Source organism: Parviterribacter multiflagellatus, assembly GCF_056863265.1.
Genome location: NZ_JBXPIZ010000014.1, coordinates 1 through 53573, shown reverse-complemented (window position 1 = coordinate 53573; position 53573 = coordinate 1). Strand labels below are relative to the sequence as shown.

General features: G+C 72.8%; 60 protein-coding genes, 1 tRNA gene and 1 riboswitch (1 of these 62 running past the window's edge). Of the genes, 34 read left to right on the top strand and 27 right to left on the bottom strand.

Features of this window, described 5'->3' with window-relative positions; all coding sequences use genetic code 11:
• Positions 1-321: the 3' portion of a TetR/AcrR family transcriptional regulator gene (locus AC1UE5_RS26485; RefSeq protein WP_482928947.1), read on the top strand. It extends 297 nt beyond the left edge of the window; the window shows 321 of its 618 coding nt (coding positions 298-618); the start codon falls outside the window, past its left edge; its stop codon occupies positions 319-321.
• Here AC1UE5_RS26485 and AC1UE5_RS26480 read toward each other — a convergent pair.
• From AC1UE5_RS26480 to AC1UE5_RS26460, 5 genes are all read right to left on the bottom strand, one after another.
• Complete coding sequence (locus tag AC1UE5_RS26480) at positions 318-1742, bottom strand: sensor histidine kinase (protein ID WP_482928946.1); 1425 nt, start codon at positions 1740-1742, stop codon at positions 318-320. The two genes, AC1UE5_RS26485 and AC1UE5_RS26480, sit on opposite strands and share 4 nt — an antisense overlap.
• A gap of 5 nt (positions 1743-1747) precedes the next feature.
• Complete coding sequence (locus AC1UE5_RS26475; RefSeq protein WP_482928945.1) at positions 1748-2419, bottom strand: response regulator transcription factor; 672 nt, start codon at positions 2417-2419, stop codon at positions 1748-1750.
• Positions 2420-2484: 65 nt separating this feature from the next.
• Entirely contained in the window at positions 2485-2979 is a 495-nt protein-coding gene (locus tag AC1UE5_RS26470) for an SRPBCC family protein (protein WP_482928944.1), read from the bottom strand.
• The gene (locus AC1UE5_RS26465; RefSeq protein ID WP_482928943.1) at positions 2976-3974 is read right to left on the bottom strand and encodes a lysophospholipid acyltransferase family protein; all 999 of its coding nucleotides are present in this window, start codon (positions 3972-3974) and stop codon (positions 2976-2978) included. The genes AC1UE5_RS26470 and AC1UE5_RS26465 overlap by 4 nt, the downstream gene beginning before the upstream one ends.
• A gap of 31 nt (positions 3975-4005) precedes the next feature.
• On the bottom strand, positions 4006-5271 hold the full coding sequence (locus AC1UE5_RS26460; RefSeq protein WP_482928942.1) for an alpha/beta fold hydrolase: 1266 nt from the start codon (positions 5269-5271) through the stop codon (positions 4006-4008).
• A gap of 62 nt (positions 5272-5333) precedes the next feature.
• On the opposite strand from AC1UE5_RS26460, the gene cysS reads away from it, so the two are divergent.
• From cysS to AC1UE5_RS26440, 4 genes are all read left to right on the top strand, one after another.
• Complete coding sequence (cysS, locus tag AC1UE5_RS26455; RefSeq protein WP_482928941.1) at positions 5334-6695, top strand: cysteine--tRNA ligase; 1362 nt, start codon at positions 5334-5336, stop codon at positions 6693-6695.
• Positions 6692-7681 carry a 23S rRNA (guanosine(2251)-2'-O)-methyltransferase RlmB gene (gene rlmB / locus AC1UE5_RS26450; RefSeq protein ID WP_482928940.1) on the top strand — a complete coding sequence of 330 codons (990 nt, stop codon included), beginning with the start codon at positions 6692-6694 and terminating at the stop codon, positions 7679-7681. Before cysS ends, rlmB begins: the two co-directional genes overlap by 4 nt.
• Before the next feature lie 166 nt (positions 7682-7847).
• Positions 7848-8495, top strand: a complete 648-nt coding sequence (gene sigH, locus AC1UE5_RS26445) for an RNA polymerase sporulation sigma factor SigH (RefSeq protein ID WP_482928939.1) — start codon at positions 7848-7850, stop codon at positions 8493-8495.
• Between the two features lie 35 nt (positions 8496-8530).
• Positions 8531-8893 (top strand): hypothetical protein, encoded by a 363-nt coding sequence (locus tag AC1UE5_RS26440; protein ID WP_482928938.1) that lies wholly within the window; start codon positions 8531-8533, stop codon positions 8891-8893.
• Positions 8894-8899: 6 nt separating this feature from the next.
• Here the strand turns inward: AC1UE5_RS26440 and AC1UE5_RS26435 are convergent, their stop codons facing one another.
• Positions 8900-9520, bottom strand: coding sequence for a TetR/AcrR family transcriptional regulator (locus AC1UE5_RS26435; protein ID WP_482928937.1), 621 nt, complete (start codon positions 9518-9520; stop codon positions 8900-8902).
• A 68-nt stretch (positions 9521-9588) separates the two neighbouring features.
• Here AC1UE5_RS26435 and AC1UE5_RS26430 point away from each other — a divergent pair, with 68 nt between their 5' ends.
• From AC1UE5_RS26430 to AC1UE5_RS26385, 10 genes are all read left to right on the top strand, one after another.
• Positions 9589-10674, top strand: a complete 1086-nt coding sequence (locus AC1UE5_RS26430) for a multicopper oxidase domain-containing protein (RefSeq protein WP_482928936.1) — start codon at positions 9589-9591, stop codon at positions 10672-10674.
• A gap of 26 nt (positions 10675-10700) precedes the next feature.
• Positions 10701-12050 carry a right-handed parallel beta-helix repeat-containing protein gene (locus tag AC1UE5_RS26425; protein WP_482928935.1) on the top strand — a complete coding sequence of 450 codons (1350 nt, stop codon included), beginning with the start codon at positions 10701-10703 and terminating at the stop codon, positions 12048-12050.
• Positions 12051-12054: 4 nt separating this feature from the next.
• The gene (locus AC1UE5_RS26420; protein ID WP_482928934.1) at positions 12055-12408 is read left to right on the top strand and encodes a cupredoxin domain-containing protein; all 354 of its coding nucleotides are present in this window, start codon (positions 12055-12057) and stop codon (positions 12406-12408) included.
• An 88-nt stretch (positions 12409-12496) separates the two neighbouring features.
• Positions 12497-12853, top strand: a complete 357-nt coding sequence (locus AC1UE5_RS26415) for a response regulator (RefSeq protein WP_482928933.1) — start codon at positions 12497-12499, stop codon at positions 12851-12853.
• Between the two features lie 10 nt (positions 12854-12863).
• The gene (locus tag AC1UE5_RS26410; protein ID WP_482928932.1) at positions 12864-13178 is read left to right on the top strand and encodes a hypothetical protein; all 315 of its coding nucleotides are present in this window, start codon (positions 12864-12866) and stop codon (positions 13176-13178) included.
• A gap of 24 nt (positions 13179-13202) precedes the next feature.
• On the top strand, positions 13203-14756 hold the full coding sequence (locus tag AC1UE5_RS26405; protein ID WP_482928931.1) for a cupredoxin domain-containing protein: 1554 nt from the start codon (positions 13203-13205) through the stop codon (positions 14754-14756).
• A gap of 111 nt (positions 14757-14867) precedes the next feature.
• Complete coding sequence (locus tag AC1UE5_RS26400; protein WP_482928930.1) at positions 14868-15050, top strand: hypothetical protein; 183 nt, start codon at positions 14868-14870, stop codon at positions 15048-15050.
• Between the two features lie 153 nt (positions 15051-15203).
• Positions 15204-15407, top strand: a complete 204-nt coding sequence (locus AC1UE5_RS26395; protein WP_482928929.1) for a cold-shock protein — start codon at positions 15204-15206, stop codon at positions 15405-15407.
• 407 nt (positions 15408-15814) lie between these two features.
• The gene (locus AC1UE5_RS26390) at positions 15815-16369 is read left to right on the top strand and encodes a CDP-archaeol synthase (RefSeq protein ID WP_482928928.1); all 555 of its coding nucleotides are present in this window, start codon (positions 15815-15817) and stop codon (positions 16367-16369) included.
• A gap of 38 nt (positions 16370-16407) precedes the next feature.
• On the top strand, positions 16408-17241 hold the full coding sequence (locus AC1UE5_RS26385) for a PKD domain-containing protein (protein ID WP_482928927.1): 834 nt from the start codon (positions 16408-16410) through the stop codon (positions 17239-17241).
• Between the two features lie 4 nt (positions 17242-17245).
• Here AC1UE5_RS26385 and AC1UE5_RS26380 read toward each other — a convergent pair whose 3' ends face one another.
• Positions 17246-18700 (bottom strand): MFS transporter, encoded by a 1455-nt coding sequence (locus AC1UE5_RS26380; RefSeq protein WP_482928926.1) that lies wholly within the window; start codon positions 18698-18700, stop codon positions 17246-17248.
• A gap of 67 nt (positions 18701-18767) precedes the next feature.
• Between AC1UE5_RS26380 and AC1UE5_RS26375 the strand changes: the two genes are divergently transcribed.
• Positions 18768-19205 (top strand): MarR family winged helix-turn-helix transcriptional regulator, encoded by a 438-nt coding sequence (locus tag AC1UE5_RS26375; RefSeq protein WP_482928925.1) that lies wholly within the window; start codon positions 18768-18770, stop codon positions 19203-19205.
• A 7-nt stretch (positions 19206-19212) separates the two neighbouring features.
• On the opposite strand, the gene AC1UE5_RS26370 is transcribed toward AC1UE5_RS26375, so the two are convergent.
• Together AC1UE5_RS26370 and AC1UE5_RS26365 are read right to left on the bottom strand one after the other, a co-directional pair.
• Positions 19213-19285, bottom strand: a tRNA-Thr gene (locus tag AC1UE5_RS26370).
• A 40-nt stretch (positions 19286-19325) separates the two neighbouring features.
• The gene (locus AC1UE5_RS26365; protein ID WP_482928924.1) at positions 19326-19859 is read right to left on the bottom strand and encodes a hypothetical protein; all 534 of its coding nucleotides are present in this window, start codon (positions 19857-19859) and stop codon (positions 19326-19328) included.
• 52 nt (positions 19860-19911) lie between these two features.
• Between AC1UE5_RS26365 and AC1UE5_RS26360 the strand changes: the two genes are divergently transcribed.
• The 3 genes from AC1UE5_RS26360 to AC1UE5_RS26350 are packed head-to-tail and all read left to right on the top strand — an operon-like array spanning position 19912 to position 22431.
• Positions 19912-21555 carry a 1-acylglycerol-3-phosphate O-acyltransferase gene (locus AC1UE5_RS26360; protein WP_482928923.1) on the top strand — a complete coding sequence of 548 codons (1644 nt, stop codon included), beginning with the start codon at positions 19912-19914 and terminating at the stop codon, positions 21553-21555.
• Positions 21556-21574: 19 nt separating this feature from the next.
• Positions 21575-22120 (top strand): RNA polymerase sigma factor, encoded by a 546-nt coding sequence (locus tag AC1UE5_RS26355; RefSeq protein WP_482928922.1) that lies wholly within the window; start codon positions 21575-21577, stop codon positions 22118-22120.
• The gene (locus AC1UE5_RS26350; RefSeq protein WP_482928921.1) at positions 22117-22431 is read left to right on the top strand and encodes a hypothetical protein; all 315 of its coding nucleotides are present in this window, start codon (positions 22117-22119) and stop codon (positions 22429-22431) included. Before AC1UE5_RS26355 ends, AC1UE5_RS26350 begins: the two co-directional genes overlap by 4 nt.
• Positions 22432-22509: 78 nt before the next feature.
• Here AC1UE5_RS26350 and AC1UE5_RS26345 read toward each other — a convergent pair whose 3' ends face one another.
• Positions 22510-22698 (bottom strand): hypothetical protein, encoded by a 189-nt coding sequence (locus AC1UE5_RS26345; protein ID WP_482928920.1) that lies wholly within the window; start codon positions 22696-22698, stop codon positions 22510-22512.
• Between AC1UE5_RS26345 and AC1UE5_RS26340 the strand changes: the two genes are divergently transcribed.
• A complete protein-coding gene (locus AC1UE5_RS26340) occupies positions 22682-23323 on the top strand; it encodes a rhomboid family intramembrane serine protease (RefSeq protein WP_482928919.1) in 642 nt (213 codons plus the stop codon). The genes AC1UE5_RS26345 and AC1UE5_RS26340 overlap by 17 nt on opposite strands.
• Positions 23324-23486: 163 nt before the next feature.
• Here the strand turns inward: AC1UE5_RS26340 and AC1UE5_RS26335 are convergent, their stop codons facing one another.
• Positions 23487-24389, bottom strand: coding sequence for a cobalamin-binding protein (locus AC1UE5_RS26335; protein ID WP_482928918.1), 903 nt, complete (start codon positions 24387-24389; stop codon positions 23487-23489).
• Between the two features lie 13 nt (positions 24390-24402).
• Here AC1UE5_RS26335 and AC1UE5_RS26330 point away from each other — a divergent pair, with 13 nt between their 5' ends.
• Positions 24403-24639, top strand: a complete 237-nt coding sequence (locus tag AC1UE5_RS26330) for a 4a-hydroxytetrahydrobiopterin dehydratase (RefSeq protein WP_482928917.1) — start codon at positions 24403-24405, stop codon at positions 24637-24639.
• A gap of 4 nt (positions 24640-24643) precedes the next feature.
• Positions 24644-25957, top strand: a complete 1314-nt coding sequence (locus tag AC1UE5_RS26325; RefSeq protein ID WP_482928916.1) for a hemolysin family protein — start codon at positions 24644-24646, stop codon at positions 25955-25957.
• Between the two features lie 249 nt (positions 25958-26206).
• Here the strand turns inward: AC1UE5_RS26325 and AC1UE5_RS26320 are convergent, their stop codons facing one another.
• Both AC1UE5_RS26320 and AC1UE5_RS26315 read right to left on the bottom strand, forming a co-directional pair.
• Positions 26207-26977, bottom strand: coding sequence for a 3-hydroxyacyl-CoA dehydrogenase family protein (locus AC1UE5_RS26320; RefSeq protein ID WP_482928915.1), 771 nt, complete (start codon positions 26975-26977; stop codon positions 26207-26209).
• A 49-nt stretch (positions 26978-27026) separates the two neighbouring features.
• Entirely contained in the window at positions 27027-27956 is a 930-nt protein-coding gene (locus tag AC1UE5_RS26315; protein WP_482928914.1) for a LysR family transcriptional regulator, read from the bottom strand.
• A gap of 63 nt (positions 27957-28019) precedes the next feature.
• On the opposite strand from AC1UE5_RS26315, the gene AC1UE5_RS26310 reads away from it, so the two are divergent.
• From AC1UE5_RS26310 to AC1UE5_RS26295, 4 genes are read left to right on the top strand one after another with little or no spacing between them, the layout of a single operon-like run.
• Complete coding sequence (locus AC1UE5_RS26310; RefSeq protein ID WP_482928913.1) at positions 28020-28922, top strand: EamA family transporter; 903 nt, start codon at positions 28020-28022, stop codon at positions 28920-28922.
• 57 nt (positions 28923-28979) lie between these two features.
• A complete protein-coding gene (locus tag AC1UE5_RS26305) occupies positions 28980-30242 on the top strand; it encodes a S1C family serine protease (protein WP_482928912.1) in 1263 nt (420 codons plus the stop codon).
• 9 nt (positions 30243-30251) lie between these two features.
• The gene (locus AC1UE5_RS26300; protein ID WP_482928911.1) at positions 30252-31217 is read left to right on the top strand and encodes a VWA domain-containing protein; all 966 of its coding nucleotides are present in this window, start codon (positions 30252-30254) and stop codon (positions 31215-31217) included.
• Positions 31214-32164 (top strand): VWA domain-containing protein, encoded by a 951-nt coding sequence (locus tag AC1UE5_RS26295; RefSeq protein ID WP_482928910.1) that lies wholly within the window; start codon positions 31214-31216, stop codon positions 32162-32164. The genes AC1UE5_RS26300 and AC1UE5_RS26295 overlap by 4 nt, the downstream gene beginning before the upstream one ends.
• Positions 32165-32386: 222 nt before the next feature.
• Here the strand turns inward: AC1UE5_RS26295 and AC1UE5_RS26290 are convergent, their stop codons facing one another.
• The 7 genes from AC1UE5_RS26290 to AC1UE5_RS26260 form a co-directional block, all read right to left on the bottom strand.
• Positions 32387-34639, bottom strand: coding sequence for a putative bifunctional diguanylate cyclase/phosphodiesterase (locus tag AC1UE5_RS26290; protein WP_482928909.1), 2253 nt, complete (start codon positions 34637-34639; stop codon positions 32387-32389).
• A 60-nt stretch (positions 34640-34699) separates the two neighbouring features.
• A complete protein-coding gene (locus tag AC1UE5_RS26285; protein WP_482928908.1) occupies positions 34700-35755 on the bottom strand; it encodes an enolase-like domain-containing protein in 1056 nt (351 codons plus the stop codon).
• Positions 35756-35771: 16 nt separating this feature from the next.
• Positions 35772-36464, bottom strand: coding sequence for a DUF5995 family protein (locus AC1UE5_RS26280; protein ID WP_482928907.1), 693 nt, complete (start codon positions 36462-36464; stop codon positions 35772-35774).
• Positions 36465-36474: 10 nt separating this feature from the next.
• On the bottom strand, positions 36475-37335 hold the full coding sequence (locus tag AC1UE5_RS26275) for a fumarylacetoacetate hydrolase family protein (RefSeq protein ID WP_482928906.1): 861 nt from the start codon (positions 37333-37335) through the stop codon (positions 36475-36477).
• Positions 37336-37514: 179 nt separating this feature from the next.
• The gene (locus AC1UE5_RS26270) at positions 37515-38702 is read right to left on the bottom strand and encodes a homogentisate 1,2-dioxygenase (protein WP_482928905.1); all 1188 of its coding nucleotides are present in this window, start codon (positions 38700-38702) and stop codon (positions 37515-37517) included.
• Positions 38703-38704: 2 nt separating this feature from the next.
• Complete coding sequence (hppD, locus tag AC1UE5_RS26265) at positions 38705-39805, bottom strand: 4-hydroxyphenylpyruvate dioxygenase (RefSeq protein WP_482929070.1); 1101 nt, start codon at positions 39803-39805, stop codon at positions 38705-38707.
• Positions 39806-39830: 25 nt separating this feature from the next.
• The gene (locus tag AC1UE5_RS26260; protein ID WP_482928904.1) at positions 39831-40724 is read right to left on the bottom strand and encodes a phenylalanine 4-monooxygenase; all 894 of its coding nucleotides are present in this window, start codon (positions 40722-40724) and stop codon (positions 39831-39833) included.
• A gap of 119 nt (positions 40725-40843) precedes the next feature.
• Between AC1UE5_RS26260 and AC1UE5_RS26255 the strand changes: the two genes are divergently transcribed.
• Positions 40844-41332: an Lrp/AsnC family transcriptional regulator gene (locus AC1UE5_RS26255; RefSeq protein WP_482928903.1), complete on the top strand. Its 489-nt coding sequence runs from the start codon at positions 40844-40846 to the stop codon at positions 41330-41332.
• Here the strand turns inward: AC1UE5_RS26255 and xseB are convergent.
• From xseB to AC1UE5_RS26235, 4 genes are read right to left on the bottom strand one after another with little or no spacing between them, the layout of a single operon-like run.
• Positions 41329-41547 (bottom strand): exodeoxyribonuclease VII small subunit, encoded by a 219-nt coding sequence (gene xseB / locus AC1UE5_RS26250; protein ID WP_482928902.1) that lies wholly within the window; start codon positions 41545-41547, stop codon positions 41329-41331. The genes AC1UE5_RS26255 and xseB overlap by 4 nt on opposite strands.
• The gene (gene xseA / locus AC1UE5_RS26245; protein ID WP_482928901.1) at positions 41547-42992 is read right to left on the bottom strand and encodes an exodeoxyribonuclease VII large subunit; all 1446 of its coding nucleotides are present in this window, start codon (positions 42990-42992) and stop codon (positions 41547-41549) included. Before xseA ends, xseB begins: the two co-directional genes overlap by 1 nt.
• A gap of 47 nt (positions 42993-43039) precedes the next feature.
• Positions 43040-43351 carry a hypothetical protein gene (locus AC1UE5_RS26240; protein WP_482928900.1) on the bottom strand — a complete coding sequence of 104 codons (312 nt, stop codon included), beginning with the start codon at positions 43349-43351 and terminating at the stop codon, positions 43040-43042.
• The gene (locus tag AC1UE5_RS26235) at positions 43348-44559 is read right to left on the bottom strand and encodes a cell wall-binding repeat-containing protein (protein WP_482928899.1); all 1212 of its coding nucleotides are present in this window, start codon (positions 44557-44559) and stop codon (positions 43348-43350) included. The genes AC1UE5_RS26240 and AC1UE5_RS26235 overlap by 4 nt, the downstream gene beginning before the upstream one ends.
• Before the next feature lie 920 nt (positions 44560-45479).
• Positions 45480-45626: riboswitch (cyclic di-AMP (ydaO/yuaA leader) on the top strand.
• A 4-nt stretch (positions 45627-45630) separates the two neighbouring features.
• On the opposite strand from AC1UE5_RS26235, the gene AC1UE5_RS26230 reads away from it, so the two are divergent.
• A complete protein-coding gene (locus tag AC1UE5_RS26230) occupies positions 45631-46260 on the top strand; it encodes a C40 family peptidase (RefSeq protein ID WP_482928898.1) in 630 nt (209 codons plus the stop codon).
• 54 nt (positions 46261-46314) lie between these two features.
• On the opposite strand, the gene AC1UE5_RS26225 is transcribed toward AC1UE5_RS26230, so the two are convergent.
• Positions 46315-46830, bottom strand: coding sequence for an acyl-CoA thioesterase (locus AC1UE5_RS26225; RefSeq protein WP_482928897.1), 516 nt, complete (start codon positions 46828-46830; stop codon positions 46315-46317).
• A gap of 23 nt (positions 46831-46853) precedes the next feature.
• On the opposite strand from AC1UE5_RS26225, the gene AC1UE5_RS26220 reads away from it, so the two are divergent.
• Positions 46854-47615, top strand: coding sequence for a PspA/IM30 family protein (locus tag AC1UE5_RS26220; protein WP_482928896.1), 762 nt, complete (start codon positions 46854-46856; stop codon positions 47613-47615).
• A complete protein-coding gene (gene pspAA / locus AC1UE5_RS26215) occupies positions 47612-47908 on the top strand; it encodes a PspA-associated protein PspAA (RefSeq protein WP_482928895.1) in 297 nt (98 codons plus the stop codon). Before AC1UE5_RS26220 ends, pspAA begins: the two co-directional genes overlap by 4 nt.
• Here pspAA and AC1UE5_RS26210 read toward each other — a convergent pair.
• The gene (locus tag AC1UE5_RS26210; protein WP_482928894.1) at positions 47905-48333 is read right to left on the bottom strand and encodes a hypothetical protein; all 429 of its coding nucleotides are present in this window, start codon (positions 48331-48333) and stop codon (positions 47905-47907) included. The genes pspAA and AC1UE5_RS26210 overlap by 4 nt on opposite strands.
• A gap of 217 nt (positions 48334-48550) precedes the next feature.
• Here AC1UE5_RS26210 and AC1UE5_RS26205 point away from each other — a divergent pair, with 217 nt between their 5' ends.
• Positions 48551-49171: a CGNR zinc finger domain-containing protein gene (locus tag AC1UE5_RS26205; RefSeq protein WP_482928893.1), complete on the top strand. Its 621-nt coding sequence runs from the start codon at positions 48551-48553 to the stop codon at positions 49169-49171.
• Here AC1UE5_RS26205 and AC1UE5_RS26200 read toward each other — a convergent pair.
• Complete coding sequence (locus tag AC1UE5_RS26200; protein ID WP_482928892.1) at positions 49123-50277, bottom strand: hypothetical protein; 1155 nt, start codon at positions 50275-50277, stop codon at positions 49123-49125. The genes AC1UE5_RS26205 and AC1UE5_RS26200 overlap by 49 nt on opposite strands.
• A gap of 105 nt (positions 50278-50382) precedes the next feature.
• On the opposite strand from AC1UE5_RS26200, the gene AC1UE5_RS26195 reads away from it, so the two are divergent.
• The 3 genes from AC1UE5_RS26195 (at position 50383) to AC1UE5_RS26185 (ending at position 53480) form a co-directional block, all read left to right on the top strand.
• Positions 50383-51291, top strand: a complete 909-nt coding sequence (locus AC1UE5_RS26195; protein WP_482928891.1) for an N-acetylmuramic acid 6-phosphate etherase — start codon at positions 50383-50385, stop codon at positions 51289-51291.
• Positions 51292-51323: 32 nt separating this feature from the next.
• Complete coding sequence (locus AC1UE5_RS26190) at positions 51324-52061, top strand: GntR family transcriptional regulator (RefSeq protein WP_482928890.1); 738 nt, start codon at positions 51324-51326, stop codon at positions 52059-52061.
• A 120-nt stretch (positions 52062-52181) separates the two neighbouring features.
• Positions 52182-53480: a sugar ABC transporter substrate-binding protein gene (locus AC1UE5_RS26185; protein ID WP_482928889.1), complete on the top strand. Its 1299-nt coding sequence runs from the start codon at positions 52182-52184 to the stop codon at positions 53478-53480.
• Positions 53481-53573 lie beyond the last annotated feature (93 nt).

The window sequence follows — 53573 nt, the reverse complement described above, 5'->3', positions numbered from 1 at the left end:
GACGCGACGCGGGCGACGGCGCTGCGCCACCCCTGGGTCGTCGAGCTGCTCGGGCGGATCCCGGCGCTCGGCCCCAACGCGCAGCGCCACCGCGAGGAGTCGCTCGCCGCGGTCGCCGAGCTGGCGGCGTCCGAGCAGGACAAGCTGCGGCTGCTCATCGCGGTCGACACGTACGTGAGCGGGCAGGTGGCGCTGGAGATCGCGATGCGCGCGGCGGGGGACACGGCGCTGAGCCGGGAGCTGCCGCCCGACGGCTTCGCCGCCGGGCTGGAGTGGCTGCTCGACGGCGCCGAAGCGGCGCTGGACCGCCGCGCCGGCTAGGCCACCGGTTCGGGCTGCTGGCGGGGATGCGACCCCGCCGGCAGCTCGATCGGGAGGCTGAGGCGGAACGTCGCGCCGCCGCGCTCGGGTTCGGTCAGGGCGAGCACCCCGTCGAGCCGCTCGGCCAGCTCGCGACCGATCGCCAGGCCGAGGCCGAAGCCCTCCTCGCCGCCGGTCTGGCTGCCGCGCTCGAAGCGCTGGAAGATCCGCTCGCGCTCGTCCTCCGGGACGCCCGGCCCGTCGTCGTGCACCTCGACCGTCGCGCGCTCGCCGTGGTAGGCGGCGGTCACGGTCACGGCGGTGCCGGCGGGCGCGAAGCGCAGCGCGTTGTCGAGCAGGATGCGCACGATCTGCGCGACCGCGCTCGGGTCGCCAAGCGCCCAGCACGGCGCGATCGGCGGCACGACGTCGACCTCGACGTCCCGGTCGTGCGCGCGGATGCCGAACTCCGCGCCCACCGCGCGGGCGACCTCCCCGAGCTCGACGGGCTCGGAGCGCAGCGCGACGTCGGCGTCCAGGCGGCTGAGGTCGAGCAGGTCGGACGCGAGGTGCTCCAGGCGCCGCAGCTGCTTCTGCGCGCCGCTGATCTGCGCGTGCGCGTCGTCGAGGTCGACGCGGCCCTCCTCGAGGTCCTCGTCGAGCATCTCGAGCATGCCCTGCAGGAGCGTGAGCGGGGTCCGCAGCTCGTGCGAGGCGGTGGAGACGAACGCGCGCCGCGCCGCCTCCTGGCGCCGCAGCGACGCGTGCATCGACGCCAGCGCGCGGGCGAGGTCCCCGACCTCGTCGCGCACCTCGTCGCGGGGCGGCGGCGCGTCCATGCCCTCGGCGGTCATGCGCAGCGCGGCGCGCTGCAGGCGCCCCAGCCGGCGGGTCAGCCGCCGTGAGAACGCCGTGCCGAGCACGAGCGCCACGACGAGCCCGACGAGCGCCGCGGTGAAGAACGCGTCGCGCACGCCGCTGACGGTCTCGCCGACGTCGGTGAGCGGCTTGCGCACGTCGAGGACGCCCGCGAGGTCGCCCTTGCTGTCGAAGAGCGGCGCGGTGATCGCGACCTCGTCGTCGGTGACGAGGGTCTCCCCGCGCTCCTCCACCAGCGCGCTCCAGACGCTCCGCGGCACCGCGGCGGTGCCCGTGCCCGAGTCGTAGAGCTTGGTCGGGATCGGGCTCCAGACGATCACCCGCGCGTCGGCCTGCCGGTACAGCGCGAGGCCGTCCTCGAACAGCCCGCGCCTCTCGACGACCGCGCGCTCGATGTCCGGGAGCGCCGCGTCGACGTTGCTCTCCAGGTTCTCGGCGGTGTCCGTCCGCAGCCGGTCCTGCAGCGGCCCGAGCATGACGAACGCGGCGACGAGCAGGGTCGCGGCGCTCGTGAAGACGAGCGCGGCGAGCAGGCGGGGCCGGAGACCGTACGGCCGGCGCATGGGCCTCAGTCTGCCTGGAAGCGGTAGCCCGCGCCACGCACCGTGACGATGAGCTTCGGCTCCTCCGGCGACTCCTCGAGCTTCTCGCGCAGGTGCCGGATGTGGACGTCGATCGCGCGTGGATCGCGGTAGGCGCTGTCGCCCCAGATCGCGCGCAGCAGCTCCTGGCGGTTGAACAGCCGCCCCGGCGACGACAGCAGGCAGTTGAGGAGCTCGAACTCGCTGAACGTCAGCCGCACCGGCTCCTCCCGGCAGACGACCTCGCGGCGCTTGACGTCGAGCGTCACGGGACCGACCCGGCGGATGTTCTCGTCGCTGACGATCCGCCCGCCCGCGCGGCGCAGCACCGCGCGGATGCGCGAGCGCAGCTCGGCCAGCCCGAACGGCTTCGTGACGTAGTCGTCCGCGCCCGCCTCCAGCCCCTGCACGGCGTCTGCCTCGCTGTCGAGCGCGGTGAGCATGATGATCGGCACCACGTTGCGGCGCGCGCGCAGCTCCCGCGCGACGTCGTAGCCGGACGGCCCTGGGCCGAGCGCGACGTCGAGCAGCACGATGTCGAACCCGTCGGCGTCGGCCTGGTCGAGCGCCTGCGTCCCGTCCGCCACCGCCACGACCTCGTGGCCCTCGCGCGCGAACGACCGCTCGAGCAGCGCCCGCAGCTCCGCCTCGTCGTCCACCACCAGGATCCTCAACGCGCTCGTCATGTCGCGCGCGGAAGGCTAGTGACCGCGCTTCAGCCAGGTTAAGCGCCGGCCGCGCGCGCCTCGCGGCGGGCCGCGGCGGCCAGCCGGAGCTGCTCGTGCTCGACCTGGCGCTTGAGCTGCTGGAGCGTCCGGCGCACGTTCCCGCGGACCGTCGGTGCGGCGACCCGCTCCGCCACCCAGCCGAGCAGCCCGGCGCCGGCGACGCCGTACGACAGGCGCAGCTCGACGTCGGTGCGGTCGAGCTCGCGCTCGCGGATGCGCCAGCGGCCGCGCTGGTCGACGCCGGTGATCGACGTCCACGCCAACTCCGACGGCGGGTCGTGCTCGACGACCTCGATCACGCCGCCCACCTCGGCCGACCCGACCCGCATCAGCACCTTGTACCGCGCGCCCAGGCCCGTCGCCGGTGCGCCCTCGGCGACCTCCCAGCGCGTCATCCCGCTCATCAGGTGCAGCGAGCGCGCCGGGTCCTCGACGAACGCCCACACCACCGACGCGGGCGCGCTGACCTGGATCCTCGCCGCGACCCTCATCCGAGCACCGGCAGCCGGCGCTCGGCGGCGAGCGCGTCGAGCGTCTCCTGCATCAGCCGCAGCACGTGGTCGTAGACCTCGCCGACGTCCGGGTCGTCGCCGAACTCCGCGCGCAGGTCGATCGGCGGCAGCGTCTCGATGGTGATCTTGGCCGGCAGCGGCACGTGCCCGGCGAAGTCGCCGACGTTCAGCCCCCACGGGATCGCGATCGAGATCGGCAGCACGTCCAGGCGGAAGAGCCGGTGGAGCTGAAGCAGCCGCGCGAGCGTCTCCCCGCGCGAGAGGAAGAGCGAGGTCTCCTGCCCGCCGATCGCGACGACGGGGACGACCGGGACGTCGGACTCGAGCGCCAGCCGGATCCACCCGTCGCGGCCGCCGAAGTCGACGGTGTTGCGCTCCCACACCGGCCGGTGGACCTCGCGGTCGCCGCCCGGGTAGACGAGGACCGCCGCACCCGCCTCCAGCGCCCGCTCGGCGCTCTCGTGCGACGCCGGGAGCACGCCCCACTTGCGCAGGAAGCTCAGGCCCGGCCAGGAGACGACGAGGTTGTGGGCAAGCGTGTACAGCGGCCGCTCGACTCCGAAGTACGTGGAGAAGGCCAGCGTGAAGACGCCGCTGTCGACCGTGAGGTTGCCGCCCGAGTGGTTGCCGACGAGCAGCACCGGGCCCTCCTCGGGCACGTTGCCCAGGCCCCGCACCTCGCCGCGGAAGTACAGCGACGCGAGCAGCCACACGCCCGGCAGCTGCTCGCGGATGTAGTCGGGGTCGCGGTCGTCCAGGTCGGCCTTGGGCACCCGCCGCGCGACCTGCCGGCCCGCGGCGCGCACCACGCCCGCGCCCAGCCCCGCGGCCGCGCCGAGCAGCCCCAATCCGGGGAGGATCGAGCCCCCGTCGTCGCCGCCGGCCTGCTGCTCGCGGCCGCCGTCGAGCGCCGCCCGCGCCTTGTCCGCCTCGCCGTGCCCGTTGCTCGAAGCACGCGTCGTCGTGCCCGCCATGTCCGGCAACGCTACCCGCTGACGCGCCAGGTCAGGCGGCCTGCACGGCGCGCAGCGGCGCGCGCCGGTGCATCGGCAGGCCCTCGGCGGCCTCCGCACGCGCGAAGAAGTCGAGCAGCAGCTCGACCGTCTCCTCGGGCCGCTCGACCTGGGGGACGTGGCCGCAGCCCTCCAGCACGACCTGCTCGGCCCGCGGCAGCCAGCGCCGCACGTGGCGCTCGAACGCGGCGGGGATGAGCGAGTCGTGGTCGGCCCACACGAACAGCGACGGCGCCGACAGCTCGCTCAGCCGCGGGTAGAAGCCGCCGCGCCCGAACGGCCGGTCGAGGTAGATGTTGCGGGCGCTGCTGAGGAACCCCAGCCGCGCGCCGGCCGAGCCGTAGATGCGCTGGAACTCGTCGACGACGACGTCCGCGACGCTCGGGTCGATCGCGTCCGGGTCGCAGAAGAGCGACCAGAACTGGCCCTCGACCATCCCGCGCGTGAAGCGGTGGGGGAGGAGGCCGAGCTCGGGCCGCAGCAGCCGCACCACCGGGTGGAACTCGCGCTTGACGAACGCGACGGCGGGGCACAGCAGCGCCAGCGAGCGGACGCGCTCGGGCGTGCGAAGGCCGACCTCGATCGAGACGCGGCCGCCCATCGAGTTGCCGACCAGGTGGGCGCGCTCGATCCCCAGCTCGTCCATCACGCACGTGACCGTCTGCGCGAACTCGCGCGCGGTGTACGCGTACTGCAGCGGCTTGGAGGACGAGCCGAAGCCCGGCAGGTCCAGCGCGTGGACGCGGTAGCGGTGGCTGAGCTTGGCCGCCGCGTCGAAGAACGAGGACTTCGCGCCGCCGAGCCCGTGGATGAGCAGGACGTCGTCGCCCTCGCCCATCGTCAGCGTGCTCACGCGCGCGCCGCGCACCTTGACCTGGTGGATGCGCATGAGCGGCGGGCGCCCGTCGGGGAGGCGGAACAGCCCCTCGAAGCCGACGGCGAGGTCGAGGTTGCCGCGCGCCGACAGCCGCCGCGCCTGGAACGCGTCGAGGCCCGACAGCTCACCCTGGCGCAGCTGCAGCCACGTCTCGGCGTCGGTCGCGATGACGACGTCCGGCGCGCGCTTGGTGACCCCGCGGCGCACGCGCGCGCCGTGCTCGGTGAGGCGGATCTCCCAGGTGCGGCCCACGTCGCCGAGGCACACGTGGTAGGTCGCGTCGAAGCCCGGCTCGGCGCCGAGGTAGCGCGACGGCAGCTGAAGGAAGGCCTCATCGACGAGACCCAGCCGTCCCTGGCTGTGGTGGTGCGACCCGGACACCGTTGACCCAGATTACCCGCAAGAGCGTACGGAAAACCAGGGCCGCCGATACTGTCCGCTCGATGCCTGACCTTCGCCTCACCGACACGCGGACCGGACAGGTCGTCCCGCTCGAGCCCCGCGACCCCGGGAAGGTCGGGATCTACGCCTGCGGTCCGACGGTCTACAACCGCATCCACATCGGCAACGCGCGCCCGTTCGTCGTCTTCAGCCTGCTGAAGCGGTTCCTCCAGCACGAGGGCTACGAGGCGACGCTCGTCATCAACGTCACCGACGTCAACGACAAGATCTACGCCGCCGCGGTGCAGCGCGGGGTCCCGTCGACGGAGCTGGCGGTCGAGATGACCGGCCACTACCGCGCGGACACCGACCTGCTCGGGCTCGGGCGGCCCGACCACGAGCCGCTCGCGACCGAGACCATCGGGCCGATCGTCGACCTGATCGCCGCGCTGGTCGAGAAGGGTCACGCGTACGAGGCCCAGGGCGACGTCTACTTCCGCGTCCGCAGCGACCCCGACTACGGCAAGCTCTCGCACCGCGACGTCGAGCAGATGGACCAGGGCGAGGGCGGCGAAGGCCTCCACCTCAAGGAGGACCCGCTCGACTTCGCGCTCTGGAAGGGCGAGAAGGAGGGCGAGGACACGGCGTGGGACTCGCCGTGGGGCCGCGGCCGGCCGGGTTGGCACATCGAGTGCTCGGCGATGGCCGAGGAGCTGCTGGGCGTCGGGTTCGACATCCACGGCGGCGGCAGCGACCTCGTCTTCCCGCACCACGAGAACGAGGCGGCGCAGACCCGCTGCGGCCGCGGCGCCGAGCTCGTCCGCATCTGGATGCACAACGGGATGCTCCAGCTCGGCGGCGAGAAGATGGCCAAGTCGGTGGGGAACATCGAGCTGCTCGCCGACGCCGTCGAGCGCTGGGGCCGCGACACGCTCGTCCTCTTCTTCTCGACCGCCCACTACCGGCAGCCGATCCAGTACACCGACGACGCGCTGAGCGCCACCCGCGCGCGCGTGCAGGCGCTGCGGGACCTCGCCCGTCGCCTCGCCGCCGGCCGATCGCCGGCCGAGCTGGACGCGACCCGCGACGCGTTCTTCGCCGCGCTGCGCGACGACTTCAACACGCCGGGCGCGCTCGCCGCGCTCGCGGAGTGGGCGCGCGAGGCGAACCGCCGCGCGGACGCGGGCGAGGAGGTCGGCGACGCGCACCTGCGCGAGATGCTCGGCGTCCTCGGGCTGGAGAACCTGCTGGAGCGCGGCCGCGAGCCGGGCGCCGACGACCTCGCGCTCCTCGAGCAGCGCCAGGCCGCCCGCGCCGCGAGGGACTTCGCCGAGGCCGACCGCCTGCGCGACGAGCTGTCCGCGCGCGGCTGGCAGGTGCGCGACGGCGCCGGCGGGGCCGAGCTCGTCCCGGTCGAGCCGTGAGCCCGCAGGGCGGCGGCAAGGGCCGCGGGGGAGCCGGCGGCGGCAAGCCCGGGCGCGGCGGCGACGGCTCGCGGCGCCCCACGCCCGGCGGCGGGCGCGGCAAGTCGTTCGGCGCCGGCAAGAAGCACACGCCCAAGCCCGCCCGCGGCGGCGAGGGCGGCGGCCCCGGCCGCGGCGGCGGCGCGGGACGCGGCCCCGGCGGCCCTTCGCGTGGCGGGGGGCCCTCCGGCCCCGCTCGCGGCGGCACGCCCCACCGCGCGCCCTCGGCGCGCGGCGACGACGAGCCCCGGCGCGACGTCCTCTACGGCCGCAACCCCGTCCACGAGGCGCTGCGCGCCGGCCGGCGCGAGGTCAAGCGCGTGTGGGCGACCCCTGCGGCCTCGGGCGAGTCGTGGCTCAGCGGCGTGTCGGTGAAGCTCCTCGACGGCGACGAGCTGACCGAGCGCGCGGGCACGGACGCGCACCAGGGCATCGTCGCTCAGGTCGGCCCCTACCCGTACGTCGAGCCCGACGAGCTGCTCGCCACGCCCGACGCGCTGATCGTCGCGCTCGACGAGGTGCAGGACCCGCAGAACCTGGGGGCGATCGCGCGCAGCGCGGAGGCGGCCGGCGCGACCGGCCTCGTCATCCTCGAGCGCCGCTCGGCCGAGGTCACCGCGGCGGCCGCGAAGGCGTCGGCCGGCGCGGTCGAGCACCTCCCGATCGCGCGTGCACGGAATCTTGCGGACTTCCTCGGCGAGGCCAAGGAGGCAGGGTTCTGGGTGTACGGCGCCGACGGCTCGAGTCCCGTCTCGTACACCCAGGTCGAGCTCTCCGGGCCCACGATCCTCGTGCTGGGGGCCGAAGGCAAGGGGATCCGTCCGAGGGTTCGTGCAAAGTGCGACCAGCTCGTGTCCCTCCCGCTCAACGGCAGGATCGAGTCGCTGAACGTGAGTGCCACGGCAGCCGTGCTGCTGTACGAGGCGATCCGCAACCGGACGAGTTGACGAAACTCGTGAGAACCCGCTAGAACTTGCGCAGACGTCAACCTCGAGTCGAGGCTGACGTCACGAACTTCGTATACGTACCCACCCATCAGTAGGCGCCAGGGGAGGAGCGCGCCACTGAGCACTCGGTTCTGCCCGGAAACGGGGCAGGAAAGGACCACAGCTCATGGCACGACTCTCCGCAAACCCTCAAGGTCAGCTTCAGGTAGACGATGGATACCTGATCGCGCTGGCCAAGCAGGGCAACGCGGCTGCATACGACCGGCTCGTGCGCCGGTACTACGGCTTCGTCCGGCTCAAGGCCTCGTCGTACTTCCTCGCCGGCGGTGACGCCGACGACCTCATCCAGGAGGGGCTCGTCGGCCTCTACAAGGCCGTGCGCGACTACCGCTGGGACCGCGAGTCGAGCTTCCGCAACTTCGCCGAGCTCTGCATCACCCGCCAGATCATCACGGCGGTGAAGACGGCGACCCGCAACAAGCACACGCCGCTGAACCAGTACGTCAGCTTCTCCTCCTCTCCTGCGTCCGCGCCGGAGGGCGAGCCGACGCTCGACGAGGTCATCCCGGGCCCGACGGTCCACGACCCGGTCAACCAGGTCATCTCGACCGAGGAGCTCAACGCGCTCGTCGCGTGCCTCTCGACGGCCCTCAGCGAGCTCGAGTCGCGCGTGCTCGCGCTCTACCTCGACGGCCGCTCGTACGAGGAGATCGGTGGTCGCATCGGCTGCGACACCAAGACGGTCGACAACGCCCTCCAGCGCGTCAAGCGCAAGGTCGGCGTCCACCTGAAGGGCCGCGCGATCCCGGCGTGAGCCCGGACGCGACCACCCTCTAGGCTCCCATCGCGATGGTTCTCACGATCGTCATCGTGGTCGTCGTGCTGCTCGTCGCCGTGCTGGCGATCGGCGGCTACGTGGCCCAGGGCCGGCGCAACGCCGCCGAGGATGCGCAGCTGCGCGAGCGCGCCCAGCTCGCGGACCAGCACCTCGCCCGGGCGCACGCCGAGGACAAGGGGTGGGAGCGGACGAACCTGGAGGCGGCCGCCCAGGCCGCCTACGCCGAGCGCCATCAGGGCCGCGCCCCCGAGCGGCTCATGCTCGTCCAGGTCGTCGACAGGCCGGGCACCGACGAGGACGAGGCGGTCTTCGACGCCGACGGCGAGCGGCTCGTGCTGGGCCGCCGCGACGGCGAGTGGTTCCTCGCGCGCTGAGCCGCGCTACGACGCTTCGGACGCGCGCGCGTGCACCTCGCGCGCCTCGTCCAGCCACGGGCTGAGCAGCGCGCGCAGCCCCTCCACGATCTGCGCCTCCCGGTCCTCCGGGGGGAGCGCGATCTGGTGGACGCCCATACCGTCCACGAGCGAGACGACGTAGGGCGCCAGCCGCTCGGGCTCGGGGTGGCCGACGTGGGTCAGCAGCCCCTCGGCCACCTTCCGGTACGCGGTCAGCGCGCGCGTGACGACCGGCTGCAGCGCCGGCCGGCGCGACACCTCGAGGTACAGCTCGAACTGCGCGACCGAGTTGCCCTTGTTGTTGGCCAGCTCGGCGGCCACCGCGTGCAGGACCTCGTCCGGCGTGCCCTCCAGCTCGGTCACCTGCGCGCCGACGGCCTGCAGGCGCCCGACCTCGTCCTCGACGAACAGCTCCAGCGCCGCCTCCAGCAGCTCGTCGATCGAGCCGAAGTAGTACGTGGTCGTGGCGACCGGCACCTCGGCCGCCGCGGCGACCGCGCGGTGCGTCGCGCCGCCGATGCCCCGCTCGCCGATCACGTCGAGCGCGGCCCGCAGGAGCGCCTCGCGGCGGGCGCGGCCGCGGGCACGGAGGGTCCGCTCGGGCATGGCGGCGATCCTAACCCCGGAGCTAAAGGCTGGACAAACGTCCAACTTCGCGAGTAGGTTTCCGACCCGTGAACGGACGAGTGGATCGTCGTGGGTTCTTGGGGATCGGCGCGGGAGCGGCGTTCCTGTGCACGATCGGCGGCAAGGAGATCGTGCTCTCGAAGCCCGGCGACGCGGAGAAGGCCGATGCGGCCGCACGGCTGGTCAAGCGGCCGAAGAGCCTGACGGCGAGCGCGGCGCAGGCGGGCACGGTCCCCGCCTCGGCGACGCAGCAGTTCCCGACGCCGACGCCCGCGCCCGGCGGGCAGGTCCGCGAGTACTGGATCCAGGCGGTGACGACCGAGTGGGACATCGTCCCCAAGCGCCGCGACGAGTGGCACGACAAGACGGTCCCGGGGCCGACGAAGTTCCGCGCCTTCGTCTACCAGGAGATGACGACCGGCTGGGCCGCCCCGAAGGCGCCGCCGCGCATCCCGGGGCCGGTGCTGCGCGCCGAGGTCGGCGACCTGCTCGTCGTCCACTTCCGCAACGCGGACAAGAAGCTCGAGCAGGCCGTGACGATGCACCCGCACGGCGTCAAGTACAACCCGGACTACGACGGCGCGTACATGGGCGACTTCACTCGCGCGGGCGGGTTCGTCGGCCCGGGGGAGAGCTTCACGTACCGGTGGGAGTGCACGCCCGACTCGGCCGGCGTGTGGCCGTACCACGACCACGGCCCGAACCACACGCTCAACACCTTCCGCGGCCTGTTCGGGGGCCTGATCATCTACCCGAAGGGCGCGAAGATCCCGGATCTCGAGCGCCTGCTGTTCCTGCACGTGCTCCAGCCGCCCGTCACCGGGCTCAAGCGCTCGTTCCAGTGCATCAACGGGCGCGCGTTCGCGGGCAACGCGCCGACGATCCAGGCGAAGGTCGGCCAGGACGTCGCGCTGCACGTGATCGGGATGGACAACGAGTTCCACGACTTCCACATCCACGGACACCGCTGGAAGGACGCGACCGGCACCTTCGTCGACACGCCCGCCGTCGGGCCGAACGAGACGATCACCGCGCGGTTCGTCGAGGATAACCCGGGCCGCTGGCTCTACCACTGCCACGTCTTCACGCACCAGGACGCGGGGATGACCGGCTGGTACGACGTCACGGCCTAAGACGAGAGAAGCAAGGGGAGAGAGAGTTGCACCACCGCCGTCTCACCGTCGTCGCCGGCGCCACCGCGCTGGCGCTCGCGGTGCCCACCCTGGCCGGCGTCGCCCAGGCCCAGCAGCAGAGCTACCCGCCGCCCACCAACCCGGGCAGCGTGCAGAAGAAGCCGAAGGGGCCGTTCAAGACCCTCAAGGTCGGCAAGAACGCCAAGTACAAGACGATCCAGGCCGCGGTGAACGCCGCCGGCCCGGGCGACACGGTCAAGATCGCCAACGGCACGTACCGCGAGTCGGTCACGGTCTCGGGCGCCAAGCACCGCTACCTCAAGCTCATCGGCAGCGTCTCCGAGCCGCACAAGGTCGTCCTCGAGGGCTCGGGCAAGAAGCAGAACGGCATCACCGTCAACGGCGCGGACGCCGTGACGATGCGCGGCATCAAGGCCCGCCGGTACAAGGCGAACGGCTTCTTCGCCGTCAACGTCACCGGCTACGCGATGGACCGCCTGATCGCCGAGCTCCCGGGCACATACGGCCTCTACGCGTTCAACGCCAAGGGCGGCTCGATGACCAACTCGATCTCGTACTACGCCGCGGACGGCTCGTACTACGTCGGCCAGACGCCCGAGCAGACCAAGCCGATCCAGACGATCATCCGCAACGTGGTCGGCTGGGGCTCGGTCATCGGCTACACGGGCACGAACTCGCGCTACGTGACGATCACGCGCTCGAAGTTCTTCAACAACGCGGTCGGCATCGCGCCGAACTCGCTCGACGCCGAGAAGTTCCCGCCGGACGAGCAGAACGTGTTCCGCGACAACGACATCTACTGGAACAACTTCGACGTCTACAAGAAGGCGCCGTTCAAGCCGAACAAGGCCGAGGACTTCGTCTACCCGCCCGGCGTCGGGGCGATCCTGCTCAGCGGCCGCGACAACCGGTTCGAGGACAACCGCATCTACGGCAACTGGCTCGCCGGCTTCGCCGCGATCCCGAACCTGTTCCTCAAGAACCCGGCCGACCAGCCGCTGGACCGCAACACCGTCTCCGGCAACACCTTCAACAAGGGCGGCGCCGACAAGAACGGCCGCGACCTGGTCTACAACGGCTCGGGCACCGGCAACTGCTTCGGCAACAACGTCGGCGTCGAGGTGACGCTGCCGGCCGCGCCGGACGTCTTCCCGGCGTGCCCGTTCGGCGCGAAGAACGTCGAGAACGGCGACCCGATCACCGCGATGCTCGCGTGGGCGGTCCCGCAGCAGGACGGCTCGGTCAAGTACCGCGAGAACTGGGTCCAGCAGGCGCACCAGGCCCAGCCGGGCATCGAGCCGCTGGTCGACTACGCCGAGGGCAAGAAGTACGGCCCGACGACGCTCTCCAAGTAGGGACATGGCCGCCCGGAAGCCCATGATCGTGCTGGCGCTGGCCGGCGTCGCCCTCGCGGCGGCGCCGGCCTCGGCCGGCACCAAGAAGACGATCAAGGTCGAGGACAACTTCTACCTGCCGGCGAACGTGACCGTGAAGCCCGGCACCTCGATGGTGTGGACCTGGCCGGAGTCCGGCGGGGACGTCCACGACGTCAAGCTCGACAAGGCGCCCAAGGGCGTCAAGAAGTTCCAGTCGGAGCCTGGATCCTCCGGATTCCAGTACAAGAGGACGCTGACCAAGCCGGGGAAGTACGAGATCGTCTGCACGCTCCACGAGGAGATGAAGATGACGATCACGGTGAAGAAGAAGCGCTAGAACGCGCCGCTCCCGACGTTCCAGCACACTAGTGCCACGGAACATGGGGAACTCGCGCGCGAGACTCGCCGGAGAGGGGCGGGCGTACGTGCTGGTCGTCGAGGACGACGACGACCTGCGCATGGCGCTCACACACGGCCTCGAGGCCGAAGGCTTCGCCGTTGAATCGGTGAGCTCGGCCTCGGCGGCATACGAGCGGGTCGGCGAGAGCCGGCCCGACCTCGTCCTGCTCGACTGGTGGCTCGGGGAGGGGGAGATGGGCGCCGCGGCGTGCCGTCGCCTCGCCGAGGACGCCGGGATGCGCGTCGTCATGCACACCGGCATGAGCGATGCGCGGGACCGCGCGGCGGCCTTCCGGGCCGGCGCGGTCGGCTACCTGCAGAAGGGCATGCCGCTCGAGGAGCTGGCGGACCGGCTGCGCAAGGTGCTGCAGGAGGTCGAGTAGCGTCGCCACCTTGACCATGGACTGGGACGAGGCGGTCGGGGTGCTCGAGGCATGGGAGGGCCGCGAGGTCCTCGTCGTGCCGTTCCTCGCGCCGGGGATCTCGCTGGAGCCGACAGCCGCGCCGCTCGTGCTCCAGCGCCCAGAGCGCGGCGTGGTGCGGCTCGACCTGCCGCGGATGCCGATCGCGCTGCGGCGCGCGACCTTCATCGAGGCCGGCTGGGTCCCGGGCCAGGACGAGCGCGGCCTCTCCGTCGTGCAGGGCGGCGTCCGCGTGGACGTGTTCCTCGACGGGGACGGCGGATCGGCAGCCCTAGGCGGCGGCTGAACGACGCTGTACGGTTGGCGCGCCTTGTCCCGTCGCCTGTCCCTCGCGCTCCTGGCGCACACCGCAGCGCTGGCCGTCGTCGCCGCGCTCCTCGCCCCGCCGGCCTCCGCGCAGCTCACGGAGAAGATGCCCGGCGCGATCCCCTCCGTGCAGTACGAGGGGATGCAGCACCTGCGCTACCGCTTCGGGCCGGTGAAGATCATCCCGGGCGCGAACTCGATCGAGGTCGAGGACGCGCGGCTCAAGCCGCCGGTGCCGGGCTACATCACGCGCTTCACGCCGAACCTCGAGCGCGCGAACGGGACGGTGCCGCCGGTCGACGAGCTCCACCTCCACCACGCCGTGTGGATCATGCGCAACTACCCGACGTTCGCGGCCGGGGAGGAGAAGACGATCTTCCAGCTCCCGCGCGGCTACGGGTACCGCTACGACCCGTCGGATCCGTGGCTGCTCAACCACATGATCCACAACCTCCTCCCGAACGAGGACGCGGCGTACATCACGTACGACATCGAGTTCGTGCCGATGACGTCGCCGGCGGCCGCGACGATCCGCGAGGCCAAGCCGCTGTGGATGGACGTCGCGGGGCTCAAGCCGTACCCGGTGTTCGACGTCAAGCGCGAGTGGGGCCGCAAGAACGGCACCTACACGTTCCCCGACGACGTCAAGACGAAGGCCGAGCGCGCGAAGGTCGGGCCGTGGGCCCGGCAGACGATGGACCGTCCGGTCACGCTGCTCGGCACCGCCGGCCACCTGCATCCGGGCGGGCTCTACACGTCGATGTTCGCCGAGCGCGGCGCGGCGCGGAAGGAGGTCTTCCGTTCCGAGGCCAAGTACTGGGAGCCCGCGGGCGCGGTCTCGTGGGACGTCGCGATGACGGCGACCGACCCGGGCTGGAAGGTGCAGCTGCAGGCGGGCGACTCGATCGCGATCAGCGCCACCTACGACACCAAGCGGGCGTCCTGGTACGAGTCGATGGGGATCATGGTCACCTGGTACGCCGAGGGGACCGACCACGGCGGCGTCGACCCGTTCACCGTGCCGGTCGACAACCGCGGCGCGATCACGCACGGGCACCTGCCGGAGAACGACAACCACGGCGGCGCGCGCGGCGGGCTGCCGGACGCGCGCAAGCTCCTCTCCGGCACGCGGACGACCACCGTCCCGATCAAGGACTTCGTCTACGCCCGCGGCGACCTGTCGATGTCGGGCGCGGCGGGGCGACCGCCGGTCGTGCGGCCGGGGCAGCAGATCAAGTTCCGCAACGACGACTCCGACGGTGGCCGCGAGCTGTACCACACGATCACCGCGTGCAAGGCGCCGTGCAACCGGACGACGGGCATCGCGTACCCGCTCGCGGACGGGCCGGTCGACTTCGACTCGGGGGAGCTCGGGTTCGGGCCGCCCTTCATGACGGCGGCGGCGCAGCGCGACACGTGGCGGACGCCGAAGGACCTGAAGGCCGGGACGTACACGTTCTTCTGCCGCATCCACCCGTTCATGCGCGGCGCGTTCCGGGTCGAGGGCAAGAGCTCCAAGCGCGCGGCCAAGCGGTCGGCCAAGCGGCGCGACCGGTAGGGCCCGTCTGGCGGACGGAGTACCGTGGGGGGTACGCCGCCGTGCGGTCCGTCCGTGGCCTCCCGCGGGTGCGCGGCGCCGGTCGTTCGTGGAGGCCAGTGAGGAGTCCCGATGGAGGGACAGCGAAAGTCCCCGCCTGGCCGCCTGTTCGGGCGCAAGCAGGGGAAGAGCCCGGCCGAGCGATCGGCCGAGTTCGACGACATCCAGGCGAAGCTGAAGCAGGAGGCCGCGGAGCGCCGCGAGGCCGCGCGGAAGGACTCGCCAGGCGACGCGAGCGAGAAGTCCGGTGACTAGGGCGTGAACAGCCCTGGACTCTCCGCTTGACCGCACGGTAGTCTTCTTGTCGTCAGGTCGGGTGTAGAACCCGGCAACAAGCAGTGTTCAGCGCCCGCAGTCGTGCCGTAGAGCATCTCCGGAGTCGCAGCACACACACGAGGAGAGAGCCTCATGGCAACCGGAACCGTCAAGTGGTTCAACGACGACAAGGGCTTCGGCTTCATCACCCCGGACGAGGGCGGCAAGGACCTCTTCGTCCACCACACGGGCATCAACGCCCCGGGGTTCAAGACCCTCGCCGAGGGCGCGAAGGTCTCCTTCGACGCCGAGTCCGGCGACAAGGGCCCGAAGGCCGTCAACGTCACCACGCTCTAAGCAACTAGAGCCATCCGGCCCGCACGACTGCGCGGGCCGCGCGGACACTGCTCCTATGTAAGGAGCGGCACATGCTGCGCATGATCTGCCGTAGCTGCCTGCGGCTGTGGGACACGGAGCGCGTGCATCACCGCACCTCCTGCCCCCACTGCGGCGGCGCCCTCGTCTCGCACGACTAGGGCATTGCACCGACCGGCCTGGCGCGCGACCCGCGCGCCGGCCGGGCGGGCACCGGCATCCTCAAGTGATCGCCGTCACGACCGATGAGTTGGCTCGTGACCAAGATCTGCCGTCTCTGCCTGCGACTGTGGGCCGTCGACCGCGTGCGCGACCGTGAGTCGTGCCCGCACTGCGGCGGCGCCCTCCAGGCCCACCACTGAGAGCGCACCCGCTAGCTTGGCGCGGCGATGTCCGCCAAGTGGGTGCTTCTCCCCGTCCTCGGCGCGCCGCTCGCGCACGCCCCCGTCCTCAAGTGGGACCTCTTCCCGAAGCTGGCCGCCGTGCCGGTCGACGGCGGCCGCACGTTGCGCGGCCGGCGTCTCTTCGGCGCCAACAAGACCCTCCGCGGTGCGATCTTCATGACCGCCGGGCCCGCGGTCGCGTCCGTCGCGCTGTCGCGGTCGGAGGCCTACCGCCGGCGCCTGCCCGCGGAGGTCGCGGGTTCGAACCCGCTGCTCGTCGGCTCCCTGCTCGGCCTCGGCGTCTTCGCGGGGGAGCTGCCCAACTCGTTCCTCAAGCGCCAGCTCGACATCCCGCCGGGGGAGCAGCGGCGCGACGCGGCCGGGATCGCGATCACGCTGATCGACCAGGCCGACTTCACGTTCACGTCGCTCGCGCTCCTGCGGCCGGTGTGGAAGTGGCGCGTGCGCGACGCGGTCGAGATCGTCGCCGTCGCGACCGCCGTGCACCTGGTGACGAACGTCATCGGCTACGCGATCGGCGCCCGCAAGTCGCTGGTGTGACTTGCGCGCCGTGGGCGCGGCGTGAGAGGGTCGCGCCCATGGCACGGACGCCCCTGCATCTGACGCTGCTGCCCTGCGCGGCGCTGGCGCTCGTCGTGGGCGCCGCGTCGCCCTCCGCGGCCTCTGCGCAGGCGCCGTGCGCGCCACCGGCCGTCGACACGTTCACGCTCGAGGCGAACCTCCGCGCCGGGCAGGCGGCGGAGTTCGGGGTGAACACGCGCGGCGACGCGGCCACCGTCGTCGACTGGGGCGACGGCACGACGTCGCCGCAGGGCCCGACGACCGTCGAGCACACGTACGCGCGGCCGGGGGAGTACCGCATCGTCGCGACGGCCACGTCCGCGTGCGGCGCGAAGGCCGCGGGCGCGACGACCGTCACGGTGTACCCGGCCTGCGACCAGGCGACGGATCGCTCGGTCGCCTACGACGACTGCTCCGGCGCGCGGTCGGAGGTGCGCGTCGCCGCGGGCGGCCGCCGCACCCGCGCGACCCCGCTCTCCCTCGGCGCGTGCGCGGAGACGGGCGTCCCCGCGCCGGTCCCGGCCCAGCCCGTCCCGGTCGCCCGCGCGGCCTGCATCATCCCGGCCGACGACCGCGAGGGCCCGCCCAAGGTCCCCGGCCGCCTGCGCGCCTTCCGCGGCACGACGCTGACGATCCGCCTCGGCGCCCCCGCCATCCGTGTCGACGTCGCGCTCGGCTCCGCCCGGCGCCGCCAGACCGACTACGTCAAGGCCGTCCGCGCCGACGCCCTCGGCCGCGTCTGGCGCATCGAGCTCGGCACGCGGCGCAACGCCGCCACCCGCCTGTACCTCCAGATCGACCACCGCGGCATCGCCGACCAGCGCTTCGTCGCGGGCATCCGCGTCGTCTGAACCGTCAGCGCCGCGCGGCGCCGACCGCCACGGGCGCCGCCGCCGTCTCGAACGACGGCCGGGGCTCCGGGCGCAGCCAGCGCAGCGCCACGAGCAGCCCGGCCAGCACGCTGCCCGCGGCCAGCACGAACGCGAGCTGGTAGCCCCCGGCGAGCGCGTCGACCGCCTGGTCGCCGCCGGCGCGCAGGTCGTTCGTCCGCGACGACGCGACCGTGCCCAGGATCGCCAGCCCGAACGCCGCCGCGAGCTGGACCGAGACGTTGACGATGCCCGACGCGACGCCGGCGTCCGCGCTCGGCACGTCCGCCAGGGCGAGCGTCATCAGGCTCATGAACGAGAGGCCGCCGCCGAGGCCCGCCAGCGCGAAGGCGACGATCTGCGTCGGGAAGTACGCGGCGTCGGCCTGCATCGTGGACGCGAGCAGCAGCAGCCCGGCGAGGAGCACCGTCATGCCGCCGAGCAGCGTGCGGCGCGGGCCGAAGCGCTCGCTCAGCCGGGCCGACGGCCCGAGCGACAGGGCGGCCACGACCAGCGTCTGCGGCAGGAACGCCGCGCCGGCCTCGGTGGGGGAGAAGCCGCGGACGCGCTCGAAGTACAGCGCGCCGAGGAAGAAGATCGCCCACATGCCGGCGACCATCAGCGCGCGCACGCCGCAGGCGACCATCAGGCTCCGCAGCTTCATGACGTGCACCGGGAGGATCGGGTTGGCGATGCGGCTCTCGTAGGCGAGGAACGCCGCCAGCAGCACTGCGCCCGCGGCCAGCGCGCCGAGCGTGCGGGCCGACGCGAGCCCGTGGTCCTCCGCTCCGACGACCCCGGCGATCGCGACCATCGCCGCGAGCGTCACGAGGACGGAGCCGAGCACGTCGACGTCGCGGCTCAGGCCGGCGCCGGGCGTGCGGTCGAGGACGACGGCGCCGAGCGCGATCGTCGCCAGGCCGATCGGGAGGTTGACGATGAAGATCCAGTGCCAGCTCAGCGCCTCGGTGAGCAGGCCGCCGGCGAGCAGGCCGAGCGAGCCGCCGGCGACGCTGACGAACGTGTAGGCCGACATCGCCCGGGCGCGCTCGCGCGGCTCGGGGAACTCGACGACGATCAGCGCGAGGATCGCCGAGGCGGCGACGGCGGCGCCGAGGCCCTGCACGAAGCGAGCGGCGATGAGCATCGCCTCGGTGGTGGCCGCGCCGCAGGCCACGGAGGCGGCGGTGAAGAGCGCGGTTCCGAGCAGGAACAGCCGCGCGCGCCCGACGAGGTCGCCGAGCCGCCCGCCGAGGAGGAGGAAGGAGCCGAAGGCGACCAGGTAGGCGCCGGGGATCCACGTCAGCGCCGACTGCGAGAAGCCGAGGTCGCGCTGGATGTCGGGGAGGGCCACGTTCACGATCGTGGCGTCGAGGATGAGCATGAGCTGGCCGAGCAGGACCACACCGAGCGCCATCCAGCGCTTATCTCTCAGAACCATGATCATCACGCTATCAGGATGATCACGCTCCAGCGAGAATCGTGATCTTGGTAACGTGGGCGGGACGATGGTCCCGACGACGACGGCAGGCACGCTGGTCCTCCTCACCCGCATGTCGCGGCTGATCTACCGCGAGGTCGATCCCGAGCAGCTCGGCATGTCGCTCAAGGAGTTCTCGATGCTGAACATCGTCCGCGACGCCGGCGCGGTGACCCAGCGCGAGCTCGGGACGCTGATGTGCGTCGACGCCAACATGGTCGTCCAGCTCCTCAACGCGCTCGAGGGCCGCGGCTTCGCGGTGCGCGAGCGCGACCCCGAGGACCGCCGCCGCCACGTCGTCCGCATCACCCCGAAGGGCACCAAGGCGCTCGCGAAGGCCGAGGACGTCCTCGACGGCTCCACGGACGGCGTGCTCGGCTCGCTCGACGACGCCGAGCGCGTGCAGCTCCAGGCGCTGGTCGCGAAGGCGCTGGGCGACGGCGCCTCGTCCGCCGCAGCGGCCTAGGCGCGAGAGCCGGCGAGGGGACTCGAACCCCTGGCCACCTGTTTACAAGACAGGTGCTCTACCAACTGAGCTACGCCGGCGCGGGCGGCGAAGTCTAGGGCCCGGCCGGGCGCCGGCCGGTCAGCGGGTGCCGGAGAGGGCCTGGTCGAGGTCGCCGTGGCCGTTGGTGGATGCCACGTGCTCGTACGCGGGGATCGCGGGGTCCTCGGGAGCGTTGAGGCGGCGCTCGAGCTCGCCGAGGACGACGCCGAAGAGCGCGTGGCGCCAGGTCGCCTGCGCGAACGCGCGGGGGTTGGTGGCCAGCGGCGGGAAGTCCGAGCCGGCCGGGTGGACGGTCGGCAGCAGCGCTGTGCCGGGCCAGGAGGCGAGGTGCTCCGCCAGGCCGGCCGCCGGGCCGCGGGCCCAGGACGGCAGCGGGAGCCGCGGGGCGACCGCGCTGTAGACCGCGCCGAACGCGGCTCCGTTGGCGACGTGCATGGCGACCCCGATCGGGCGCCACCAGCGGCCGCGGGTGACGGCCTTGCCGAGCAGCTCGGTGTCGTCGTAGCGGACCCCGAAGAGCTTGATGTCGAGCGGCTGCTGCGCGGCCCACACGCCGGCGGCGACCGCCCCGGCCAGCGCGCCGCGAGCCGTCTGTGCGCGGTCGATCGCCATGTGAACGGCCACTGTAACGGTCGCCGCGCGCCGGAGTACCCACCACAGACGAATGGACGCCACCGCACTGCACCACCGCGCCCGCACGAAGGGCGTCAACCCGGTCATCTACCGCATCGTCCGCCTGGTGCTGGTCCCCTTCTTCCGGCTCTACTTCCGCCTGGAGAAGCACGGACGCGAGCACCTGCCGGCGGACGGCGGCCTCCTGCTGGCCGCCAACCACCGGTCGTTCCTCGACCCCTTCGTGATCGGGGCGATGCTCAAGCGTCCCGTGTACTACGTCGCGAAGCGCGAGCTGTTCGAGACGCCCTGGAAGGGGTGGATCCTCAACTCGCTCGGCGCGTTCCCGGTCGACCGCGGCGCCTCCGACCAGGAGATGCTCACCACCGCGCGAACGATCCTGGAACGGGGCGACGCCGTCGTGATCTTCCCCGAGGGCACGCGCGTGCGCCCGGGCGGGCTCGGGCGTGCCAAGCGCGGCGTCGGCCGCCTTGCGCTGGAGGCCGGGGTGCCGGTCGTCCCGGTCGCGGTGCTCGGCACCGACGACATCCGCAAGGGCTGGCGCATCCGCCCGCACAAGGTCAAGCTCCGCGCGGGCAAGCCGCTCACCTTCCCGCAGGTCGAAGCGCCGTCCAAGCAGCTCGCCCAGGCGGTCACCGACCGCATCTGGCCGTGCGTGCAGCTCCAGTGGGAGTGGCTCGGCGGCCTGGCCCCGATCCGCCGCGTCGCGATCGTCGGCGCCGGCTCGTGGGGGACCGCGCTGGCCGTCACCCTCGCCCGTGCGGGCGTCGAGGTGCAGCTCGGGACGCGCACCCGCGAGGGCGCCGAGCGCCTGCACGCGGAGAACGAGAACACGCGCTATCTGCCCGGCGTCGCGCTCGACGGCATCCACGTCAACCAGGCCTCCAAGCTGCGGCTCGACCACGTCGACGTCGTGCTGCTCGCCGTCCCGGCCCGCGCGCTCCCGCACGTCCTCGCCGCGCACGGCGAGCGCATCCCGCGCGACGCGGGCGTCGTCGTGCTGAGCAAGGGCCTCGTGCCGCCGCTCGGCGCGCTGCCCAGCGCGTTCGCGTCCGAGCGCGTCCAGGCCCGCGCGGTCGCCTGCCTCGGCGGGCCGGCCCACGCGCGCGACTGCCTCGAGCGCGGCGCGTCGCTGGTCGTCGCCTCGCCGGACCGCGCGTACACCGCCCAGCTCCGCCAGCTCTTCCAGTCGGCCGGCTTCAGCGCCGACGGCTCCACCGACGTGATCGGGGTGGAGCTCGCGGGGGTCGCCAAGAACGCCGCCGCGCTCGCCGCGGCCGCCGCCGCTCCCGCGGGGCCGAACGCCGCCGGCGCCGCCGCGGGCAAGGTCTTCGCGGAGGTCGAGGCGCACGCGCGTCGCGCGGGCGCCAAGCCCGAGACGTTCAGCGGCCTCGCCGGCGCCGGTGACCTGGTCGCCACGGTCGTCGCCCAGTCGAGCCGCAACCGGCGCGCGGGCGAGCTGCTCGCCGCCGGCATGCCGCCGCAGGACATCGGGCAGACGGTCGGCCAGACCGTCGAGGCGTTCGACACGCTGCCGCTGCTGGCGGCGGCGATCGGCGCAGGTCGCGGCAACGCCGAGGTCGTCGATGGCCTGGCCCGCGTGGTCACCGGTGAGCAGGCGACGGACACGTGGCTGCAGACGGTCACGACCAGGAGGGCCCGCGCGGCCGCCTAGGGCGGTCTACGCTGGCGGGGTGCCGGAGACGACGTCCAAGGAGCAGCTCGACCACGAGTTCGCAGAGCTCTACGAGGCGCACCTCAAGGACGTCTACTCCTACGCGTACTACCGGGTGGGCAACCACCACGACGCGGAGGACCTCACGACGCAGACGTTCCTGCAGGCGTACCGCCACTTCGAACGCGCCCAGCGGGAGAGCGACGGCCGGCCGCTCCGGCCCTGGCTCATCCGCATCGCGCACAACCTCGCGGCGAACCACTACCGCGACCGGAGCCGCAAGCCCCAGAGCCCGCTCGAGTTCCACACGCCGATGCTGAGCACCATCCACACCACCGAGGACCTGGTCGAGGGCCGCGACGAGCTCGCGCGCATCCTCGCCGGCGTCGACGAGCTGCAGGGGGATCGCCGCGAGGCGGTGATCATGCGGTTCGCGCTCGGCATGGACAACCGCGAGATCGCGCGGGCGCTGGGCCGCACCGATGGCGCGACCAAGGTGCTGCTGCACCGAGCCGTGAAGCAGCTGGAGGAGATCGTGCGGGGCGACGAGAAGGAGGACGCGTGAGCAGCACCCCAGCGCCCGGCGCCGGTGGCAGCGCCGACTTCGAGACGCTCCTGCGGCAGGCCTTCGCGCCGATCGACCCGCCCGCGGGCCTGTCCACGCGCGTCGAGGACCGGCTGACGCGCATCACGGAGATGGCCGTCGATGAGCTCGAGGCATGGGAGCTCCAGGCGATGAAGGACCCGCGCAACTGGACGCGGATCGTTCGCCCGATCGCCGCGGGCGTGATCGCCACGGGCGCCGGCACCGCGCTCGTCGTGCTCCGCGCGCGCCACGACAAGCGCTCGCGGCTCGAACGCCTCCTGCGGCGCTAGCGCCGACGCGTCCAGCCCGTTCAGGGAGCCGTTAGGGCCGGCTGCTAGCTTGCCGCCCGAACTGACGATGCAGACTTGCTACCGCCACCCTTCGGAGGAGACCGGCGTCTCCTGCTCCTCCTGCGGCCGCCCGATCTGCACCGAGTGCATGACGGCGACGAACGTCGGGATGCGCTGCCCCGAGTGCTCGAAGCAGAAGACGAAGGTGCGCACCGCCGCGTCGTTCTCGCCGTCGCGTCCGCAGGTGACGATGGCGCTGATCGTCATCAACGTGCTCGTCTTCTTCGGCCAGGTGCTGACCGGGGAGGACGGCGGGCTCGGCGCGCGCAGCGGCGACGTCTACGTCGAAGGCGCGCTCTTCGGACCGCTCGTCAACGACGGCGAGTGGTACCGGATGCTCACCGCGGGCTTCCTGCACGCCGACCCGATGCACCTGATCTTCAACATGATCGGCGTCTACTTCCTCGGCCAGCTCCTGGAGCCGGCGCTGGGCAGCGTGCGGTACGCGGCGTTGTACTTCGCCTCGCTGCTCGCCGGCTCGTTCGGCGCGCTGCTGCTGTCGCCGGACTCGGTGACGGTCGGCGCGTCCGGCGCGGTCTTCGGGCTGCTCGGCGCGGCCTTCATCATCATGCGACAGCGCGGCATCGACCCGATGCAGACGTTCATCGGCCCGATCCTGATCCTCAACATCGTGATCACGTTCGCGTTCTCGGGCACGATCTCGGTGGGCGGCCACCTCGGCGGCCTCGTCGGCGGCGGCCTCTGCGCGCTCGTCATCGGCCTCTCCGAGCAGCGCCGCTCGCAGCTCCTCGCGATCCTCGGCTGCGCCGCCATCGGCGTCGCGGCGGCCGTCGGCGGCATCGTCGCCGCGGGCACCCCCTCGCTCTACTAGCGCCCGCGCCGCGCCGCAGCGGTTCTCCGAGGGGACCGGCGTTACGAGACCGGCGCGGGGCAGGGTGATGGTGCGATGCCGCGCCCAGCGCGCGATCCGCACCATGACCTGCCACGGACACGCTCGACCTCGACCCGAGGATGAGAGTTGTCAGAACCGTGCCTCACAGGAGCTCGACCGGCAGGACGTCGGCCGCTGCCGGCGGGGCCGGGACGCGGTCCGGATGCAGCAGGTGCGCGAGCAGCTCCAGGCCGTCGATCAGCCGCGGGCCCGGGCGCGAGAAGTAGGCGCTGGCGTTCACCGCGAGCACCTCGCCGGCGCCGACGGACCGCAGCTCGTTCGCGTACGTCATCGCCTCGCGGTGCGCGCGCGCCGCGTCGTAGCCGCACGGCATGCAGATCACGATGTCGGGCGCGGCCGCGGCGACGAGCTCCCACGTCGACTCCTCCGAGTGCTCGCCCGCGAAGCCCAGCACATCGAACCCGCCGGCCATCTCGATGAGCTGCGGCGTCCAGTGGCCGGCGACGAAGACGGGGTCGAGCCACTCGATCGCCGCCACGCGCGGGCGCCGCTCGACGTCCGCGACCGCCGCCTCGACCGCGTCGACCCGCCGCGCCGTCCGCGCGATGAGGTCCAGCCCCGCGACGGTCGCGCCGGTCGCCTCCGCGATCGTCCGCACGTCGCCCTGCGTCTCGCCGAACGTCTTCGGGTCGAGCGAGACGACCTTCGCCGGCACCGGCAGCCGCCCGGCGATCGCGACGACGTCGTCGTACGACACCGCGCACACCTGGCACAGCTCCTGGGTGACGATCAGGTCCGGCTTCAGGTCCGCCAGCGCCTTCTCGTCGAGCTCGTAGATCGACTGCCCCTCGAGCGTCGACGCGCGGACCGCCTCGTCGATCTCCCGCGCGCCCAGCCCCGCGGGTAGCCTGTCGCGCGTCACGTGCGGACGCGTCAGCGCCGCGGCCGGGTAGTCGCATTCGTGCGTCACGCCGACCACCTGGTCGCCCAGGCCGAGGGCGAAGAGCAGCTCCGTCGCGTGCGGCACCAGGGACACGATCCGCATGGGAGGGGAGCATATGAGCGAGTGGCAGGAGGACGGCGGTCAGCTCGTCCGCGACCTGCAGTTCAAGGACTTCGCCGAGGCCATGGCCTACGTCAACAAGGTCGCCGACGCGGCCGAGGCGGCCAACCACCACCCCGACATCCTCGTCCACGGGTGGAACAAGGTCCGCCTGAGCCTGTTCACCCACTCGGAGGGCAAGATCACCGAGGCGGACCGGAAGATGGCCGCCACGATCGACGGGATCGCCTGACCACGTGACCGCCGTCTTCCTCATCGCGGTCGTCCTGCTGATCCTGGCGAACGGGTTCTTCGTGGCGGCCGAGTTCGCGCTCGTGCGCAGCCGCCGCAGCGCGATGGAGGAGATGGCGAAGGAGGGGCGCCGCAACGCCCGGCTCGTCGTCACGCTGATGGACGACCTCAGCGAGTACCTGAGCGCGTGCCAGTTCGGCATCACGCTCGCCTCGCTGGGCATCGGCTTCCTGGGCGAGCCGGCGGTCGCGGACCTCATCGAGCCGCTGTTCGGCGACAGCGTCTCGCACGGCGTCTCCAGCGCGCTGGCGTTCGGGTTCGCGTACGTCGTCACGACGGCGCTGCACATCACGACCGGCGAGCAGGTCCCGAAGATCTACGCCATCGTCCGCGCGGAGCCGACCGCGCTGCGCATCGCCCGGCCGCTCTACCTCTTCGACAAGGCGATGCGCCCGTTCATCGCCGCGCTCAACTGGGCGTCGAACCGGCTCCTGCGCATCGTCGGCATCAACGCCGACTCGACGGACTTCGAGGAGGGGTCGAGCCCGAAGGAGCTGCGCGCGCTCATCGCGCAGGCGCGCGCGGGCGGGCACCTGGACCCGGGCGAGGCGGGCATGCTCAGCGGCGTCTTCCACCTGCACGAGCAGGAGGCGCGCAACGTCATGACGCCGATCCCCGCCGTGGTGACCGTGGACGTGTCGGAGGACGTCGAGACGGCGCTGCGCCGCTGCGTCTCGTCGGGCCACACGCGGCTGCTCGTCACCGAGGACCACAACCGCGACCGCGTGCGCGGCATCGTCCACGCCAACTCGCTCGCGCGGCTGCTGATGACCGAGGGCGGCACCGCGACGTTCGAGACGGCGATCCGCGAGACGCCGATCGTCCCCGAGACGAAGCCGCTCGACGACCTGCTCGCCGACCTGCAGCGCCAGCGCTCGTCGATGGCCGCGGTCGTCGACGAGTACGGCCGCGTCGCCGGCATCGTGACGGTCGAGGACATCGTGGAGGAGGTCGTCGGCGAGATCGACGACGAGACCGACCCCGCGGGCGGCGAGATCCGGCGGCTGGCGAACGGCGACTGGTACGTGCGCGGGCACGTGGCGCTGACCGACCTGCAGGACCACGGGCTGGAGCTGCCGGTCGACACCGACGCGTACAACAGCGTCGGCGGGTTCGTGTTCGCGGAGCTCGGCCGGCTGCCGCGCCGCGGCGACACGGTGCAGGCCGACGGCTACTCGATCCGGGTCGAGTCGGTGCGCGACAACCGCGTCGAGGCGGTCCGGATCCGTGACCGGCGCTCGCTTTCCGCAAGTTCCTAGACGCCACGTCGTTGTGAGCTGACGTACCTCGCCCGTGGGACGGCGAGGGGAGCACCAGGCAGACGGTGGATCGGGGTGGGTCCACCGCAGGCGAACAGACGACGGGCCCGCATCCGCGGGCCCGTCGTCTGCTTCTGGGAGGAGGTTGCGGTTCGCGAAGTTCTACGTCGCCCCGCACCGCGATGATCTCCTCTTTCCTTTCGCTGCCTTAAAGAAACATCTGAACTTCACACGGCGGCGACCGGGCGTCTAGAGCGTGAGGCCCGCCCCGCTCTTGCGGCCGAGCTTGCCCTCCGCGACCAGCCTCTGGACGGTCTCCGGGACCTCGCTGCCGATCTCCTCGCCGATGGCCTTGGAGACGTCGAGGCCGACGAGGTCGAGCAGCGCCAGCGGGCCGATCGGGTGGCCCGCGCCGAGCATCATCGCGGTGTCGATCGACTGGGAGTCCAGGCCCGTCTCCTCCTGCAGCCGGACGGCGCTGAACAGGTAGGGGAACAGGAGCTTGTTGACGACGAAGCCCGGCGTGTCCGGCACCTCGACGGCGGTCTTGCCGAGCGCCTCGCAGAGGGCGCGCCCGCGCTGCTTGGTCTCCTCGGTCGCGCTGTCCGGGAACACGAGCTCGACGAGCTTCATCCGCGGGACCGGGTTGAAGACGTGGAGGCCGAAGTAGCGGCCCGGGCGGCCCGCGGCCTTGTCCAGCTCGTTGATCGACAGCGACGAGGTCGTGGTCGCCAGCAGCGTCCCGTTGCCGTCGGGCAGCTTGGCGTACAGCTCGCGCTTGGTCTCCAGCTCCTCGGCGATCGCCTCGACGATGACCGTCGCGTCGGCCAGCGCATCCAGGTCGCTGGTGACGGTGATCCTCGCCGGGTCGACCTCCATCTTGGGGGCCAGCTTGTCGATGCCCTTCTGGGCCTTCTCGGGAGTGCGCGCCCAGAGGATCACGTCACCGTGCTGCGCCGCGGTGACGGCCAGCCCGGTCGCGATGGTTCCTCCGCCGACGACGCCAAGTCGCTCAGTCATGGGCGCGGCACTCTAAACACGATTGTTGACTCGTGCGTCAACGTGCGCGTCAAGCCGCACGAAGTGCTCCCAGGCCGCGGGGCCGGGCAGCGGCGGCGACGAGCGCGTCGAGCACGAGGCGGACGGCCGGGGAGGCCTCCGCGCCGCCGCGGCAGGCGGCGAAGAGGTGGCGGGCCGGCGGCTCGCCGGCGAGGCGGACGATCGCGACGCCCGGCGGCGGCGCCGTCTGGGCCAGGCGGGGGACGAGCGTGACGCCGAGGCCGACCGCGACGAGCGCGAGCGCCGCCGTCCAGTCCGACGTGCGATGGGCCATCGCCGGCGTGAAGCCCGCGCCCTGGCATGCGCCGAGCAGCACCGACTCGCACTGCCAGCCGGGCGGCGGGACGACCCAGGGCTCGTCCGCGAGCGCGTGGAGCGCGATCGTGCTCTCGCGCGCAAGCGGGTGGGATTCCCACACGGCGGCGTCGAGGACGTCGGCCTGGAGCGGCACGCGCGTGAAACGGGCGTCGTCGCGGCGCGGGGCGTACGCGCTCTCCATCCCGACGGCGATGTCGATCCGCCCGTCGGCGAGCACGTCGAACACGTCGGGCGCCTCGCCCTCGCTCACCGCCAGGCGCACCTTCGGGGCGGAGCGGCGCAGCGCGGCGGCGGCCGGCGCGACGAGGTCGATGATCGCGGTGGGGAACGCGCCGATGCGCACCTCGCCCGCCTCGCCCGCGGCGTGCGCGTCGAGGTCGGCCCGCATCCGCTCGAGCTGCGCGAACAGCGTCCCCGCGTGCTCGAGCAGCACGTGCGCCGCGGGCGTCAGCCGCACGCCGCGCCCGTCCGGCTCGAGCAGCTGCTGACCGACCTCGCGCTCCAGCGCGGCGAGCTGCTGCGAGACCGCCGACGGCGTGAGCTGCAGCGCCCCGGCGGCCGCCGCGATCGTCCCGCGGTCGGCCAGCTCGCGCAGAGCCCGGAGGCGGCGGACGTCGATCATGAAGCGATTCTGTCGAGTGGGGTCGAGGAAGTCCAGTCGTTCTTCTTCGAGCGCCGCGTCACCATGGACGTCGTGCCCACCCGCCACGCGCTCCTCGCCGCCGCCGTCGCCTTCGTATGGGGCGTGAACTTCGTGGTCATCGACGTGGGCCTTGACTCGTTCCCGCCGCTGCTCTTCGCCGCGCTGCGGTTCGTGCTCGTGGTCTTCCCGGCGATCTTCCTCGTCGGCCGGCCGGGCGCGCCGTGGAAGCTCGTCGTCGGCGTCGGGGTCTTCCTCAGCATGGGCCAGTTCGGGCTGCTGTTCGTCGGGATGGACCAGGGGATGCCCGCGGGCCTGGCGTCGCTCGTGCTCCAGCTCCAGGCCGCCTTCACCGCGCTGCTGGCGGTCGCGCTGCTCAAGGAGAAGCTGTCGCCCGGCCAGGTCGCGGGTGCACTCGTGGCGTTCGCCGGCATCGCGATCATCGGCGCGGGCCGGGCGGAGGGCGTGCCGCTGGTCGCGCTGCTGCTGACCATCGGCGCCGCTGCGTCGTGGGGGGTGGGGAACGTCATCACGCGCCGCGCGCAGGCGACGAACCCGGCCGGGCTGCTCGTGTGGTCGTCGCTCATCCCGCCGATCCCGCTCGCGCTGCTCAGCCTCACCTTCGACGGGCCCGAGGCGATGGGCGACGCGTTCACCCGCCTCGACCTCAGCGGCGTGCTCGCGCTGCTGTACGTGGTCGTCGTCTCGACCGCGTTCGGGTTCGGCGTCTGGACCTGGCTGCTCAAGCAGCACCCCGCGTCGAGCGTCGCGCCCTTCACCCTGCTCGTCCCGGTCGTCGGGCTGGTGTCGGCGTGGATCGCGCTGGACGAGGTCCCGAACGCCGCGGAGGCCGCGGGCGGGCTCGTCGTGCTGGGCGGCCTCGCGCTCACGATGCGCGCCATGCGCGCGCGGGCGCGCGTGGCTGCCGTCGTCGCGCCAGCCCGTTGAGCTTCTTCTTAGCTTCGGCTCAGGCGCGCGGAAGGGCGGGTACGTACCGTGCACGCCATGGCCGAAGCACCCTCCTCCAAGCACCGCTCCCGCGGCCCGGCGGCCGGCCGGCTGTGGAGCGGCGAGGCCGGACCCGAAGCGCCCCCTCCGCCGTCGCGCCCCGAGCCCTCCGAGGCGCCCACGCGCGAGTCCCACATCTTCCGCGATCCGTCCGCCGCCACGTCCGCCACCGCCGTCATGGACCCGCCCGCCGCCGCCGACCGGCGCGAGCGCAAGGTCTGGCCGAAGGCGGTCGCCGGCGGCGCCATGTCGGGCCTCGCCGTCGCCGCGGTCGCGCTGGCGATCGGCGTCCCGCTCGTCACCGACGACAACGACACCTCGCCCGTCACGGTCGCCCAGCCGCCCGCCTCCACGAGCACCTCCGGCGGCTCCGGCAACGACTCGCGCGCCGTCAACCGCGTCTTCGCCGCCGCCAGCCCGGCGGTCGCCGCGATCTCCAACGGCTCGGGCAGCGGCACCGGGTTCCTCACCGACTCGGACGGCACGATCGTCACCAACGCGCACGTCGTGGGGGAGTCGACCAACGTCCGCGTCCGCTTCGGCGACGACGGCCGCACGATCTCCGGCAACGTCGTCGGCAAGGACACGTCCACCGACCTCGCCGTCGTGAAGGTCGACGCGGGCTCGGTCACCGGCATCCGCCCGCTCGCGTTCGCCGACTCCGAGAAGGTCAAGGTCGGCGACCTCGCCGTCGCGATCGGCAACCCGCTCGGCCTGCCGCAGACCGCGACGTCGGGGATCATCTCCGGCCTCGGCCGCGAGATCCAGGCGCCCAACGGCTTCAGCATCGACAAGGTCATCCAGACCGACGCGCCGATCAACCCGGGCAACTCCGGCGGCCCGCTGCTCGACGCCAACGCGCACGTGATCGGCGTCAACTCGCAGATCGCGACCGCGGGCGCCGGTGGCGGCAACATCGGCATCGGCTTCGCCGTCCCGGCGAACACGGCCAAGGACATCGTCCCGCAGCTCGAGAGCGGCGGCCAGATCCGGCGTCCGTGGCTCGGCGTGAGCACCGCGCCGGTGACGACCGGCGGCGGCGCGACGGTGGCCGAGGTCACCGCGAACTCGCCCGCGTCGAAGGCCGGCCTGCGCCCCGGTGACGTCATCAAGAGCATCGACGGCAACCGCGTGACGAGCCCGGACCAGGTCGTCGAGAAGGTGTCGGAGAAGAAGGTCGGCGACTCGATGCGGATCGAGGTCGAGCGCGGCGGCTCCACGCAGCAGCTCGACGCCACCATCGAGAACCGCCCGCGCTAGAGGACCGCCATGTCGTTCGGCGCCCCGCTCTTCCTGCTCGCGCTGCTGGCCGTGCCGCCCGCGCTGTGGCTCTACGCGCGCCATCTGCGCGCGCGCCGCGGCCAGGCGGCCCGGTTCGCCAACCCCGCCCTGATGCCGGCCGTCGCGCCGGTGCGGCCGGGGTGGCGGGCGCACATGCCGATCGCGGTCTACGGGATCGCGCTCGTCGCGCTCCTCGTCGGCCTCGCGCGGCCGCAGACCACGGTCGCCGTGCCGGTGGAGCAGGCGACGATCATGCTCACCACCGACGTCTCGGGCTCGATGCTCGCCAAGGACGTCGACCCGGACCGCCTGACCGCGGCCCGCAACGCGGCGGCGGACATGGTGGAGCGGCTTCCGGAGGGCGTCCGCGCCGGGCTCGTGGCGTTCAACCACCAGGCGCGCGTCGTGCAGTCGCCGACCGCCGACCACGACCTCGTCAAGGAGCGGGTCATCCAGCTCCAGCCGTCCGGCGGCACCGCCACCGGCGACGCGATCACCGCCGCCATCAACGCGATCCGGGCCTCGACGCCGCCCGGCGGGAAGCAGCCGCCCTCGGCGATCCTGCTCCTGTCCGACGGCGAGTCGACGCGCGGCCGTGACGTGCTCGACGCGGCGCGCGAGGCGGCCCGGCTGAAGATCCCGGTCTACACCGTCGCGCTCGGCACCGACCAGGGCACGATCCAGGTCGAGCGGCCGGGCGGCAACAACGGCACGTACACGCAGGAGGTGCCGCCGGACCGGGAGGCGATGCAGCAGGTCGCCCAGATCACCAAGGGCAAGTACTTCTCGACGGCCGACGCGTCCGAGCTGGACGCCATCTACGAGCAGCTCGGCTCGCAGGTCTCGATGAAGGACGAGGAGCGCGAGGTCACCGCCGCGTTCGCCGGCGGGGCGTTGCTCCTCCTGGTGGTCGGCGGCGGGATGTCCCTGCGCTGGTTCGGGCGGCTGCCATGAGCTTCCAGAGCCCCATCTGGTTGGCCGCCCTGGTCGCGGTCCCGCTCCTGCTCGGCGCGGTCTGGGTCGCGGCGCGACGCCGGCGCCGGTACGCGGTGCGCTACACGGCCGTCGACACGCTCGCCGCCGTCGCCGCGACGCTGCCCCGGCGCTCGTCGGTCCTGCCGCTCGCGCTGACGTCGCTCGCGCTGGCCGCGCTCGCCATCGCGGTCGCCCGCCCGCAAGTGTCGGTCGCGGTGCCGGTCGAGCGCGCGTCGGTGATGCTCGTCGTCGACACGTCAGGCTCGATGAACGCCGAGGACGTCTCGCCGTCGCGGATGAAGGCGACCAAGAGCGCCGCCGAGAAGTTCGTGGACGAGGTGCCGGACGGCCAGCGCGTCGGCCTGGTGCAGTTCGCGTCGGGCGCGACGGTGCTGCAGGCCCCGACGTCCGACCACGACGCGGTGAAGGCGGCGATCGCCTCGCTGAGCGCCGAGGGCGCGACGGCGACGGGCGAGGGCCTGAAGTCCGCGCTCGACCAGCTGACGGAGGAGGACCGCGCGCAGCGGCCGCCGTCCGCGATCGTGATGCTGTCCGACGGCGCGCGCACCGCGGGCCGCGACCCGCTGCCGGTGGCACGCGAGGCGAAGGCCCAGGGCATCCCGGTCTACACGATCTCGCTCGGCACCGAGGAGGGCACGGTCACCGACCCCGACCGCCCGTTCCTCCCGCCGCAGCGCGTGGCGCCGGACCCGGAGACGATGCGCCAGATCGCGTCGGCCTCCGGCGGCCGCGCCTACACCGTCGCCGACGCCGACCGGCTCGACGACGTCTACGAGTCGCTCGGCTCCAAGCTCGGGACCGAGGAGGAGGAGCGCGAGATCACCGCCGCGTTCGGCGGCGGCGCCGTCGTGCTTCTGGGGGCGGCGCTCGCGCTCGGTCTCAGGCGCCGCGCGCGTCTGCCGTAGCGGCAGGCGCGCCGCGCGCCCGGCATCCCGCATCGGGTCCCGGCGCGCCCGACCGTGGAGGAGGCGGTCGACGACTCGGCGTGTCGACCGTGAGGCCCGCATCGTGGTCGTGGGCGCCGCGCGGTTTCGAAGCCGATCCTGGTTGGATCGGTGAGGAACCGCGAGGTGCTCCACGGCCACGAGGCGTCCCTCACGGGCGGCGCGACGCCCGTCGAGCGGCTCCTACACGGTCATCTCGCCGAGCCGCTCGCGTTCGAGCAGCTCGGAGATGGCGTCCGGGGCGACCGGGCGGGCGAAGTGGAAGCCCTGGGCGAGCGAGCAGCGCATGTCGCGCAGGAGGCTCGCCTGATCGCCGGACTCGACGCCCTCGGCGACGGTGTCGAGGCCGAGGGAGGCGGCGAGCTGGATGACCGCGTCGACGATCGCCTTGTCCTCGTGGTCGCCCAGCACGCCGTCGACGAACGAGCGGTCGATCTTGAGGACGTCCACCGGCGGCAGCGCCTTGAGCTGGGAGAGCGAGGCGTAGCCGACGCCGAAGTCGTCGAGCGCGAGCCGGACGCCGAGCGTCTTGAGCCGCTCGAGCGAGCGCGTGGCGGTCTCGAGGTCCGCGACGACGGCGCTCTCGGTGACCTCCAGGCACAGGCGGTGCGGGGCCAGGCCGGTCTGCTTGAGCGCGTGCGCGACCTCGTCGGCGAAGGCGGGCGAGGCGAGCTGGCGCGGTGAGACGTTGACGGCGACCTCGAGCTTCGCGCCCGCGCCGCCGGCGTCGGTCCAGTGCGCGGCCTGGTCGCAGGCCTGGCGCAGGACCCACGCGCCGATCGGGACGATCATCCCGCTCGCCTCGGCGATCGGGATGAAGCGCAGCGGCGCGATCGTGCCGAGCTCCGGGTGGTCCCACCGCAGGAGCGCCTCGACGCCGGTGATGCGGCTCGTGTTGAGGTCGATCAGCGGCTGGTAGTCGAGCCGCAGCTCGCCGCGCTCCTCGGCGCCGCGCAGCGCGTGCTCGAGCTCGAACCGCTCGACCACCTCCGCGCGGAGACGGTCGTCGAAGACGTCGGCGCGGGCCTTGCCGAGCTCCTTGGCGCGGTACATCGCGGCGTCGGCGTCGCGCATCACGCTGTACGCGTCGACGACCTCGCCGTCGCGCGCCGGCTCGGCGACGCAGATGCCGATGGAGGCGGTGACGAAGCGCTGGTCGCCCTCCAGGACGACGGGGGCGCGCATCGCGTCGGCGAGCCGGCCGGCGACGCGCTTGGCCTCGGTCGCGCCGCTGACGCCCTTGACGAGCACCGCGAACTCGTCGCCGCCGAAGCGCGCGATGAGGTCGTCGGGGCGCAGGACGCGGCGCATGCGCTGCGCGAGCGCGGTGAGGAGCCTGTCGCCGGCGTCATGGCCGAGCGAGTCGTTGACGAGCTTGAAGTTGTCGAGGTCGACGAACAGCACCGCGGTGCGGCGGCCGGCGTCGTAGTCGGTCGTCTCCAGCGCCTGGTCGAGCCGCTCGAGGAAGAGCTTGCGGTTGGGCAGGCCGGTGAGCGGGTCGTGGTGCGCCTGGTGGTCGAGCTGGCGCTCGGCCTGCTTGCGCTTGGAGATGTCGATGACGTGGGTGATGAACTCGCCCGCGCCGTCGCGCTCCGACAGCAGCGAGTGCTGCCACAGCGCCCACCCGGCGGTGCCGTCGCGGCGGACGTAGCGGCGCTCCTCGGCGCCGTCGGTGGAGGGGCGCGGCCAGACCGTCAGGCCCTCGCGCTCTTCGGGGGCGAGCAGGTCGGCGAGCTGCATGTCCTGCAGCTCGGCGGCGCTGAAGCCGGTGCGGAGCACGAGCTCCTCGTTGACGCGGCGGATCTGCCCGTCGGCGCCGACCATGGCCATGCCGATCGGGGCGTCGTCGAACGCGGAGCGGAAGCGCTCCTCGCTCGCCCGCATGCTGTCGCGGACGTCCTCGTTGAGGCGCCACGAGATGACGTTCGCCACCGCGAGCGCCGCGACGAAGCCGGCGTGGATGACGGCCCAGATGAGCGGCTGCTCGTGGCCCGCCGGATGGTCGAAGACCTGGCCCGCGTCGAGCAGGCCGGCGGCGCCGTGATGGATGACGACGAACGCGATCGCGAGCAGGTACGTCGACCACTCCTCGTACGCGGCGAGGATGGTGACGACGACGAAGAAGTGGAAGTGCGCCTCGATCTGCCCCTCCCACAGGTGGACGAGCATGGCGCTGGAGGTGAGCAGGCCGAGCGCGACGGCGGCCTCACGGGCGCGCGGGCCGAGCTGCGACGACGCGGCGATGATGCCGAAGCCGACGACGGGGACGATCTCGAGCAGCGAGTGCGGGACGCCGTAGCCGCGGGCGACGCCGAAGATCAGCAGGCCGACCGCGTGCAGCCAGACGAGGCGCACCAGGATGCGGTGTCGCGTGGCCCAGACGTCGGGCGGCAGGGTGCGCCCACGGGGGAGGCGCTCCAGGAACCCGGCTGCCATGACCCTGTGTGTCGGCAGCCGGGCGTCGAGGTTGAGCGAACGCGCCAACGCGCGTGCCGGCTACCCCCAGCGGAAGCCCACGTCGTGCGCCGCGGGGGCGAGCGGGCTGGTGGGGAGGCCGGGCTCGGGCTGGTCCGCGTGGAAGCCCGAAGGCGAGACGTCGTTGGGGCCGTCCGGGTGGTAGAGGCTCGCCAGGAGCTGGATCTGGCCGCGGCCCTGGCCGAGCTCGAACTGGCCGCCGCCGTACATCGCGATGCCGCGCTCCTCGCAGTACGCGTAGGTGGCGAACAGCTCCTCGAGGCTGCCGACGCGCGACGGCTTGACGTTCACCATCTTGGGCGGGAACGGGAGCGCCTCGATGTCGGCGATGCCGTGGATCGGCGCGTCCCAGGTGACGCGGTCGCGGTGGGGGACGAGCAGCTCCTGGATCGCGTCGTCGAGGTGCGGGTCCTCGATCCAGGCGTCGGGGAGCGCGCGGAGCACGCGGCCGTAGAGCACCGGGTCCGGCGGGTTGTCGACGACGGTGCCGGTGTACAGGCCCTTGAAGTCGACCGAGTCCACCGCGCCCGTCTGGGCGAGCGCGTCGACGATCTCGTCCGTCCACGTCGGCGTGGGGTCGAGCTTGAAGCGCAGGCCGGGGTAGCGCTCCAGGCGGCTGGTGACGGGCGCGAGGCTCGCGGGCTCCCCGAGGCGGAGGGAGACGACGTAGGTGAGCGGCCGGGGCTCCTTGCCGAGGAAGGCGTGGAGCGACGTGCCGGCCTGGCGGAGGGCGAGGTCGAGCGCCGCGGACTCGTACGCGTAGCGGCGGTACAGGCGGCTGACGTCGCGCACCGGCGGCTCAGGGAAGAGGTCCAGCTGCGCCACGCGCGCGCACCACTCGCCGAGCGTGGTCGTCCCGTCGGTCGTGAGCGGGAGCGTCGGCCCCGCCTGCTGCGCGACGTCGTGGTCCTCGGCGTCGTACGTGACGTCCTCGCCGAGGCCCTCCTCGCCCCCGCCGCGGAGGCGGATGATCGTCGTGACGCGCGTGAAGCCGCTCGACACGTCCTGCTCGAGCCGCTCGAGCTCGTAGCCGTCGATGGTCAGCGCGAGGCCGGCCAGCCGCTGGAAGTCACTCACCGTGCCAACGTACCTGTCACACCCGCGCGGACAGGATGCCGCGCGACGCCAGCTCCACCATGCGGTCGAGCTGATCCTCGTAGGCGTCGCGCAGCGGCGGCACGTCGCGGAGGCGGTAGAGGACCTGCGCGTTCGTCCACGCCGCGTCGCGGGCGCGCTCGACCGACCACATCGCGGCGACGTTGTCGACGTGGCCGAGGACCTTGTCGACGTCGCGCATCAACTTGTCCATGAAGCGGTCCTTGATCTGCTGCTCGACGCGGGCGAGGATCGCGTTGACGGCGAGGAAGTCGTGGTGCTGGGGCGTGTTGTCGTTGGGCTCCAGCCCGTGCTTGGTCATGACGGCCACGAGCGCGACCGGCAGGTCGTGGTTGATGTGCGCGTTCATCCCGGCGATCGCGAACTGCAGCGGCGCGACGCCCTTCGCGTGCCGGTGCTCGAACAGCGGCTGCCACGCGTTGGGGATCTTCGTGCCCTGCTCACTCGCGTCGACCGCGGCGAAGTAGAGCCCGGCGAACGTGACGTCGAGCTCGGCGAGGAACTCGGGGTCCTCGAAGTTCCCCGCGCCGGTGTCGGCGAGCACCGCCTGCGTGACCGCGAGGTACAGCTCGTTGAACCGCGCGACGCCGTCCGACGCCGGGAGCCCCGCGGCGATCTGCTCCATGCGCGCGATGACCTGCTTGATCGGCCCGACCGGTTCGCTCCCCATGTGCGGCACGCTACTGGCGCGGCGCCGGGAGGACCATGCCGGTGCAGTCGCCGAACTGCTGCGCGGTGAGCGTGACCGTGTCGCCGTCCTGGAGCCAGCCGTGGGGGCCACCGTCGAACCCGTGCTCGAGGAGGCAGCCGCGGGTGGCGGGGTCGGCGCCGGAGATCGTGCCGGTGCCGAAGAGGTCGCCGGCGGTGAGCTGCGCGCCGTTGACGGTGGCGTGCGCGAGCATCTGCGCGGGCGTCCAGTAGAGGCCGCGCGGGTTGCACGTCGCGCGCAGGTCGCCGTTGACGCGGACCTCGATGTCGACGTCGATCGCCGGTCCGCGCGCGTGCGGGTCGGCGCCGCCGAGGTAGTCCGCGGGCGGCGGGTCCTGGGCCGGAGGTGCCGCGCGGGGCAGGAGGTCGGGCGGGACGATCCACGGCGAGATCGTCGTCGCGAACGACTTGCCGTTCAGCGGCCCGAGTGGCTGCGTCTCGAAGCGCTGGACGTCCCGCGCGCTCCAGTCGCTGAGCAGGACGAACCCGAAGATGCGGTCGGCCGCGGCGGCGAGGGACAGGGGCTCGCCGAGGCGCGTGGAGGGGCCGGCGAAGAACCCGAGCTCGCACTCGAAGTCGAGCTGCGCCGTCGGCCGCAGCTCGCCGGCGGCGACCTGGCCGCGCGGGCGGACGATCGGGGTGCCGGACACCACGACGGTCGAGGCGCGGCCGTGGTAGCCGACGGGCAGGTGGAGCCAGTTGGTGGCGAGCGGCTCGCCGCCGGGGCGGAAGAGTCGGCCGACGGTCGTGGCGTGCTCGCGCGAGGCGTAGAAGTCGACGTAGTCGCGCGGGGCGACGGGGAGGGCCGGCTCGACCTCGCTCAGCGCGAGCATCGGGCCAGCCCTCTCCGCGGACGTCCGCATCTCCTCCCAGGAGCGCGGTCCTCGTTCGATCAGCTCCGTGAGCGAACCGAGCGAAGCATCGACAGAGCGTAGGAGCACGACCCCTCCGTCCACGCGGGCGGCGGGCTCAGGCGACCCACCGCCCACGCGGACGGTGCCCCAGGAGAAGCTCAGGCCGTCACCTCCGTGGGCGCGCCGGCGGGGCGCGCGTCCGACCAGGAGTAGGCGTAGGCGGGATCGTCCAGCTCGCGCGCAAGGGTCGTCAGGCGCAGCGGGCGGAAGGTGTCGCACATCACCGCGAGCTCGTTGGTCTCCTTCATCCCCAGCGCGGCCTCGACGGCGCCGGGCTGCGGCCCGTGCGGCAGGCCCGACGGGTGGAGCGTCAGGCACCCGATCTCCACGCCCTTGCGCGCGGCGTAGTCGCCGTCGGCGTAGAACATGACCTCCTCGGACTGGAGGTTCGAGTGGTGGTACGGGAGCGGCACCGCGAGCGGGTCCCAGTCGAGCATCCGCGGGCAGAACGAGCAGATCACGAAGTTCGGCCCCTGGAACGTCTGGTGCGCGGGCGGCGGCTGGTGCAGCCGCCCAGCCTTGGGCTCGAAGTCGTGGATGTTGAACGTGTAGGGGTAGACGTAGCCGTCCCATCCGACCACGTCGAGCGGGTGGTAATCCAGGACGTAGCGCTGCATCCCGCCCCGGACGCGCACGACGACCTCGAACTCCCCGCGCTCGTCGTGCGTCTCCAGCACCTCGGGCGGGTGGAAGTCGCGCTGCGAGAACGGCGCGTGCTCGAGCAGCTGCCCGTACCGGTTGCGGTACCGGTTCGGCGTCTCGATCTCGCCCGGCGTCGTGAACGTCAGCCAGGTCTGCGGCCCGCCATCGGTGACGACGCGGTAGGTCGTCCCGCGCGGGATCACGATGTAGTCGTGGCGCCGGTAGGGGAGCGTGCCGAACGTCGTCTCGAGGACGCCCGACCCCTCCTGCACGAACAGCACCTCGTCGCCCTCGCCGTTGCGGTAGAAGCCCTCCTGCGCCACCGCCGGCTTGCAGACCGCGATCTCGACGTCCGCGTTGTACATCAGCACCTTGCGGCCGCTGACGGGGTCGCCCTCGGGGCGCACCGGGTTCGTGTTCGTCAGCCGGTGCACGTGCGTGGGCGGCAACCACTCGTCCACGTGCAGCGGCGTGAACTCCTCGACGCGCTCCAGGCGGCACGGCGACTCGAGGTGCAGCAGGATCGACTCGTTGCCGCTGAACCCCTCGTAGCCCATCACCTCCTCCACGAGCAGCCGCCCGTCCGCGCCGCGCACCTGCGTGTGGCGCTTCGGCGGGACCTCGCCCATCGACACGTACCGCATGGCTACAAGTTCCCCCTCCGCTCCTGCTCGCGCTCGATCGCCTCGAACAGGGCCTTGAAGTTGCCCTCCCCGAACCCGCGCGCGCCGTGGCGCTCGATGATCTCGAAGAAGATCGTCGGCCGGTCGCCGAGCGGCTTGGTGAAGATCTGCAGCAGGTAGCCCTCGTCGTCGCGGTCGACGAGGATGCCCAGCCGGCGCAGGTCCTCCAGGTCCTCGTCGATCTCGCCCACGCGCGTGGGCACCTCGTCGTAGTAGCTCTCCGGCGTGCGCAGGAACTCGACGCCGCGCGCGCTCAGCTCCGCGACCGTCCCCACGATGTCGCGCGTCGCGAGCGCCAGGTGCTGCGCGCCGGCGCCCTCGTAGAACTCGAGGTACTCGTCGATCTGCGACTTGCGCTTGCCCTCGGCCGGCTCGTTGATCGGGAACTTCACGCGCCCGTTGCCGTCGGTGACGACCTTCGACATCAGCGCGCTGTACTCGGTCGAGATCGCCTCGTCGGAGAAGTGGATCATCTCCGTCATCCCGAAGACGTCCTCGTAGTACTTGACCCAGCGGTTCATCGCGCCGAGCTCCACGTTGCCGACGATGTGGTCGAGCGCGACGAGCATCCCGCCCTCGGCGGGATCGCCGGCGTGCTCCACCGGCTCGTAGCCGGGCAGGAACGCGTCGCGCGCGTACCGCGAGCGGTCGACGAACCGGTGGATCGTCTCCCCGTACGTCGCGACGTCCGCCGTGACGATCGTCCCGTGCGCGTCCTCCTCGACCGTCGGCGGGCGCAGCCCCCGTGCGCCCGCCCCGGTCGCGTGCGCGTACGCGTGCTCGACGTCCGGCACGCTGATCGCGATCACCTTCACGCCGTCACCGTGCTTGTGGTGGTGCGCGGCGATCGCCGTCTCGGAGCCCAGGGTCCCCGTCAGCACGAGCCGCACGCGGCCCTGGACCAGGACGTGCGACACGCGGTCGCGCCGCCCGGTCTCCAGCCCCGCGTACGCGACCTCGGTGAACCCGTAGGCCCGCGTGAAGAAGTACGCCGCCTGCTTCGCGTTGCCCACGTACAGCTCGACGTGGTCGATGCCGTGCAGCGGCATCGGGTCGTCGTGCATCGCCGGGGTGGTGGTGGGCTGCGGATCAGGCGAGAACGTGCTCACGGCGCATCTCCTCGATGGACTCGTCGGTGCAGGTGGACAGGAACCCGCCGACCACCTCGCGCACCTCGTCGAGCGACTCGGCGCGGTAGAGGACGGGCTGGTAGTGCGTGATGTCGTAGGTCGCGGTGCCCATCTCCGCGAGGTTCAGCGGGCGCAGCTCCATGTGGCGGAACTCGTCGATCTCGCCGTAGGAGCTGAGGATCCCCGCCCCGTAGGCCCGCAGCTCGCCGCCCTCCATGACCACGCCGAACTCGACGGTGAACCAGAAGACGCGCGAGAGGAACTTGAGGTTCTCCTCGTCGCGCAGCCGGTGCGTGGCCTCGCCGGTGAGCTGGTGCAGGCGGCTGAACGTCGGCGTGGCCAGCAGGTGCCCGTGGCCGATGACCTCGTGGACGATGTCCGGCTCGGGCGTGTACAGCGGCTGCGCGGGATGGCGGACGTACTGCGTCGAGTGGAAGCGGCGGTCGCGCAGATCGCCGTAGAACTCACGCAGCGGCACCAGGCCGGGCGCCGGGACGTAGCGGAAGCCGGTGATCGGCTCCACCCGCTCGGACACCTCGTCGAGGTTGGGCACGTGGTCGGTCGGCAGCCCGACCGCGTCGAGCGCCTCGACGTACTCGTCGATCGCCAGCGCCTCGTGCTTGGGCCGCAGCTCGCGGCAGACGGTGCGCCAGACGGCATGCTCCTCCTCGCTGTAGCCGACGTCGGGCGTCGGCTCGCCCTCGCGCCACGCGAGCGCGTGCGCGGCGATCTCGTTGCGCCGCGCGCGGTAGGCCTCGTCGGCGAAGCCGGGGTGGTCGCTGCTCAGGTGGACGGTGACCTGACCGTCGTCGCCCTGCGTGACCGGTGAGTAGAGCTGTCCCTCTTCGAACACGGTTCTCCTCCGTCCAGGGGGCGAGAACATCACTCGGAACGCCTACTGGCAAGTCTGACCAGCCCAGATGCGCAGAATTGGCACTAAGGCTGCGCAGTTCTGTCACAGTGCTGTGCAGAATGACCACACATCGGGTCGACGAGCTGGACGCGCGCCTCATCGCCGAGCTGCGCGCGAACCCCCGCGTCGGGCTGCTCGAGATCTCCCGCCGCCTCGGCGTCGCCCGCGGCACCGTGCAGGCGCGGCTGTCGAAGCTCGAGGCGCGCGGCGTCATCACCGGCTACGGCCCCGAGATCGACCCCGCGGCGATGGGCTACGGCATCACCGCGTTCGTGCTGCTCGAGCTCGCGCAGGGGCGCCTGCGCGAGGCGACCGACGCGCTCGCGGCGCTCCCCGAGGTGCTGGAGGCCGACGCGATCAGCGGCCAGCACGACCTCATCTGCCGCGTCGCCGCGCGCGACACCGAGCACCTGCAGGAGATCTTCAACACCCTCCACGCGAGCGGCGCGATCCGCCGCTCGACGTCGTCGGTCGTGCTGTCGCAGGTCGTGCGGCCGCGCAGCCAGCCGCTGGTGGACGCCGCGGGGCAGGCGGACGCGCCCGGCTAGGACTCCAGCCGCGCGACGAGCTCGTCGAGGCGCAGCTCCTCGAGGCCCTTGCCGACCGCGTCGAGCTCGCCGGCGCAGAACTCGACGAGCGACTTGCCCTCGGTGACGAGGTCGAGGGTCTCGCGCAGGCCCGCCTCGCCGGAGTCGAGGCGGCGGATGATCTCCTCGAGGCGGGCGGTGGCGGACTCGTAAGTCGGGGTGGAGGCGGCTTCCATCAGGGCTCCTCGGTGAGGTCGAACATGCCCGGCTGCGGCGGCGCCGCGGGCGGGGAAGGGGTGGCCGGCCGCGTGGCGGCGTCGCGCACGTCGGCGGTCGCCTCGCCGTCGGCGAACCGCAAGGTCACCGCGCCGGCCTCGCGGGCGGCGGAGGCGGACGTGACCGGGGTGCCGGCGGCGTCGGTGGCGAGCGTGTAGCCGCGCTCCAGCGTGCGCTGGGGGTCGTGCGCGGCGAGCAGCGCGGAGAGCGCGTCGAGGCGGCGGGCGCGCGCGTCCGTGCTCGTGCGCGCGAGCACGGCGGCGCGACGCTGCAGCGACGCGGTGGCGGCCAGGCGGGCGGGCCCGGAGGCCTCGGACTTGCGCGCGAGGACGAGCGCGTGGCGGCTCGTGCGCAGGCGCGCCTGGCTCACCCCGCGCGCGGACGCCGCGCGGATCTCGCGCAGCTTCTGGTGGAGCCGCTCGCGCTCGCGCACGACGTAGCGCGCGGGCGCGCGCGACAGCGCGGCCAACGTGCGGGCGCGCGTGAGGATCGCGTGGTGCGCGTGGCGGTCGAGCCGGCGCGCGGCCTGCAGGAGCCCCGCGCGGGCGGCGACGAGATCCCACCCGACCGCGGTCTCGGCGGCGTGCGTCGGCGTCGAGCAGCTCACCGCCGCCACGTCGTCGAGCAGCGTCCGGTCGGTGTGGTGGCCGACCGACGCGATGACCGGCACGGGCAGCAGCGCGACCGTCCGGCACAGCGTCTCGTCGCAGAAGCAGAACAGGTCGGCGAGCGAGCCGCCGCCGCGCGCGACGATGATCACGTCGACCTCGCCGGTCGCGGCGAGGTCCTGCAGGACGCGCGTCACGGCGCCGGACGCGTGGCGGTCCTGCACGGGAGCGAACGCCCACACGAGCCGCCCGGCCCAGCCGCGGCGCCGCAGCCCCGCGAGCACGTCGTCGCGGGCCTTGCCGCCCTCGGCGGTGACGACGCCGATCGTCCGCGGCAGCGGCGGGCGAACCAGCGCCTTCTGCGGCGCGAACAGGCCCTCGCCCGCGAGCAGCTTGCGCAGGCGGTCGAGCTGGGCGAGCAGGTCGCCCTCCCCGGCCACGCGCAGCGCGCTGACCGTGAACGAGAACGACGGCGACGCCGTGCGCGAGCCGGGGTAGTAGTCCGGCCCGCCGGCGACGACGACCTGCGAGCCGTCGGCCAGCGCGCCCGGCGCGAGGCCGAGCGCGTCGAAGTCGTCGCGCCACATCGAGCACGGGAGCGCGCCCGTGGCGTCGCGCAGCTCGAACCACACCCGCGCGCGGCCCGGCTTGAGGTTCCACACCTCGCCGAAGAGCTGGAGCCGCGCGCGCTTGCGCAGCTCGTCACGCAGCTTCGCCGCGTACGCGCCCACCGGGAACGGCCCGAGCAGGGACGAGCCCGGGATGCCGTCGGGCGCGAGCGTGGGGTCAGCCGCCATGAACCGTCAAGTACGCCAGAGGCGGCGGACGGAGCGGCGTCGCGTCGCTACTGGTGCGCGGCCTGCTCGGCGGCCGGGCGGGCCGCCGTGGCGTCGGCGCCGAGCGAGGGCAGCGGGCCGATGCCGTCCTCGTGCGGCGTGCCGCGGACCTCGCCGCTGAAGCCCAGGGCCGTCAGCCGCGCGATCTCCTCCTCGCCCTCGACGCGGGCCGGGTGGCCCTCGGGGAGCTCGCGGATGAGCTTCGCGATGCGGTTGCGCACCTGCAGCGCGAAGTGCGGGGTGGCCGCGCCCTTGAGCTGGCGGACGTCGTCGACGGTGACCTCGCGGGTCCTGCGGATGGGGTGCTCGGCTTCGCTCACGACGACGGTGCGCTCTCGCTCTCTTGGTCTTCTGACGTCTGGATCCGGGTGATCTCGAGGAGCGCGTCGATGCGGGCCTGGCCCTTGACGCTCAGGGCGCTCTCGTCACCGATCACCCAGCCGTGATTGTAGACGCCGCGTACCGGGTCCTGGCGGTAGCCGGGCTGGATGTCGAGCAGGTAGCTCTCGAGCGCCTTCGGGAGCGTGTCGCCGCCGGTGTGCAGGAGGATCGGCCCGTACGTGCCGCTGGCCGACAGCGGCGCGGCGGCCACCGCGTCCATCGGGCGCGAGGCGTTGACGAAGACGAGGCCGTGGCCGGGGTCCACGACGCCCCAGCCGAAGCCGCCGTCGCTGAACCGGGAGAACGCGACGGCGGAGGCGATCGGGTCGGCGCCGCCCTCGATGCGCTCGACGGTGCCGAGCTCGTCCAGCTCCCGCTCGACCTTCGCGGAGACGATCGTCGCGTCGCCCAGCACGTAGATGCGCGGCTTCCCGTGGCGCTTGATCGCCGCGCGCGTCTCGGCGGGCAGCGCGTCGCGCTCGGTGTAGAGGATCGGGTCGCCGGACTTGGCGGCCCAGCCGGCGGCGGGCGCGGCGATCGCAGGCCGCGTGGCGCCGGTGACGATCACCTGCCCGCTCGCCTTGCCCTGCGCCGCGGTGACGAGCGCGTCGATCCGCGCCGCGATGTCGGCGGGCGTCGTGCCGGCGATGTCGGTGGAGCGCCTGCCCTCGATCTCGGGGACGTCGCCGATGCGGATCACCTGCGCGTTGCCCGCCTCCTCGGAGCCGGTCGGGTCGAGCGCGTCGATCGCGTCCTTCGTCGCGGCGGGCAGCTCCTCGCCGTCGGCCAGCAGCACCGGGGCGCCGATCGGGTCGGCGATCAGCGCCGCCGCGGCGACGCCCGCCTGCCAATGGTCCTTGTCGACGAGCGCGACGGCGTTGGGGCGGCGCGCAGGGTCCGGATGGACGGCGCGCGCCACGCCGGCGGCGTCCGCGACCGGGTCGCCGCCGCCCACGCGGGTCGTGTTCTTGGTGGCGAACGTCGGGAAGCCCAGGTCGTCCGCGGCGTCCTCCTGCTCCCCCTTGACGCCCACCTCGGGCGCGTCGCCGGGGTCGGAGCCCGGGTCGTTGTCGCCGCTGCCGCAGGCGGCCACGAGGAGCGCCAGCGCCGCGAGCAGGGCAGCCAGGAGAGGACGGCGGAGGAGCATGGCGGGCAAGGTACCGGTCCACGTGCGGCAGAACGCCACCGTCCTGTGACGCTGTTGACCGTGCTCGCGTGCGCGCCCGCGGCGCGTGCGCAGGACGACCTCGCGCTGCTCCGCCAGCACGCCCCGCGCCTGCACTACGACGCGCGCGAGCGCGACCGGGCGACGGCGGTCGAGGCGCTGGTCGCAGGCCCGGTGCGCGGCGACGCGGTGGCGCTGCGGCCGCGCGTGACGCCGCTCCCCGACGCCGTCTACGGGCGGGTGGTGCGCGAGCGGGGCGAGGGCACGTTCCAGCAGTACTGGCTGCTGTACGCGGACAACCCGCAGGACCGCGGCATCCTGCGGACGGGCCGGCACGAGGGTGACTGGGAGCTCGTGCAGGTGCGGCTCGGGGCGGACGGGGAGCCCGCGACGGCGACCTACGCGCAGCACGGATGGGCGGCGCGCTGCGGGTGGAGCGGGGACGTGTTCGTCGCCAACGGCTCCCACGCCTCGTACCCGGCGGCGGGCGAGCACGGGCGGCCGTGGCCCGATCCCGACGACGAGGCGCGCGGCGACGGGCGCGCGGTCACGCCCGAGGTGCGGCCGTTCGGCACGTGGGTGCGGTGGCCGGGGCGCTGGGGGAGGACCGAGACCGGCCTGGTCCCGGTGCCCGGTGAGAGCCCGTCGCCGCCCGGGCCCGCGTTCCAGGAGACCGACGCGTGGCGCGATCCGGCGGCCTACGAGCGCGGCGCGCGCGGCTGCGCGGACGGCGCGCCCCCGCATCCCTGGCCGGTCTACGCGGTGTCGTCGGCGCTGCTCGCGCTCCTCCTGCTGGGCTTCCGAACGTGGCGCGCAGAAGCCCGGAGCTTGCGGGATCGAGGTTCAAGTCGACGGATGTTGGGCCGACTACGACGCATGATCCATTGCAGGTTGGGTATTGTGCCCGGCCGATGCCGAATCCCTAGCCGACAGGCCAGGGATCGGGGGACCCATGTTGTTGGGGTGAACCGCCTGCTTCTGCGGGCGGAGCGCCGGCTCTTTCCGCGCTAACCCGTCAGCTAACCCCGTAGGCCGACGAAAGAGGTAAGTGCCGTGCGGGGACTCCCCGTTGTCATCACGAGCGTGCTCGCGGTGGGCCTGGTCATGGCCCCCAACGCTGCTGCCCAGTCCACGGGTGGGGCCGGCTTCGCGAGCGCAGCTGCCAAGAAGACGGTCAAGAAGAAGACCGTCAAGGCCAAGGAGGCCGGCGCCGGCAACGGCGGCACGGCCGCCGTCGAGGTCCAGTCCGCGCCCGTCCCGGGCGAGCCCGCCATCATCGGCGAGGACGGCCTGGCCTACGCGCCGCTCTCGGCGCCCGCCGAGGTCCACGCCGCGATCGCCGCGGCCAACAAGATCGTCGGCAAGCCGTACAAGTACGGCGGCGGTCACGCCAAGGTCGAGGACACGGGCTACGACTGCTCGGGGACCATCTCCTACGCCCTCCTCGCCGCGGGCCTCCTCGAGGACCCGCTCGACTCCTCGAGCTTCATGCGGTGGGGCAAGTCCGGCCCCGGCCAGTGGTTCACCGTCTACACGAACCCCGGCCACGCGTTCATCGTCATCGCCGGCCTGCGGCTCGACACGAGCGCGGCGGGCGACCCCAGCGGCCTCAAGGGCCCGCGCTGGCGCCCCAACCTGCGCTCCACGCGCGGGTTCAAGGTCCGCCACTTCGAAGGCTTCTAAGACCCCCCGGTGAGGGAGCGGGCGCCGAAGACGCGCCCGCTCTCTCGCTGATCCTCAGCGGGCGGGCGTGCCCTCCCGCTCCTCCGCGGCGCGCGCCTCCACGATCTGCTCGCGCTCGGCCAGCCGGTTGGCCCGGCGCAGCTGCGCCTCGCGCTCGCGGCGGTGCTCCTCGGGCGTCTCGCAGATCAGCGGCGGGACCTTCGCGGGGTGGCCGTCCTCGTCGAGCGCGACCATCGTGAGGTAGGCCGTCGTCGTGTGGCGGACCTCGCCGGTGCGCGGGTTCTCGGCCTCGACGCGGACGCCGACCTCCAGCGAGGTGTTCCACGCCGCGTTGATGGTCGCCTTGAACGAGACGAGCTCGCCGACGTTCACCGGCTGGAGGAACGTCATGCGGTCGAGGCCCGCCGTCACGACCCGGTTGCGGGAGTGGCGGACGCCCGTGACGCCCGCCGCCTCGTCGCAGTAGCGCATGATCGTCCCGCCGTGCACGAACCCGGCGCTGTTCGCGTCGGTCGGGCCCATCCAGCGGACGAGGGTCGAGCGCGATTCTGCGGGGGTCCTAGGGTCCATCCAGTCGATGGTACGGTGCCTCCATGCCCGGACTCGGTGGCAGGTTCAGCACGGTCGTCAAGGCCAAGATCTCCAAGATGCTCGACAAGGCCGAGGACCCGTCCGAGGTCCTCGACTACTCGTACGAGCAGCAGCTGCAGCTCCTGCAGAACGTCAAGAAGGGCATCGCCGACGTCGTCACGGCGAAGAAGCGCCTTCAGCTGCAGTCGAGCAAGCTCGAGCAGCAGGTCGTCAAGCTCGACACGCAGGCGCGTCAGGCGCTCGCGGCGGGCAAGGAGGACCTCGCCCGCGTCGCGCTGGAGCGCAAGCAGCTCGCCCAGACCGAGCTGCAGTCGCTCGACTCGCAGGTCGCGGAGCTCGAAGCGCAGCAGCAGCGCCTCACCGACAACGAGGCGAAGCTGCGGGCGAAGATCGAGGCGTTCCGGACCAAGAAGGAGGTCATCAAGGCGCAGTACTCCGCCGCCGAGGCCCAGGTCCAGATCTCCGAGGCCGCCACGGGCGTGGGCGAGCAGATGGCCGACGTCGGCCTCGCGATGCAGCGCGCGATGGACAAGACCGAGCAGATGAAGGCGCGCGCCGACGCGGTCGAGGAGCTGGAGGCCGCCGGCACGTTCGACGACCTCACGCAGCTCGGCTCGGGCGAGGACGACATCGACAAGCAGCTGCGCGAGCTGACCACCGCGTCGCAGGTCGACGACGAGCTCGCCAAAATGCGCGCCGAGCTGGGCTCCGGCGACGCGGGCTCCAAGCCCGCCGGTGAGCTCGGAGAGGGGAAGGGCGCGTGATCGTCCGCATCGCGACCGAGGACCAGTACGAGATCCCGGGCGACCACTACAAGGAGATCGACGACCTCGACAACGCCGTCGTGGAGGCGGTCGAGGCCGGCGACGAGGCGCTCTACCAGGAGCGCTTCGCCGCCCTCATCGCGTGGATCCGCGAGCACGGCAAGCCGGTCGGCGCGGACGAGCTGCGCGAGTCGGACGTGATCGTGCCGCCGGCGGACACGACGTTCGCCGAGGCCGCGGTCGAGTTCACGGGCGAGGGGCTCATCCCCGACTCGCTCGCCGGCTCGGCCTAGGCTCCTTCGACCAGCCCGGCCCGTCGCAGCCCTCGGAGCTCCCACTCCGAGGGCTCGAACGCCTTCCCCGGCACGGCGCCGATCGCGAGGATCACCGTGCCGGGCTCGGTCGCGTGCGCGACCCGGTGCGACGGCGGCGTGACCGCCAGCAGCGTGCCCTGCGGCGCCTCGATCGTCTCGCCGTCGACCACGAACCGCGCCGCGCCGTTGACGACGCAGTACAGCTCCTCCGGCTCGTCCTCCTCGTGGGGCTCGATGATGAGGTCGCCGGGGTTCTCGCCGACCCACGCGTTGGCGCCGAAGGCCCGGATCCCGAGGTGCTCGCGGACCGAGCGCCACTGCAGGCCCTCCTCCGGATCCGTGGGGACGAGCGGCGTGTCGTCGGTGATGTGGGCGACGCGGACGCTCACCGGGCGTGCCCCCATCGGCGCGGCATCCGCACGTGGCGGCGGGTCGGGGCGGTGGGGTGCGTGGCGCGGTAGCGCGGGGCGTCGTCCGTGGCGATCGTTTCCACGATCGACCAGGCGGAAGGGGGAAGCATGTCGTGGGCTCCTTCGCTGTGTGCTCGGCGTTGTCTCGTAACTCCCTAAATCGTATAGCCGGTTGCGTAACCGGTCAAACGGTTTTGGTAGTCTGGGTGACATGAGCCAGGTGGCGCCGGGACGGCTGGAGGTCGTCCGGGAGTTCGTGAACTCGATCGACCTCGAGAGCGGGGCCGATCAGCTCGAGTCGCCCGCGGTGCTCGCGGAGTGGCTGGCGGAGCGCGGCCTGCTCGGCAACGCCGGTGAGCCGCCTGGCGTCGCGGACCTGCGGCGCGCGATCGAGCTGCGCGAGGCGCTGCGGGAGCTGCTGCTCGCCCACCATCCGGAGGCGGAGTCGCCGCCGGCGGCGGTCGTGGCGACGGTGGAGGCGGCGGCGCGCCGGGCGCGCCTGGAGCTGCGGTTCACCGCGCCGGACGGCGCCGCGCGGGTGGAGCCGGGGCGCGGCGGGGTCGACGGGGCGCTGGGCGCGCTGCTGGCGATCGTCGCGGGCGCGCAGGCCGACGGCACGTGGGAGCGGCTGAAGGCGTGCCCGTGGGACACGTGCAAGTGGGCGTTCTACGACCACTCGCGCAACCGCTCCGGCGTGTGGTGCTCGATGAAGGTGTGCGGCAACCGCGCGAAGGCGGCGTCGTTCCGGCAACGACGCCGCCAGGATGCGCACGGCTCAGACGTTCACGGCAGCGTGAACGTGAAGAACCCCCAGGCCGAGCCCGGGTCGTAGCCGTTGAGCTCCTCCGCCGCGCCCTCGGCGACGACCGCCGGGACGTTGCGGTAGGTCCGCGAGCCGTCCGGGTTGAGCTGCGGGAGGGTGCCGCTCAGCTGGAGGTCGAGCACGTGCGTGCGCGTGAACGGCGTCGGCGGCTGGCCGATCGCGTCGCGGTCGCTGAACTGGCCGTCGGCGATGACCTTGCCGGTGGCGCCGAGCGACGGGATCTCGAACGTGAGGTTCTGGATCGACGCGTCGATGGAGTGGGCCGGCACCCGGTAGGAGAGGCGGCCGGCGTGGGTGAGCGTCGTCGTGGGGCCGCTGCGCGCCACGGTCGCCCCGGGCAGCGTGTAGTCGTACTTGTTGCCGGCGAGCAGCACCTTCGCGCCCTCGCTGGGGGTGACCGAGCCGGTGATCCAGGCCGCGTTCGTGACGTAGTTGATCCAGCTCTTGTGGTTGCTCGAGCCGGTGAGCGTCGAGGAGATCCACGTCGTCGTCGACACGACCGGGCCCGTGTAGGGTGGCTCCTCGGTCGGGGTCGGCGCCGGGCTCGGGCTGCGGGTCGCCGGCGGGGGCGTGGTGGCGGCGGGTGCCGGCGCGGGCGCCGGTGCGGGCTGCCGCTGGGTGGAGTCGGCGGAGGTCGACGTGCCGGTGTCGGTCGTGATGCCCGCGGCGCCGAACGCGCTCCTGGGCAGCCTGCGGACCGCGAGCTTCGCGCGGATGTGCCGAGCCGCGGCGGCGGTCAGCTGGAGCTTGCCCTTCGTCGTGGCGAGGAGCGTCAGCTGCCGCGCGCCGGCCTGCACGGTGACCTTCGGCTGGGCGCCGAGCGTCGCGCGGAACGTCGTGAACGTGATCGACCGCCGCCCCTTCGCCAGGCGCAGCCCGCCGCGGTGGACGACGACGCTCGTGTTCCCGCGCAGGACGTGGCTCACCGGCAGCGTCAGCCGGTCGGACCGCAGGGTCGCGGGCTTCACGGCGCGGGCGGTGATCCCGGCCCGCTGCAGCTCCTTCCCGCCCAGCGCGATGGTCGAGGTCGCGGCGTCGGCAGGGGCAGCCGCGAACGTCAAGGCCAGCATCAGCCCACCGCACGCCTGCCACGCGCGGCGGTTCCAGGTTCCCATTAGGTGAACCTAACGCACGCGCGCGCGTGCGCGCGCCGGTTGCGCGCGCCGGACAGCTCGTGCGGGGTGGCGAGGAGCGCGGGGTGGCGGTAGGGTCGCGGCGCGATGGAGACGGAGGGGCGCGGGGGAGCGCCGGACCTGGATCTGCTGTCCGCGGCGGAGGTCGTGGAGGCCGTCATCGACGGGCACGCGTCGGTGTTCGCGGCCGTCCAGGTGGCGGCGCCCGCGATCGCGCGGCTGGCGAACGTCGCGGCGGACGTGCTCGCGCACGGTGGGCGCGTGATCTACGCGGGCGCGGGGAGCGCGGGGCGGATCGCCGCGCTGGACGCATCCGAGTGGGGGCCGACGTACTCGACGCCGGACGGGACGGTCGTCGCGCTGGTGGCCGGCGACGAGCACCCGGCCGGCAGCCCGGAGGAGGCGGCCGCGGAGGACGACGCCGAGGGCGCGGCCGCGGCGGTCGCCGAGATCGGCGTGGGGGAGGGCGACCTCGTCGTCGCCGTCACCGCGAGCGGGACGACGCCGTGGGCGCTGGGCGCGCTGGCCGCGGCACGCGAGGCCGGGGCGCGCACCGCCGCGGTCGTCTGCCGCCACGGCTCCCCGGCCGCCGAGCTCGCTGATGTCGTCATCGAGACGCCGGTCGGCCCCGAGGTCGTCTGCGGCTCCACCCGCCTGAAGGCCGGCAGCGCGCAGAAGCTCGTGCTCAACGCGTTCTCCACCGCCACGATGGTCTGCCGTGGCCGCACGTACGGCGACCTGATGGCCGGCATGCGGGTCGCGAACGACAAGCTCCGCGGCCGGGCGGTGCGGGTGCTCTGCGACGCGACCGGCCTGGGCGAGGACGAGGCGGCGGCCGCGATGGCCGCGGCCGGGGAGCGCTTGGACGTCGCGGTCGTGATGGTGCACGCGAACGTGGGCCGGCAGGCCGCGGAGGCTGCGCTGAAGGCGAGTGGTGGCGCCATCCGCGCCGCTGCAGAAGCGGCGACGACCGAAGTGGTTCGAAAGTGGTCTTGACCACTTCTTGACCACCATGTACGGTTCGCGCCGTGCTGACGAACGGCCGCAACCGCCCCGCGTCCAAGCAGGCGCTCGTACGCGACGAGCTCACCGCGCTGCTGGACCAGCTCAGCGTGGGCGACGCCATCCCCTCCGAGCGCCGGCTCGTCGAGGACCTCGGCGTCTCGCGGCCCACGCTCCGCGCCGTCGTCGACGAGCTCGTCCGCGAGGGCATCCTCGAGCGCCGCCACGGCTCCGGCACCTACGTCGCCGAGCCGAAGATCGCGCTCCCGCTCACGATGACCTCGTTCTCCGAGGACATGCGCCGCCGCGGGATGCGCCCCGGCTCCCACGTCGTGTCGTTCGAGACGGTCAGCGCCGGGGCCAAGCTCGGCCAGCGGCTCCGGCTCAGCCCGGTCGACAACGTCTTCGCCATCCGCCGCCTCCGCCTCGCGGACGACGAGACGATGGCCATCGAGTTCCTCCACGTCCCGCAGCGCGTCTTCCCCGACCTGCGCCAGGACGACCTCGAGGAGCACTCGTTCTACGACCTTCTGCGCGAGCGCCACGGCATCGTCGTCGCCTCGGGAACGCAGACCATCGAACCCACCGTGACCACCGAGGAGGAGGCGGAGCTGCTGGGCGTGCCCCTGCACGCCCCGGCCTTCCTCTTCGAGCGGGTCACCGAGTCGGAGAGGGGGGAGGTTGTGGAGTACGTGCGATCGGTCTACCGGGGGGATCGGTACCGGTTCGTCACGGAGCTCAAGCCGGCTGTGGGAGGCCGCTAGAGCGCACCGGCCGCCCGAGCGGGCGGCCGGAGAGGTGCAGTGAAACACCAATCGCGTCGCCGGTGCAGGGCGACGTCTTGAGAGTACCCGTCCGCACCACGCGGCGGGAGAGGAGGAGCAGTGAGAGCGAAGTTCATGGCTGCGAGCGCCGCGCTCGCGGCGTGCGTCGCCCTGGCCGCGTGCGGCGGCGACGACAACGACTCGGCTGACAGCGCCGCGTCGGCCGACAAGCCGGCCGAGCAGGCCAAGCTCAGCGGCAGCGCGTCGGTCTGGATCATGGATCCCGGCTCGCCGGCCCTGCAGAAGGTCTTCAAGGAGTACGCGACCAAGTTCGAGGCCGCCAATCCTGGGACGAGCGTCGAAATCGAGTTCGTGCCGTGGGCCCAGGCCCACGACAAGTTCACCACCGCGATCGCCGGCGGCAAGGTGCCGGACGTCGCCGAGATGGGCACGACGTGGACGCCCGAGTTCGCCGAGCAGGGCGCGTTCGCCGAGATGCCGGACATCGGCGAGGGGAAGTACGTCTCCTCGCTCGTCGATGCCGCGACCTACGACGGCAAGGTGTGGGGCAAGCCCTGGTACGCGGGCGCGCGTGGTCTGATCTACCGCAAGGACGTCCTCGAGAAGGCCGGCGTCGAGCCGCCCAAGACCTGGGACGACGTGAAGGCCGCCGCGAAGGCGATCAAGGAGAAGGGCGGCGGCATCTACCCGATCGCCTACAACGGCCTGACCGAGCACATGTACCTGCCGACGATCTGGCAGGCCGGCGGCGAGATCGCCACGCAGGACGGCGACACGTGGAAGTCCGCGCTGAACTCGCCGCAGGCGGTCGAGGCGATCACGTACTACACCGACCTCTACAAGGAGGGCTACGTCCCGAAGGCCGCCATCGGCTGGGAGGAGCCTGACGCCCAGGAGGCGTTCATCAACGGCGACATCGCGATGCTGGTCGCCGGCGGCTGGGGCTACGAGTCGATCGTCGACACGAAGAAGTCGCTGAAGGACAAGATCGGCACGGCGCTGGAGCCGGCCGGGCCGAGCGGCGAGCCGACCGCGTTCGCCGGCGGCAGCCACCTCGTCGTGTTCGAGGAGTCCGACAACAAGGACCTCGCGAACGCGTTCGTCGACTTCATGCTGGAGCCGGCGAACCTGAACGAGTTCACGAGCCAGATCGGCTTCCTGCCCGGCACGGTCGAGGGCATCCAGTCCTCCGGCTACCTGGAGGACCCGGTGAAGAAGCCGTTCGCCGAGCAGCTGCTCGACCACTCGAAGGTGTACCCGCCGTCGCCGCGCTGGGGCGCGCTGGAGGGCGCGAACATCTTCGACAGCGAGATCCAGAAGGTCATGAAGGGCGACCAGACGCCTGAGGAGGCGGCCAAGTCGCTCGCGGCCAAGATGGACGAGGAGTTCGCGGGGTGACATCCGGCACCCCCACCGCCGTGGCCGTGGGGGGGGGGTGGTGCGACCCCCAGTCGGGGGGGGTGTAGGGGGGGCGGGGGGAGGGTGAGTGGG

What these genes read in the sequence shown, in the direction of transcription:
- AC1UE5_RS26305 (WP_482928912.1), top strand. Translation starts at nt 28,980, where the DNA reads ATGGCCGAAGCACCCTCCTCCAAGCACCGCTCCCGCGGCCCGGCGGCC.
- AC1UE5_RS26220 (WP_482928896.1), top strand. Translation starts at nt 46,854, where the DNA reads ATGCCCGGACTCGGTGGCAGGTTCAGCACGGTCGTCAAGGCCAAGATC.
- AC1UE5_RS26365 (WP_482928924.1), bottom strand. Translation starts at nt 19,859, where the DNA reads ATGGCGATCGACCGCGCACAGACGGCTCGCGGCGCGCTGGCCGGGGCG.
- AC1UE5_RS26360 (WP_482928923.1), top strand. Translation starts at nt 19,912, where the DNA reads ATGGACGCCACCGCACTGCACCACCGCGCCCGCACGAAGGGCGTCAAC.
- AC1UE5_RS26395 (WP_482928929.1), top strand. Translation starts at nt 15,204, where the DNA reads ATGGCAACCGGAACCGTCAAGTGGTTCAACGACGACAAGGGCTTCGGC.
- AC1UE5_RS26390 (WP_482928928.1), top strand. Translation starts at nt 15,815, where the DNA reads ATGTCCGCCAAGTGGGTGCTTCTCCCCGTCCTCGGCGCGCCGCTCGCG.
- AC1UE5_RS26235 (WP_482928899.1), bottom strand. Translation starts at nt 44,559, where the DNA reads ATGCTCCTCCGCCGTCCTCTCCTGGCTGCCCTGCTCGCGGCGCTGGCG.
- AC1UE5_RS26200 (WP_482928892.1), bottom strand. Translation starts at nt 50,277, where the DNA reads ATGGGAACCTGGAACCGCCGCGCGTGGCAGGCGTGCGGTGGGCTGATG.
- AC1UE5_RS26400 (WP_482928930.1), top strand. Translation starts at nt 14,868, where the DNA reads ATGGAGGGACAGCGAAAGTCCCCGCCTGGCCGCCTGTTCGGGCGCAAG.
- cysS (WP_482928941.1), top strand. Translation starts at nt 5,334, where the DNA reads ATGCCTGACCTTCGCCTCACCGACACGCGGACCGGACAGGTCGTCCCG.
- AC1UE5_RS26335 (WP_482928918.1), bottom strand. Translation starts at nt 24,389, where the DNA reads ATGCGGATCGTGTCCCTGGTGCCGCACGCGACGGAGCTGCTCTTCGCC.
- AC1UE5_RS26320 (WP_482928915.1), bottom strand. Translation starts at nt 26,977, where the DNA reads ATGACTGAGCGACTTGGCGTCGTCGGCGGAGGAACCATCGCGACCGGG.
- AC1UE5_RS26210 (WP_482928894.1), bottom strand. Translation starts at nt 48,333, where the DNA reads ATGGGGGCACGCCCGGTGAGCGTCCGCGTCGCCCACATCACCGACGAC.
- AC1UE5_RS26195 (WP_482928891.1), top strand. Translation starts at nt 50,383, where the DNA reads ATGGAGACGGAGGGGCGCGGGGGAGCGCCGGACCTGGATCTGCTGTCC.
- AC1UE5_RS26205 (WP_482928893.1), top strand. Translation starts at nt 48,551, where the DNA reads ATGAGCCAGGTGGCGCCGGGACGGCTGGAGGTCGTCCGGGAGTTCGTG.
- AC1UE5_RS26225 (WP_482928897.1), bottom strand. Translation starts at nt 46,830, where the DNA reads ATGGACCCTAGGACCCCCGCAGAATCGCGCTCGACCCTCGTCCGCTGG.
- sigH (WP_482928939.1), top strand. Translation starts at nt 7,848, where the DNA reads ATGGCACGACTCTCCGCAAACCCTCAAGGTCAGCTTCAGGTAGACGAT.
- AC1UE5_RS26295 (WP_482928910.1), top strand. Translation starts at nt 31,214, where the DNA reads ATGAGCTTCCAGAGCCCCATCTGGTTGGCCGCCCTGGTCGCGGTCCCG.
- AC1UE5_RS26480 (WP_482928946.1), bottom strand. Translation starts at nt 1,742, where the DNA reads ATGCGCCGGCCGTACGGTCTCCGGCCCCGCCTGCTCGCCGCGCTCGTC.
- AC1UE5_RS26310 (WP_482928913.1), top strand. Translation starts at nt 28,020, where the DNA reads ATGGACGTCGTGCCCACCCGCCACGCGCTCCTCGCCGCCGCCGTCGCC.
- AC1UE5_RS26340 (WP_482928919.1), top strand. Translation starts at nt 22,682, where the DNA reads ATGGCGCTGATCGTCATCAACGTGCTCGTCTTCTTCGGCCAGGTGCTG.
- hppD (WP_482929070.1), bottom strand. Translation starts at nt 39,805, where the DNA reads ATGCACGACGACCCGATGCCGCTGCACGGCATCGACCACGTCGAGCTG.
- AC1UE5_RS26270 (WP_482928905.1), bottom strand. Translation starts at nt 38,702, where the DNA reads ATGCGGTACGTGTCGATGGGCGAGGTCCCGCCGAAGCGCCACACGCAG.
- AC1UE5_RS26465 (WP_482928943.1), bottom strand. Translation starts at nt 3,974, where the DNA reads ATGGCGGGCACGACGACGCGTGCTTCGAGCAACGGGCACGGCGAGGCG.
- AC1UE5_RS26290 (WP_482928909.1), bottom strand. Translation starts at nt 34,639, where the DNA reads ATGGCAGCCGGGTTCCTGGAGCGCCTCCCCCGTGGGCGCACCCTGCCG.
- AC1UE5_RS26380 (WP_482928926.1), bottom strand. Translation starts at nt 18,700, where the DNA reads ATGGTTCTGAGAGATAAGCGCTGGATGGCGCTCGGTGTGGTCCTGCTC.
- AC1UE5_RS26375 (WP_482928925.1), top strand. Translation starts at nt 18,768, where the DNA reads ATGGTCCCGACGACGACGGCAGGCACGCTGGTCCTCCTCACCCGCATG.
- AC1UE5_RS26275 (WP_482928906.1), bottom strand. Translation starts at nt 37,335, where the DNA reads ATGCTCGCGCTGAGCGAGGTCGAGCCGGCCCTCCCCGTCGCCCCGCGC.
- AC1UE5_RS26440 (WP_482928938.1), top strand. Translation starts at nt 8,531, where the DNA reads ATGGTTCTCACGATCGTCATCGTGGTCGTCGTGCTGCTCGTCGCCGTG.
- AC1UE5_RS26315 (WP_482928914.1), bottom strand. Translation starts at nt 27,956, where the DNA reads ATGATCGACGTCCGCCGCCTCCGGGCTCTGCGCGAGCTGGCCGACCGC.
- AC1UE5_RS26385 (WP_482928927.1), top strand. Translation starts at nt 16,408, where the DNA reads ATGGCACGGACGCCCCTGCATCTGACGCTGCTGCCCTGCGCGGCGCTG.
- AC1UE5_RS26470 (WP_482928944.1), bottom strand. Translation starts at nt 2,979, where the DNA reads ATGAGGGTCGCGGCGAGGATCCAGGTCAGCGCGCCCGCGTCGGTGGTG.
- AC1UE5_RS26330 (WP_482928917.1), top strand. Translation starts at nt 24,403, where the DNA reads ATGAGCGAGTGGCAGGAGGACGGCGGTCAGCTCGTCCGCGACCTGCAG.
- AC1UE5_RS26300 (WP_482928911.1), top strand. Translation starts at nt 30,252, where the DNA reads ATGTCGTTCGGCGCCCCGCTCTTCCTGCTCGCGCTGCTGGCCGTGCCG.
- AC1UE5_RS26420 (WP_482928934.1), top strand. Translation starts at nt 12,055, where the DNA reads ATGGCCGCCCGGAAGCCCATGATCGTGCTGGCGCTGGCCGGCGTCGCC.
- xseA (WP_482928901.1), bottom strand. Translation starts at nt 42,992, where the DNA reads ATGGCGGCTGACCCCACGCTCGCGCCCGACGGCATCCCGGGCTCGTCC.
- AC1UE5_RS26255 (WP_482928903.1), top strand. Translation starts at nt 40,844, where the DNA reads ATGACCACACATCGGGTCGACGAGCTGGACGCGCGCCTCATCGCCGAG.
- AC1UE5_RS26435 (WP_482928937.1), bottom strand. Translation starts at nt 9,520, where the DNA reads ATGCCCGAGCGGACCCTCCGTGCCCGCGGCCGCGCCCGCCGCGAGGCG.
- AC1UE5_RS26280 (WP_482928907.1), bottom strand. Translation starts at nt 36,464, where the DNA reads ATGGGGAGCGAACCGGTCGGGCCGATCAAGCAGGTCATCGCGCGCATG.
- xseB (WP_482928902.1), bottom strand. Translation starts at nt 41,547, where the DNA reads ATGGAAGCCGCCTCCACCCCGACTTACGAGTCCGCCACCGCCCGCCTC.
- AC1UE5_RS26345 (WP_482928920.1), bottom strand. Translation starts at nt 22,698, where the DNA reads ATGACGATCAGCGCCATCGTCACCTGCGGACGCGACGGCGAGAACGAC.